The organism is Micromonospora sp. NPDC047670, assembly GCF_043204915.1.
Classification (GTDB): Bacteria; Actinomycetota; Actinomycetes; order Mycobacteriales; family Micromonosporaceae; genus Micromonospora.
On the sequence record NZ_JBIDDA010000003.1, the window covers coordinates 261,657 to 314,166 of the forward strand.

Annotated in this window: 49 protein-coding genes; 20 read left to right on the plus strand and 29 right to left on the minus strand. The window is 75.2% G+C overall.

Annotation, left to right across the window (positions count from 1 at the left end; genetic code table 11):
- Window positions 1-25: 25 nt before the first annotated feature.
- Window positions 26-1,306 carry a PQQ-binding-like beta-propeller repeat protein gene (locus tag ACGF7U_RS09210; RefSeq protein WP_393104642.1) on the minus strand — a complete coding sequence of 427 codons (1,281 nt, stop codon included), beginning with the start codon at window positions 1,304-1,306 and terminating at the stop codon, window positions 26-28.
- Window positions 1,307-1,406: 100 nt separating this feature from the next.
- On the opposite strand from ACGF7U_RS09210, the gene ACGF7U_RS09215 reads away from it, so the two are divergent.
- Window positions 1,407-3,263, plus strand: coding sequence for a hypothetical protein (locus ACGF7U_RS09215; protein ID WP_393104644.1), 1,857 nt, complete (start codon window positions 1,407-1,409; stop codon window positions 3,261-3,263).
- Window positions 3,264-3,267: 4 nt separating this feature from the next.
- Here the strand turns inward: ACGF7U_RS09215 and ACGF7U_RS09220 are convergent, their stop codons facing one another.
- Complete coding sequence (locus ACGF7U_RS09220) at window positions 3,268-5,127, minus strand: hypothetical protein (RefSeq protein WP_393104646.1); 1,860 nt, start codon at window positions 5,125-5,127, stop codon at window positions 3,268-3,270.
- The gene (locus ACGF7U_RS09225; protein ID WP_393104648.1) at window positions 5,127-7,151 is read right to left on the minus strand and encodes a hypothetical protein; all 2,025 of its coding nucleotides are present in this window, start codon (window positions 7,149-7,151) and stop codon (window positions 5,127-5,129) included. The genes ACGF7U_RS09220 and ACGF7U_RS09225 overlap by 1 nt, the downstream gene beginning before the upstream one ends.
- Window positions 7,152-7,339: 188 nt before the next feature.
- Between ACGF7U_RS09225 and ACGF7U_RS09230 the strand changes: the two genes are divergently transcribed.
- Window positions 7,340-8,533: a hypothetical protein gene (locus tag ACGF7U_RS09230; protein WP_393104650.1), complete on the plus strand. Its 1,194-nt coding sequence runs from the start codon at window positions 7,340-7,342 to the stop codon at window positions 8,531-8,533.
- A 189-nt stretch (window positions 8,534-8,722) separates the two neighbouring features.
- Here the strand turns inward: ACGF7U_RS09230 and dxs are convergent, their stop codons facing one another.
- The 4 genes from dxs to ACGF7U_RS09250 form a co-directional block, all read right to left on the minus strand.
- Complete coding sequence (gene dxs / locus ACGF7U_RS09235) at window positions 8,723-10,675, minus strand: 1-deoxy-D-xylulose-5-phosphate synthase (protein ID WP_393104652.1); 1,953 nt, start codon at window positions 10,673-10,675, stop codon at window positions 8,723-8,725.
- A gap of 183 nt (window positions 10,676-10,858) precedes the next feature.
- Window positions 10,859-12,028, minus strand: coding sequence for an anhydro-N-acetylmuramic acid kinase (locus ACGF7U_RS09240; RefSeq protein WP_393104654.1), 1,170 nt, complete (start codon window positions 12,026-12,028; stop codon window positions 10,859-10,861).
- A gap of 20 nt (window positions 12,029-12,048) precedes the next feature.
- Window positions 12,049-13,290 (minus strand): class I SAM-dependent RNA methyltransferase, encoded by a 1,242-nt coding sequence (locus tag ACGF7U_RS09245; protein ID WP_393104656.1) that lies wholly within the window; start codon window positions 13,288-13,290, stop codon window positions 12,049-12,051.
- Window positions 13,287-15,362 (minus strand): APC family permease, encoded by a 2,076-nt coding sequence (locus ACGF7U_RS09250; protein WP_393104658.1) that lies wholly within the window; start codon window positions 15,360-15,362, stop codon window positions 13,287-13,289. The genes ACGF7U_RS09245 and ACGF7U_RS09250 overlap by 4 nt, the downstream gene beginning before the upstream one ends.
- Before the next feature lie 163 nt (window positions 15,363-15,525).
- Here ACGF7U_RS09250 and ACGF7U_RS09255 point away from each other — a divergent pair, with 163 nt between their 5' ends.
- The gene (locus ACGF7U_RS09255) at window positions 15,526-16,191 is read left to right on the plus strand and encodes a potassium channel family protein (RefSeq protein ID WP_393104660.1); all 666 of its coding nucleotides are present in this window, start codon (window positions 15,526-15,528) and stop codon (window positions 16,189-16,191) included.
- 3 nt (window positions 16,192-16,194) lie between these two features.
- Window positions 16,195-16,884, plus strand: coding sequence for a TrkA family potassium uptake protein (locus tag ACGF7U_RS09260; protein ID WP_350681297.1), 690 nt, complete (start codon window positions 16,195-16,197; stop codon window positions 16,882-16,884).
- Window positions 16,885-16,893: 9 nt separating this feature from the next.
- Here the strand turns inward: ACGF7U_RS09260 and ACGF7U_RS09265 are convergent, their stop codons facing one another.
- The 4 genes from ACGF7U_RS09265 to dut all read right to left on the minus strand — a co-directional run bounded on the left by ACGF7U_RS09265 (window position 16,894) and on the right by dut (window position 19,381).
- The gene (locus ACGF7U_RS09265; RefSeq protein ID WP_393104662.1) at window positions 16,894-17,568 is read right to left on the minus strand and encodes a DUF3159 domain-containing protein; all 675 of its coding nucleotides are present in this window, start codon (window positions 17,566-17,568) and stop codon (window positions 16,894-16,896) included.
- A 31-nt stretch (window positions 17,569-17,599) separates the two neighbouring features.
- A complete protein-coding gene (locus ACGF7U_RS09270; RefSeq protein ID WP_393104664.1) occupies window positions 17,600-17,980 on the minus strand; it encodes an OB-fold nucleic acid binding domain-containing protein in 381 nt (126 codons plus the stop codon).
- Window positions 17,981-18,108: 128 nt separating this feature from the next.
- Window positions 18,109-18,786, minus strand: coding sequence for a DUF3710 domain-containing protein (locus ACGF7U_RS09275; protein WP_393104666.1), 678 nt, complete (start codon window positions 18,784-18,786; stop codon window positions 18,109-18,111).
- Window positions 18,787-18,811: 25 nt separating this feature from the next.
- Window positions 18,812-19,381 carry a dUTP diphosphatase gene (dut, locus tag ACGF7U_RS09280; RefSeq protein WP_393104668.1) on the minus strand — a complete coding sequence of 190 codons (570 nt, stop codon included), beginning with the start codon at window positions 19,379-19,381 and terminating at the stop codon, window positions 18,812-18,814.
- A 90-nt stretch (window positions 19,382-19,471) separates the two neighbouring features.
- Between dut and ACGF7U_RS09285 the strand changes: the two genes are divergently transcribed.
- Window positions 19,472-19,972, plus strand: a complete 501-nt coding sequence (locus ACGF7U_RS09285; RefSeq protein ID WP_393105284.1) for a DUF3093 domain-containing protein — start codon at window positions 19,472-19,474, stop codon at window positions 19,970-19,972.
- A gap of 34 nt (window positions 19,973-20,006) precedes the next feature.
- On the opposite strand, the gene ACGF7U_RS09290 is transcribed toward ACGF7U_RS09285, so the two are convergent.
- Together ACGF7U_RS09290 and ACGF7U_RS09295 are read right to left on the minus strand one after the other, a co-directional pair.
- On the minus strand, window positions 20,007-20,855 hold the full coding sequence (locus ACGF7U_RS09290; protein WP_393104670.1) for a hypothetical protein: 849 nt from the start codon (window positions 20,853-20,855) through the stop codon (window positions 20,007-20,009).
- A 135-nt stretch (window positions 20,856-20,990) separates the two neighbouring features.
- The gene (locus ACGF7U_RS09295) at window positions 20,991-21,287 is read right to left on the minus strand and encodes a DUF4193 domain-containing protein (RefSeq protein ID WP_007075406.1); all 297 of its coding nucleotides are present in this window, start codon (window positions 21,285-21,287) and stop codon (window positions 20,991-20,993) included.
- Between the two features lie 434 nt (window positions 21,288-21,721).
- On the opposite strand from ACGF7U_RS09295, the gene ACGF7U_RS09300 reads away from it, so the two are divergent.
- Window positions 21,722-22,237 carry a LytR C-terminal domain-containing protein gene (locus ACGF7U_RS09300; protein WP_393105286.1) on the plus strand — a complete coding sequence of 172 codons (516 nt, stop codon included), beginning with the start codon at window positions 21,722-21,724 and terminating at the stop codon, window positions 22,235-22,237.
- Between the two features lie 55 nt (window positions 22,238-22,292).
- Here the strand turns inward: ACGF7U_RS09300 and ACGF7U_RS09305 are convergent, their stop codons facing one another.
- The gene (locus ACGF7U_RS09305) at window positions 22,293-23,108 is read right to left on the minus strand and encodes an inositol monophosphatase family protein (RefSeq protein ID WP_393104672.1); all 816 of its coding nucleotides are present in this window, start codon (window positions 23,106-23,108) and stop codon (window positions 22,293-22,295) included.
- Window positions 23,109-23,397: 289 nt separating this feature from the next.
- On the opposite strand from ACGF7U_RS09305, the gene ACGF7U_RS09310 reads away from it, so the two are divergent.
- Both ACGF7U_RS09310 and ACGF7U_RS09315 read left to right on the plus strand, forming a co-directional pair.
- Window positions 23,398-25,008, plus strand: coding sequence for an RNA polymerase sigma factor (locus ACGF7U_RS09310; protein WP_393104674.1), 1,611 nt, complete (start codon window positions 23,398-23,400; stop codon window positions 25,006-25,008).
- 244 nt (window positions 25,009-25,252) lie between these two features.
- Window positions 25,253-25,486, plus strand: coding sequence for a hypothetical protein (locus ACGF7U_RS09315; protein WP_036374862.1), 234 nt, complete (start codon window positions 25,253-25,255; stop codon window positions 25,484-25,486).
- Between the two features lie 531 nt (window positions 25,487-26,017).
- On the opposite strand, the gene ACGF7U_RS09320 is transcribed toward ACGF7U_RS09315, so the two are convergent.
- From ACGF7U_RS09320 to ACGF7U_RS09330, 3 genes are all read right to left on the minus strand, one after another.
- A complete protein-coding gene (locus ACGF7U_RS09320; protein WP_393104676.1) occupies window positions 26,018-27,748 on the minus strand; it encodes a DEAD/DEAH box helicase in 1,731 nt (576 codons plus the stop codon).
- A 392-nt stretch (window positions 27,749-28,140) separates the two neighbouring features.
- Window positions 28,141-28,791, minus strand: a complete 651-nt coding sequence (locus ACGF7U_RS09325; RefSeq protein ID WP_393104677.1) for a trimeric intracellular cation channel family protein — start codon at window positions 28,789-28,791, stop codon at window positions 28,141-28,143.
- Between the two features lie 40 nt (window positions 28,792-28,831).
- The gene (locus tag ACGF7U_RS09330) at window positions 28,832-29,050 is read right to left on the minus strand and encodes a DUF3039 domain-containing protein (protein WP_091096469.1); all 219 of its coding nucleotides are present in this window, start codon (window positions 29,048-29,050) and stop codon (window positions 28,832-28,834) included.
- An 86-nt stretch (window positions 29,051-29,136) separates the two neighbouring features.
- On the opposite strand from ACGF7U_RS09330, the gene ACGF7U_RS09335 reads away from it, so the two are divergent.
- A complete protein-coding gene (locus ACGF7U_RS09335; RefSeq protein WP_393104679.1) occupies window positions 29,137-30,066 on the plus strand; it encodes a pseudouridine-5'-phosphate glycosidase in 930 nt (309 codons plus the stop codon).
- Complete coding sequence (locus ACGF7U_RS09340) at window positions 30,063-30,959, plus strand: carbohydrate kinase family protein (RefSeq protein WP_393104681.1); 897 nt, start codon at window positions 30,063-30,065, stop codon at window positions 30,957-30,959. Before ACGF7U_RS09335 ends, ACGF7U_RS09340 begins: the two co-directional genes overlap by 4 nt.
- Before the next feature lie 128 nt (window positions 30,960-31,087).
- On the opposite strand, the gene ACGF7U_RS09345 is transcribed toward ACGF7U_RS09340, so the two are convergent.
- Window positions 31,088-31,444, minus strand: coding sequence for a DUF3099 domain-containing protein (locus ACGF7U_RS09345; RefSeq protein WP_393105288.1), 357 nt, complete (start codon window positions 31,442-31,444; stop codon window positions 31,088-31,090).
- Window positions 31,445-31,550: 106 nt separating this feature from the next.
- Between ACGF7U_RS09345 and ACGF7U_RS09350 the strand changes: the two genes are divergently transcribed.
- The gene (locus tag ACGF7U_RS09350; protein WP_245724613.1) at window positions 31,551-31,838 is read left to right on the plus strand and encodes a hypothetical protein; all 288 of its coding nucleotides are present in this window, start codon (window positions 31,551-31,553) and stop codon (window positions 31,836-31,838) included.
- 13 nt (window positions 31,839-31,851) lie between these two features.
- Entirely contained in the window at window positions 31,852-32,163 is a 312-nt protein-coding gene (locus tag ACGF7U_RS09355) for a hypothetical protein (protein WP_350681320.1), read from the plus strand.
- Between the two features lie 127 nt (window positions 32,164-32,290).
- Here the strand turns inward: ACGF7U_RS09355 and ACGF7U_RS09360 are convergent, their stop codons facing one another.
- From ACGF7U_RS09360 to ACGF7U_RS09375, 4 genes are all read right to left on the minus strand, one after another.
- Window positions 32,291-33,538: a low temperature requirement protein A gene (locus ACGF7U_RS09360; RefSeq protein WP_393104683.1), complete on the minus strand. Its 1,248-nt coding sequence runs from the start codon at window positions 33,536-33,538 to the stop codon at window positions 32,291-32,293.
- Window positions 33,539-33,592: 54 nt separating this feature from the next.
- Window positions 33,593-34,174: an HhH-GPD-type base excision DNA repair protein gene (locus tag ACGF7U_RS09365; protein ID WP_393104685.1), complete on the minus strand. Its 582-nt coding sequence runs from the start codon at window positions 34,172-34,174 to the stop codon at window positions 33,593-33,595.
- A gap of 190 nt (window positions 34,175-34,364) precedes the next feature.
- The gene (locus tag ACGF7U_RS09370) at window positions 34,365-35,036 is read right to left on the minus strand and encodes a response regulator (RefSeq protein WP_393104687.1); all 672 of its coding nucleotides are present in this window, start codon (window positions 35,034-35,036) and stop codon (window positions 34,365-34,367) included.
- Entirely contained in the window at window positions 35,033-37,384 is a 2,352-nt protein-coding gene (locus ACGF7U_RS09375) for a histidine kinase (protein WP_393104689.1), read from the minus strand. Before ACGF7U_RS09375 ends, ACGF7U_RS09370 begins: the two co-directional genes overlap by 4 nt.
- Before the next feature lie 135 nt (window positions 37,385-37,519).
- Here ACGF7U_RS09375 and ACGF7U_RS09380 point away from each other — a divergent pair, with 135 nt between their 5' ends.
- The 3 genes from ACGF7U_RS09380 to dtd all read left to right on the plus strand — a co-directional run bounded on the left by ACGF7U_RS09380 (window position 37,520) and on the right by dtd (window position 40,651).
- Entirely contained in the window at window positions 37,520-38,599 is a 1,080-nt protein-coding gene (locus tag ACGF7U_RS09380) for a CPBP family intramembrane glutamic endopeptidase (protein ID WP_393104691.1), read from the plus strand.
- Window positions 38,600-38,744: 145 nt separating this feature from the next.
- Window positions 38,745-40,229, plus strand: coding sequence for a methyltransferase (locus ACGF7U_RS09385; protein WP_393104693.1), 1,485 nt, complete (start codon window positions 38,745-38,747; stop codon window positions 40,227-40,229).
- The gene (gene dtd / locus ACGF7U_RS09390; RefSeq protein WP_393104695.1) at window positions 40,229-40,651 is read left to right on the plus strand and encodes a D-aminoacyl-tRNA deacylase; all 423 of its coding nucleotides are present in this window, start codon (window positions 40,229-40,231) and stop codon (window positions 40,649-40,651) included. The genes ACGF7U_RS09385 and dtd overlap by 1 nt, the downstream gene beginning before the upstream one ends.
- A 159-nt stretch (window positions 40,652-40,810) precedes the next feature.
- On the opposite strand, the gene ACGF7U_RS09395 is transcribed toward dtd, so the two are convergent.
- Window positions 40,811-41,599: a sporulation protein gene (locus ACGF7U_RS09395; protein ID WP_393104697.1), complete on the minus strand. Its 789-nt coding sequence runs from the start codon at window positions 41,597-41,599 to the stop codon at window positions 40,811-40,813.
- Between the two features lie 258 nt (window positions 41,600-41,857).
- On the opposite strand from ACGF7U_RS09395, the gene sigB reads away from it, so the two are divergent.
- Together sigB and ACGF7U_RS09405 are read left to right on the plus strand one after the other, a co-directional pair.
- Complete coding sequence (gene sigB / locus ACGF7U_RS09400) at window positions 41,858-42,874, plus strand: RNA polymerase sigma factor SigB (RefSeq protein WP_393104699.1); 1,017 nt, start codon at window positions 41,858-41,860, stop codon at window positions 42,872-42,874.
- Between the two features lie 99 nt (window positions 42,875-42,973).
- The gene (locus tag ACGF7U_RS09405; protein ID WP_393104701.1) at window positions 42,974-43,381 is read left to right on the plus strand and encodes a VOC family protein; all 408 of its coding nucleotides are present in this window, start codon (window positions 42,974-42,976) and stop codon (window positions 43,379-43,381) included.
- 4 nt (window positions 43,382-43,385) lie between these two features.
- Here ACGF7U_RS09405 and ACGF7U_RS09410 read toward each other — a convergent pair whose 3' ends face one another.
- The 3 genes from ACGF7U_RS09410 to ACGF7U_RS09420 form a co-directional block, all read right to left on the minus strand.
- Window positions 43,386-45,941 carry a GNAT family N-acetyltransferase gene (locus ACGF7U_RS09410; RefSeq protein WP_393104703.1) on the minus strand — a complete coding sequence of 852 codons (2,556 nt, stop codon included), beginning with the start codon at window positions 45,939-45,941 and terminating at the stop codon, window positions 43,386-43,388.
- Window positions 45,942-45,964: 23 nt separating this feature from the next.
- Window positions 45,965-47,146: an acetoin utilization protein AcuC gene (locus ACGF7U_RS09415; RefSeq protein WP_393104705.1), complete on the minus strand. Its 1,182-nt coding sequence runs from the start codon at window positions 47,144-47,146 to the stop codon at window positions 45,965-45,967.
- 157 nt (window positions 47,147-47,303) lie between these two features.
- The gene (locus ACGF7U_RS09420; RefSeq protein WP_393104707.1) at window positions 47,304-48,161 is read right to left on the minus strand and encodes a sulfurtransferase; all 858 of its coding nucleotides are present in this window, start codon (window positions 48,159-48,161) and stop codon (window positions 47,304-47,306) included.
- Between the two features lie 169 nt (window positions 48,162-48,330).
- On the opposite strand from ACGF7U_RS09420, the gene ACGF7U_RS09425 reads away from it, so the two are divergent.
- Window positions 48,331-49,020, plus strand: a complete 690-nt coding sequence (locus ACGF7U_RS09425) for a metal-dependent transcriptional regulator (protein ID WP_393104709.1) — start codon at window positions 48,331-48,333, stop codon at window positions 49,018-49,020.
- A gap of 186 nt (window positions 49,021-49,206) precedes the next feature.
- On the opposite strand, the gene ACGF7U_RS09430 is transcribed toward ACGF7U_RS09425, so the two are convergent.
- The 3 genes from ACGF7U_RS09430 to ACGF7U_RS09440 all read right to left on the minus strand — a co-directional run bounded on the left by ACGF7U_RS09430 (window position 49,207) and on the right by ACGF7U_RS09440 (window position 51,102).
- Entirely contained in the window at window positions 49,207-49,758 is a 552-nt protein-coding gene (locus tag ACGF7U_RS09430; protein WP_393104711.1) for a hypothetical protein, read from the minus strand.
- An 88-nt stretch (window positions 49,759-49,846) separates the two neighbouring features.
- Window positions 49,847-50,092 carry a DUF5522 domain-containing protein gene (locus tag ACGF7U_RS09435; RefSeq protein WP_393104713.1) on the minus strand — a complete coding sequence of 82 codons (246 nt, stop codon included), beginning with the start codon at window positions 50,090-50,092 and terminating at the stop codon, window positions 49,847-49,849.
- A gap of 20 nt (window positions 50,093-50,112) precedes the next feature.
- Window positions 50,113-51,102 carry an asparaginase gene (locus ACGF7U_RS09440; RefSeq protein ID WP_393104715.1) on the minus strand — a complete coding sequence of 330 codons (990 nt, stop codon included), beginning with the start codon at window positions 51,100-51,102 and terminating at the stop codon, window positions 50,113-50,115.
- 207 nt (window positions 51,103-51,309) lie between these two features.
- Between ACGF7U_RS09440 and ACGF7U_RS09445 the strand changes: the two genes are divergently transcribed.
- Both ACGF7U_RS09445 and ACGF7U_RS09450 read left to right on the plus strand, forming a co-directional pair.
- A complete protein-coding gene (locus tag ACGF7U_RS09445) occupies window positions 51,310-51,669 on the plus strand; it encodes a hypothetical protein (RefSeq protein WP_393104717.1) in 360 nt (119 codons plus the stop codon).
- 377 nt (window positions 51,670-52,046) lie between these two features.
- Window positions 52,047-52,361: a TraR/DksA family transcriptional regulator gene (locus tag ACGF7U_RS09450; protein WP_393104719.1), complete on the plus strand. Its 315-nt coding sequence runs from the start codon at window positions 52,047-52,049 to the stop codon at window positions 52,359-52,361.
- Window positions 52,362-52,510: the final 149 nt, after the last annotated feature.

Below are 52,510 nucleotides of genomic sequence, written 5' to 3' on the forward strand. Positions count from 1 at the left end.
GCCGGCGCGGCCGGCGACCGTCGGCTCAGCCCCCGAACCGCCAGACGCCGATCTCGCCGGAGCGCAGCCGGCACAGCACGGTGTCCGTGCCGCCCCGGCACTGCCCGGAGGCGTCCGGGAGCACGTCGACCACCCGGGCGCGGCCGGCCGCGACGTCCAGCTCGCCGACCACCAGGCCGCCGCCGGAAGCGGCGGGCCGCACGGCGAGGAGCCGGTCGTCGTCGTGCCACGGCATCAGCTGCCAGGTGCCCAGGTCGGCGACCTGCCGGCCGGTCGCCGCGTCGAGCACGGCGAACCGCTCCCCGGCCGGTCCCGACACCAGCGCGAGCAGCCGCCCGCCCCGCCCGGACAGCACCCCCAGCCACCCCTTCCCGGTCCACCGGACCGCACCGGTGGCCGGGTCCAGCGCGCGGAATCCCACGTCCGACCCCCCGACGCAGAGCAACCGGCCGCATTCGGAGACGTGGTCGACCGTCAGCAGGCGCACCTCCCAGCGCGGTCGGAGCCCGTCCAGCCCGTAGGCCGTCAGCGTGCCGGCCCATGGCCGGACGAGCAGCAACAGGTCGTGGACGACGACTGCCTGACCGAAGGCGGGCTGCCCGTCGGGGCGCAGGTCCGCCGCGTGCAGCAGGTCGCCCGAGCGGCGGTCGCGCACCTGGACCGCCCCGTCGGCGGCGACCAGCACGATCCGCTCCACCAGCCCGTCGCCGACGTCGAGGTGCGCCCCCTCCGGCGGCGTCCGCACCGACCAGAGCGCCCGTCCGGAGGCCGGGTCCACCGACCGGACGGAGTCGGCGGTCTGCACCAGCAGCGTTCCGGCCGGGTCCGACCAGGGGTGGCCGGGCTGCCGCCACCGCTGTCGGCCGGTGCCGGGATCCAGGGCGACCGTCTCGCCGAGGCTCTGCTCCCCGGTGACCGCGAAGAGCAGCACCCCGGGCACGGACTGCACCTGCCAGAACCGGCCCCCCGCCGGGACGCGGGCACGCCACAGTGGAACCGTCGCCCGGCCGGCGGCCGGGGTCCGCTCGGGCAGGGCGTAGGCGCGCACCTCCACGGTCCCCTCGGGCTCCCCCTCGGCCGGCTCGACCACGTAGAACCGGTCACCGTCGAGGAACGCCTCGGACCCGACGCGGGCCGGCACGACGACCGAGCGCCGCTCCGGCGTCGGCGCCGCGCCGGCCAGGGTGGCCACGAGCAGCGCGAGCACCAGCGCCACCAGCAGCGGCCGGCCGGCGGCGCGGGGCGGCCGGGGCAGCGCCTCGCGGTCCGGCCCGTCGCGCAGCTCGCCGAGTTCGATGACCGTCACGTGCCGTCCTCCCCGTCGCACCCGCGCGGACCCGGCAATCCGGCCGGGGACGCACCGGCCTGACAAAAGCGACGCGGCCGCGCCTGTACGATGGCGCGTCGTGGCTGTGCCGGTGGTAGACCCCTCGCTGAACTCCGTCTCCGAGCCCCTCGCGGCCGAGCCGTCGCGGCGGCCCCGACGGAGGCCGGCCCGCGCCGACGTACTGGCCATCGGAGCCTATGTCCTGCTGGGCGTTCTCGTGTGCCTGAACTACTGGGTGGACGTGCAGAACCGGGTGTCGTCGCACCTGCCCACCGACCACAGCTGGTTCGAGTGGCTCTTCTCGCACGGCGCGTACTCCGTGCGGCACCTGGAGAACCCGCTGTTCACCGCCCGGCAGAACGCCCCGGACGGCGTGAACATGATGGCGAACACCTCGCTGCTCGGGGTGACGCTGCCGCTGGCGCCGCTGACCATGCTCCTCGGCCCGCAGGTCGTGTACGCGCTCTACCTGGGCGCCGCGCTGGCCGCGACCGCCGGCACGTCGTACTGGGTGCTGTCGCGGCACCTGGTGCGCTCCCGCGCGGCGGCCTTCGTCGGCGGCGCGTTCCTCGGCTTCGCGCCGGGCATCGTGCACCACGCCAACGGCCAGCCCAACTTCGTCTCGAACTTCCTGCTGCCGCTGATCGTGCTGCGGGTGTTCCGGCTGGGCGAGCCGGGCCGGTGGCGGCGCAACGGCGTCGTGCTCGGGCTGCTGGTGGCGTACCAGATCTTCATCAACGAGGAGATGCTGCTGCTGACCGCGCTGGCCTGCCTGGTCGCCGTGGTCGCGTACGCCGTCATGCGGCCGGCGCGGACGTGGGCGGTGGCCGGCACCTTCGCCGCCGCGCTCGGCGTGGGCGGCGGGTTGGCCCTGCTGCTGACCGCCTACCCGATCTGGTTCCAGTTCAACGGTCCGCAGTCCTACCGGGGCCTGCAGGGCGGCGTCTTCCACAGCTGGGGCGAGGACCTGGCGGCCTTCGTCACCTTCGCCCGGGACACCGTCGCCGGCGACGAGGCGGTGGAGCAGACCATCGGGCTGACCGAGCAGAACACCTGGTTCGGCTGGCCGCTGGTGCTGCTGTCGCTGGTGGCGCTGGTGCTGCTGGTGCGCCGCTCGCTCACCGCCCGGATCCTCGCCGTGCTGGTGGTGGTCTTCACGGTGGCCTCGATCGGCCCGACGGTGCGCCTGAACGGGGTGGAGACCGGGACGGCCGGCCCCTGGTCCTACGTCCCCGACGACCTGCCGCTGGTCGAGATGATGATGCCGACCCGGCTGGCCCTGGTGGTGGCGGCGGCGGTCGGCGTGCTGCTCGCCCTGGCCTGGGACGCGGTGGCCGGCGGCGGTCGCGGGCCGGTGCCGGCACCCCGATCCGGCGACGACGCCCCCGGCGACACCGCCGGGCCGCGACACCGCTGGCTCCGGCCGGTCGGGTACGCGGCCATCGTGCTCGCCGTGCTGCCACTCGTTCCCCGCCCGCTGCCGGCGCAGCCGGTCGAGCCCCCGCCGCACTTCATCACCGCCGGCGGCTGGCGCCCGTACGTGCCGGCGGGCCGGACCCTGGTGCCGGTGCCGATCCCGAGCAACGTGCACGGCCTGCCCACGCTGCGCTGGAGCGCCCTGACCCAGCAGGCGTTCCCCATCCCCGGCGGCTACTTCATCGGGCCGAACGAGCTGGGCGAGGGCGTCTTCGGCGCGCCGAACCGGCCGACCAGCAGCCTGGTCTACACCACGATGGACAAGAACGCGGTGCCCGCGCTGACCGACGAGAACCGCCGCCAGGCCGTCGAGGACCTGCGCTTCTGGAAGGCGTCCGTGGTCGTTCTCGGCGCGCACCCGCGCGAGGCGGTCCTCCGCGAGCTGATGACCGCGCTGATCGGCCCGCCGCAGCGCGTCGACGACGTCTGGCTCTGGGACGTCCGGCCCCTGGTCGGCTGACCGGTCACCCGACCAGCGGGCGCACGTCCCAGACGTGGGCGCCCGCGATCTCGCGGCCCGGGCCGAGCAGGGCGTCGACCGTACGCCGGACCGGGTCGCCGTGGTGCAGACCACCCTGGACGACCACGGCGGCCCGCCAGTGGCGCAGGTCCTCCACGGCCCGCCGGCGGTCGGCGTCGGTGACCGCCGGCACCTCGCCGGTCTCGGCCACCCGGCGCAGCAGCGCCGCGGTGGGCCGGTCCGGCGCGCCCCAGCGGGCGGCCGGGTCGTCGGCGGCCCGGGGGCCGATGAAGTAGCCGCCCGGCGTGGGGAAGGCCAACCCGGTGCGGGCCGACCAGAGCATCGCCGGGCTGATCCCGGCGCCCGTCACCGGCGGCACCGGCACCAGGGTCCGCCCCGGCGGGACGTACGCCCGCCAACCGCCCTCGGCCACGAACGCCGGCACCGGCCAGGCCGGCACGGTCCGGATCGGCGTGGGAAACAGCGGCAGCAGCGCGGCGGCCACCGCCCCGCCCCAGAGCAGCCGCACCGGCACCCCGCCGACGGTTCCCGGCGCGCCGGCCGCCGTCCTCTCCGCCGGCGGGCCGTCCCCTGTCTCCGTTCCCGGCGCGCCGGCCGTGGCCCGCGGCGCGGCGGCGCGGAGCCGGTCCAGGGACAGTGCGAGCAGGATGCCCAGCACCGGCACGCAGACCAGCGGGAAGCGCGCCGGCACCGCGAGGTCGAGCAGCGGCAGCCCGGCCACCAGCCGGTACGGGCCCGGGATGCCGGTGGGCGTGCCGTCCAGGCGGATCTGCGCGCCGAGCGAGAGCAGCGCGAACAGCAGCCCGCAGACGGCCAGCGCGCGCACCAGCGGCCGGCGCCACAGCCAGCTCACGATGACCACGGCGAGCACCAGCAGGCCCGGCCCGAAGAAGGAGTTCTCCTCGGTCGGGTTCGGCGCGAGCAGGCCGGGCAGGTGGTCGTCGCCGAGCACGGTCTGCCGGGCGGAGGCGGTGAACGAGGCGGCGTCGAGCTGGTAGCCGTACGCGTGGAACGGCATCCCCCGGTAGTGGCCCGGGCCGAAGAACTGGAACCACAGCGGGTACGCCAGCAGTGGCAGCGACACCGCCACCCCGACCCCGAGCCGGGCGAGCAGCGCGGGCGCCAGCCGGCGGGCCGCCGTCCGGTCGGCCGCCGCGTACGCGAGCGCGAACGTCCCGGCGGCCAGCACCAGGAAGACCAGCACCTCCTCGCCCAGGAAGACCTGGTACGCCACCAGCAGGCCGAGCAACGACCCGTGCCGCCACGGCCGGCGCGGGTCCGGATGGAACACCAGCGCCAGGATCGCCGGCACCAGGAACTGCGCCGCCATGTGCAGGTGCGCCCCCGCCTGCGCGACCATCCCCGGGGCGAAGCCGCAGAACAGGCCGCCGACGGCCGCCGCCACCCGGGAGACGACCAGCCGGCGGCGCAGCAGGACGTACCAGGCGGTCGCAGTGCCGACGAGGCAGCCGACCACCGCCACCAGGAACGCCGCCTGCGAGCCGAACAGCAGGGTGACCGGGGTCAGCGGCACGCCCAGGCCGAGCACCGAGGTGTTGGCCATCAGGTTCACCCCGTCCGGGGCGTTCAGCGCGGAGCTGTGCAGCGGGTTCTCCAGGCCCGTCACGGCCCGGGCCGCGCGGGCCAGCATCCACTCGAAGAGGATCTGGTCCCCCGCCTGGTGGAACAGCCGCCCCGGCCGCCCCCACTGGCCGACGGTCAGCAGCACCGCCAGGGCGAGGTAGCCGGCGACGACCAGCGCGTCGGCCGCGCGCGCCGGCAGCCGGCGCGGGCGCCGGTCGGGTGCCGCGTCGACGGTGCCGGGCGCCGTCGGGGCCGCCATCAGGCCGGCTGGTCGGTCAGCGTCCGGACGTCCCACACCCAGACGTCCAGCTCCCGGCGGCCCGGGCCGACCAGTTGCTCGACGGTGCGCCGCAGCGGCTCGGCGTGGTGCTGGTCGACCGGGAGCACGAGGATCGCCGCCCGCCAGTGCCGCAGCTCGTCGAGCGACCGGCGGCGCTGCCGGTCGTCCAGTTTGGGGGTACGCCCCGTCGAGGCGACCTCCTCCAGCAACTGCCCCACCCCGCTGGGCCGGCCACCGAAGCGGCCGGGGTCGCCGGTGTTGCCGTTGCGCGGGGCCAGGAAGTAGCCGCCGGGGATCTTGAAGTCGAGGTTGGTGGAGGCGGCCCAGCGCATCCCGTGGGTGTGGCCCATGTTCGGCACCGGGATCGGCACCAGGGTCTGGTCGGGCCCGACGTAGCCGCGCCACCGGTCGGCGGTGATGAAGTCCGGCACCGGCGGGCGGGAGGTCACCTTCAGCGGCATCGGCGCGATCGGCAGCAGCGCGAGGACGAGCCCGGCGGCGGTGAGCGTACGCAGCGTCCGGGGCTCGACCGGCAGCGCCCGGGAGCGCTCGACGGCGAGCGCCAGCAGGATGCCGATCACCACGCTGGTGATGAGGCCGAACCGGGTCGGCACCACCGCGTCGAGCAGCGGCAGCCGGACCAGCCACTCCCACGGCCCGGTGAGCACCTCCCGGTCCCACCAGGACACCCGCTCGCCGAGCGAGAGCACGGCGAAGAACACCCCGGTCACGGCGAGCGCCCGGACCAGCAGTTCGCGCCGCAGCCACGCCACGATGCCGACGGCGATGAGGGAGAGACTCCAGCCGAAGAAGGCGTTCTCCTCCGAGTAGTTCGGCGCGAGGTTGATGTTGGCGCGCTCGTTGCCGCCGAGCGTCGGCGAGCCGGGGGCGAAGAAGGCCGCGATGTCGTTGCCGTAGTCGCGGACCGCGTCGCTGAGCCCGTGGTACGCCATCGGCCCGGCGAACTGGATGTAGAGCGGGTACGCCAGCAGCGCCCCGGCGACGAGGGTGCAGATCGACAGGGCCTTCGCCAGCGGCCGCCAGGCCGCCGACCAGAGCGCCGGACGCTGGGCGAGCACGGCGAGCAGGAACACCCCGCAGGCCAGCGCGGTGAAGAGCAGGATCTCCTCGTTGATGAACGCCTGGACGGTGACCAGCAGGGCGAGCAGCACGCCGTCGCGCCACGGCCGCCGGGACCGCGTGATGACCAGCACCCGCCAGACGATGAACGGCAGCAGGAACTGGGAGATGATGTTGGGGTGCCAGTTGGCGTGCGACAGCATCGCCGGCGAGAACCCGCAGAACCAGCCGCCGACCGCCGCCGCCAGCGGGCTGCGCACGACGTGCCGGGAGAGCACGAAGTACCAGGCCGAGGCCGTGCCGGCGAGGGCGAGGGTGACCAGCACCACGAAGGTCACGGCCGGGCCGAAGAGCAGGGTCACCGGCACCATCGGGATGCCCAGCGCGAGGATGGCCGTGTTGGCCATCAGGTTGACCCCGTCGGGATAGTTGAACTGCTCGGTGAAGAACGGGAACTCGCCGTGCAGCACCACGCGTACCGAGTGGGCGAGGAAGAACTGCACCTGGGCCGGGTCGCTGCTGTAGAGCGAGGCCACCCGGCCGGCCGGGTCCACCCAGATCTGGCTGGTCACCCAGACCGCGGCGAGCAGGAACAGGCCGAAGACCAGCAAGTCCTGCCGCCGCCGCGCCCAGCGTCGCGGTCGGGCGCGGGCGGCCCCGCCCTCGGCCCCCGGTGACGCGACGGCGTCGGCCGTCGGTGTGGCACCGGCCGCCGACGGGGCGACGGCGTTGGCCGTCGGTGTGGCGTTGACGTCCGCCTTCGGCGTGGCCGCGTCGGCCGGGGTCCGGGTGGCCGGCGCGGGGGCGCCGCCGTTCGGCGTACGGCCGCCGCCGTCGCCCGTGGACCGGCCGGGATCGGACGCGGAGGCCGCGGCGGCGTCGGATTCCGGCGAGGATTCGGCGCGGGTCTCGGCAGGCGTCACAGTCGGCGGAGTCTACCGGAGCGGGACATTCGCCCTGAAACCACGGCGCTGTCCTCTGTGGCGCGTGTCGGCCGGGCCGCGCGATCCGCGCCGGGCGCGCCGACGAGGTGCCGCGTCCGGGTGATCGGACATCTCGTACTATGGCGCTTTCCGTAGACCACGGCTGAGGCGATCGAGGGGGCGTACAGGTGGCTCCAGTCCGCCGGCGCGGCAGCACGGCCACCGCACTGCTGACCCTGCTGCTCACCGCGACGGCGTGCGGCCCGGTGGCCGACCGGCAGCCGAGCGACCTGCGGGTCGGGTACGACAGCCTCGACGGCGACCTGACGGTCTGGCCGGCGCGCGGCGCGCTCGCGGGCGACGCCACCGTGACCGCGGCGGTGACCGGGGCGGTTCGCGACTGGCGGTCGCCGGCCGACGACCGGGTGCACCTGCCCACGTCCGGGATCCTGTGGTCCGGCGAGGTGGACGGCGCGCCGCTGGTCCTGGTGGCCGCGGACGTGCCCGGCGAGAGCGCCTCCTGGCTGCTCCAGGTCACCGCCGAGGGCGGCCGGTACGCGGTCACCCGCGCCGCCGAGTACACCGACCCCGGCTACCTCGTCTACTCCGACGTGCTCCCCGTGCACACGGCCGCCGGCCGGCGCTATCTCACGTCCAGCCGCGTCGAGCGGCTGCTCGGGCCGGACGGCCGCGCGCTGCGCAACGTCGACGGCCTCACCGAGCCGGTGGACGTGCCGGCCTGCCGGGCCGTCGGCGTGACCGCCACGCTGAGGGCCACCGAGTCGCTGCCCCGGGGCCGGGCCGCCGATCGGCTGCTCGACCTGGGCACCGGCACCACCGACCCGCGCTACCCCCTCGTCCGCGACGAGAGCGGCTCCGGCAGGCGGGCCCTCAAGGGCCTCGACACCTGCGTGCTCGCCGGCGAGGAGGGCCCGTTCGGCAGCGTCCCCCGCCGCATCGGCGACCGGGACGCGCCCCGCTCGGTGCCCTCGTCCTGGCCGATGACCAAGCTGGCCGTCCGCACCCTGGGCGAGGTCGCCCTCGGCGGCGGCGAGCCGGCGGAGCTGGAGCAGCTCAGCTGGGAGACCGCGGACGGGACGATGACCGCCGTGGTCTACCGCCCGTCCGACGGCGGCGCGCCGGTGGTCTCGCCCGCCGACCGGTCCAGCCCGCTCCAGGCGTACGCCCTGCCGGTGCCGGGCCAGCCGCTGGCGGTGCTGAGCTGGCGGGCCACCCGGGACAGCTCCCTGTCGACGCCGCCGGACACCCCGCGCCTGGTGGACCGCCCGGGCCTGGTCGTGGTGCCGATGCCGACCCGCTCGGAGACGTTCAGCCTGGCCGGACCCGAGAAGACCCACTACCGCTCGATCGGCGCCCGCTGACCCACCCCGCCCTCCCCGGCCCTCCCGGCCCCGACCGTCGATCTTGCACTTTCTGCCCCGGCATACGGGGCGTTTCGCGGCATAGCGGGGGCCGAAAGTGCAAGATCGCGTGTGTTTCGCGGCGGCGAGGGCGGGGCGGGGACGACGACGGCGGGCGGCCCGGTGGGGCGCCCGCCGTCGGTCGGTGCGTCAGTTCTGGGCGGTCGCGTCGTCGGCGGTGATCACCGGCTCGACCGGCTCGGCGTCCAGCCGGGAGATCCAGCCGGTGACGTCGCGGGCCACGTCCTGCGCGGTGAGGCCGAGGTCGGCGAGGATCTGCGCGCGGGTGCCGTGCGGGTGCCAGTCCGCCGGCACGCCGAGGTCGCGCAGCGGCACCCGCACGTCGGCGTCCCGCATCGCCTGGGCGAGGGCGTCGCCGACGCCACCGACCCGGACGCCGTCCTCGACGGTGACCACGAGGCGGTGCCGGGCGGCCAGCTCGACCAGCTCGGCCGGGACGGGACGGACCCAGCGCGGGTCGACCACGGTGACGCCGTAGCCCTGCTCGGCGACCCGGGCGGCCACCTCCATGCCCAGGTGCCCGAAGGAGCCGACCGCGACCAGCAGCACGTCCGTACGCGCCGACTCGGCCAGCACGTCGACCGTGCCGATCCGGCGCACGGCCGGCAGGTCGGCGGCGACGGTGCCGGTCGGGAACCGGACGATGGTCGGGCCGTCGTCGACGGCCACCGCCTCGCGCAGCTCCTCGCGCAGGGTGGCGGCGTCGCGGGGCGCGGCGATCCGCAGGCCCGGCACGACCCCGAAGACGGACATGTCCCACATGCCGTAGTGGCTGGGCCCGTCGGGGCCGGTGATCCCGGCCCGGTCCAGCACGAAGGTCACCGGCAGCCGGTGCATCGCCACGTCCAGCAGGACCTGGTCGAAGGCGCGGTTGAGGAAGGTCGCGTAGACCGCCACCACGGGGTGCAGCCCGCCGAGCGCCAGGCCGGCGGCCGAGGTGGCCGCGTGCTGCTCGGCGATGCCCACGTCGTACACCCGGTTCGGATGCTTGCGGGCGAGCTTGGCGATGCCGGTCGGCTCGGCCATCGCCGCCGTGATGCCCACCACGTCGGGCCGCTCGTCGGCGATGGCGACCAGCTCGTCGGCGAAGACGTGGGTCCACTTCACCGAGGGGGCGGCGACCAGCTTGCCGGTCTCGATGTCGAAGGCGCTGCCGGGGCCGTGCAGGCAGTCGGCCTCGTCCTCCTCGGCCGGGCGGTAGCCGTAGCCCTTGCGGGTGACGGCGTGCACGATCACCGGGCCGCCGAAGTTCTTCGCGGCGCGCAGCGCCGACTCGACCGCGGTCACGTCGTGCCCGTCGACCGGGCCGACGTACTTGATGCCGAGGTCCTCGAACATCGCCTGCGGGGCGACCGCGTCCTTGATGCCCTTCTTGACCGCGTGCAGCACCTCGTACATCGGCCTGCCGACCAGCGGGGTGGAGCCGAGGGCGTCCTTGACGGTGTCGAGCACCTTCTCGTAGCTCGGGTTGAGCCGCAGCGAGGAGAGGTGGTCGGCGAGGCCGCCGATGGTCGGGGCGTACGACCGGCCGTTGTCGTTGACCACGATGACGAGGGGGTTGCCGGCGGTCGCGATGTTGTTGAGCGCCTCCCAGCACATGCCGCCGGTGAGCGCGCCGTCGCCGACCACCGCGACGACGCTGCGCTGCTCGCCCCGCAGCGCGTACGCCTTGGCCAGGCCGTCGGCGTAGGACAGGGCGGTGGAGGCGTGCGAGTTCTCGATGAGGTCGTGCTCACTCTCGGCCTGGCTGGGGTAGCCGGAGAGCCCGCCCCGCTGGCGCAGCTTGTCGAAGCCGGCCTGCCGCCCGGTGACGATCTTGTGCACGTACGCCTGGTGGCCGGTGTCGAACAGGAGCCGGTCGCGCGGCGAGTCGAAGACGCGGTGCATGGCCAGCGTCAGCTCGACCACGCCCAGGTTGGGGCCGACGTGTCCGCCGGTGCGGGAGACCTTGGCGATCAGGAAGTCCCGGATCTCCGCGGCGAGGATGTCCAGTTCCTCGGCGGACATCCGCTTGACGTCCTGCGGACCTCGGACGGTGGCCAGCAGCCCGGTGTGGTGGACCGTGTCCTCTTCAACACTCATGACGGAAGAGTCTATCGGCCGCCGCACAGTCCGCAGCCTGGCCGGGACGATCGCCGCCCGCCCGGAGCGCTGAGCACCCGGTCAGACCCGGGTCGACGCCCCGCCAGGACCGGTCCGCCCCCGCCAGGCACGGTCCGCCCCCGCCAGGCCCAGGTCGGCGCAGCCAGGCCCGGGGCCGGCGCGTCAGGCGCGGATGCGCAGCCGGCGGGGCGCGGCGGCGGCCGGGGCGCCCCGGAACGCCGGCCCGGACGGGGTCCAGGAGCCCAGCACGGCGGCCCGGGTGGCGCCGGTCACCGAGGGCAGCGCGCCGGGCAGCCCGTGCCAGGAGAGCCAGCCGAGCAGCGCGAACGCGTACGCCTCCTTGGCCTGCGCCGGTACGCCCAGCTCGTCGGTGCTGCGCAGCCGCCACCGCCCGGCCCCGAGCGCGGCCAGCCGGGCGGTCAGGGTGGGGTTGCGCACCCCGCCGCCGGCCGCGACGACCTCCGCCACGCCGTGCCGGTCGCACTCGGCGGCCACCACCCGGGCGGTCAGCTCGGTCAGGGTGGCCAGCACGTCGTCGGCCGGCACCGGCTCGCCGAGGGCGGCCAGCCGCGCGTCCAGGTATCCGGCGTGGAACAGCTCCTTGCCGGTCGACTTGGGCGGCGGCGCCGCGTAGTACGGCTCGGCGAGCAGCGCGTCCAGCAGGCCGGGGTGCACCCGGCCGGCCGCCGCCCGGGCGCCGTCGAGGTCGCAGGGCCGGCCCAGGAGGCGCCGGGCGGCCGCGTCGAGCAGCGCGTTGGCGGGCCCGACGTCGTATCCGAGGACCGGCGCGCCCGGCGCGAGGACCGTGAGGTTGGCGATGCCGCCCAGGTTGAGCGCGGCGCGCGGGGCCGCGCCGTCGGCCGGGTCGAGCAGCAGCGCGTCGAACGCCGGGACCAGGGGCGCGCCCTGCCCGCCGGCGGCGACGTCCGCCGAGCGCAGGTCGCTCAGCACGGGTACGCCGACCCGCGCGGCCACCCGCGCGACCGCGCCGAGTTGCAGGGTGCCGTGCGCCCGGCCGTCGGACACCCAGTGGAAGACCGTCTGCCCGGGCGAGACCACCGCGTCGACGGTGCCGCCGGCCAGCTCGACGCCGACCGCCGCGGCCTCGGCGAAGACCTCGCCGAGCCGGTTGTCCAGCCGGCAGACCGCCTCGATCGTGGTGGACCCCGGCGGCAGCACCCCGCCGATCGCGGCGCGCAGCGCGTCGTCGTAGTCGAGGCCCCGGTGCCCCAGCGGGCGCAGCCAGAGCGTGTCGCCCTCGGTGGTGAACTCGGCGGCGGCCACGTCGACCCCGTCGTACGAGGTGCCCGACATCAGCCCGACGATCTTCATCCCGACAGGCTAGCGGCGACTCAGCCGGGCGGCAGGAGCAGCCCGACCAGCTCGACGTGCTGGGTCATCGGGAACAGGTCGAAGCCGCGCAGCGCGGCCAGCCGCCAGCCCGACCCGGCGAAGGTGCGCACGTCCCGGGCGAAGGCGGCCGGGTCGCAGGCCACGTACGCGACCGCGCGCGGGCCGGCCGCGACCACGTCCCGCACCACCCGGGCCCCCGCGCCGGAGCGCGGCGGGTCCAGCACCACCACGTCGACCGGGCCCGTGATCCGGCGGCGGGCCAGCGCCGCCTCCACCCGGGCCGGCACCACCTCGACGCGAGGCAGGTCGCGCAGGTTCTCCCGGGCCGCCGCGACGCCCTGCTCGGCCGACTCCACCAGGGTGACCCGCCCGGCGTCCCCGACCCGGCCGGCCAGCGCCGCGGCGAAGAGCCCCGCCCCGCCGTAGAGGTCCCAGGCGGTCTCCCCCGGCCCGGGGGCGAGCAGGTCCAGCACCGCGTCGACCAGGGTGCGGGCGGCGGCCGGGTGGACCTGCCAGAACGACGACGCGGGCAGCACCCACTCCCGGCCGGCGGCCACCTCACGGACCCGCGCCGGGCCGCTCACCGGGCGCGGCACCCCGTCGGCGACGGCGGTGACCGCCACGTCCCCGCCCGTGGAGGCGACCGTCTCCACCGCGTCCGCGTCCGGCCAGCGGGCCCCGCTCGGGGCCAGCACGGGCAGTTCCCGGATCGCCGGGTGGGCGATCAGGCAGCGGTCGATCGGCACCACCTCGTGCGAACGGTGCTTGAGCAGGCCGGCCCGGCCCGCGCCGTCGACCGCGTAGCGGACGCGGGAGCGCCAGCCGAGCGGCCCGCCGGGCAGCGCGTCCACCCGGACGCCGAGGGCGTCCACCTCCGCGTCGGTGAGCCCGCCCAGGCGGGTGAGCTGCTCCCGGACGACCGCGGCCTTCCAGTCGAGCTGGGCGGCCGGGGCGACGTGCTGCAGGTCGCAGCCGCCGCAACGACCCGGTTTCGCGTACGGGCAGGGCTGCTCGACCCGGTCCGGGGCGGCCTGGAGCACGGTCACCGCGTCGGCCCGGACGAACCCCTTGTGCACCTCGGTGACCTCGGCGACCACCCGCTCGCCGGGCAGCGCGTGCCGGACGAAGACCACCTGGCCGTCCACGCGCGCGACGCAGTGCCCGCCGGGGGCGACCGCCCCGACGGTCAGCTCGACCCGCTCGGCCTCCTCCAGCCCCCGGCCGTGGCGCTCCCCGGTCACCGCTCACCCCCACCGCTCGGGCCGCCCTCGCCGGGCGGTGCGGACACTACCGGCGGGACGCTCGGCGGCAGGGTGCCGCGCGGCGCGACCCGGGGCCCCCGCGCCGGTCCCCGGCTCAGCGTGGCGTCCAGCCGGTCCAGGTCCTTGGACGCCGTCGAGGCGAGCTGCCACGGCACGCTGGTCACCATCACCCCCGGCTCGAACAGCAGCCGGCCCTTGAGGCGCAGCGCGCTCTGGTTGTGCAGCAGGTTCTCCCACCAGCGCCCGACCACGTACTCGGGGATGAAGACCGTGACCACGTCGCGGGGCGACTCGCGGCGGACGCCGGCCACGAAGTCCAGGATCGGACGGGTGATCTCCCGGTACGGCGAGTCGACCACCGTCAGCGGGACCGGCAGGTCCCGCCGCTCCCACTCCGCCTGCAACTCCCGGGTGTCCTTGTCGTCGACGTTGACGGTCACCGCGGTCAGCGTGTCGGGCCGGGTGGCCCGGGCGTACGCGATGGCCCGCAGCGTCGGCTTGTGCAGCTTGCTGACCAGCACGACGGCGTGGTTGCGGGCGGGCAGCACGGCGCGGCCCTCGTCCGGCGGGGTCAGCTCCGCCGCGACCCGGTCGTAGTGCCGGCGGATGGCCAGCATCAGCACGTAGATCATCGCCATCGCGGCGATGGCGATCCACGCGCCGAGGAGGAACTTGGTGACCAGCACGACGACCAGCACGGCGCCGGTCATCGCCATGCCGAACGTGTTGATCGCCCGGGACCGCAGCATCCGCCGGCGCGCCTGCGGGTCCCGAGTGGTCTTCAGGTGCCGGTTCCAGTGCCGGATCATGCCGGCCTGGGAGAGCGTGAACGACACGAACACGCCGACGATGTAGAGCTGGATGAGCCGGGTCACCTCGGCCTGGAAGCCCACGATCAGCACGATCGCGGCGACGGCGAGGAAGACGATGCCGTTGGAGAAGGCCAGCCGGTCGCCCCGGGTGTGCAGCTGCCGGGGCAGGTAGCGGTCCTGGGCGAGGATCGAGCCGAGCACCGGGAACCCGTTGAACGCCGTGTTCGCGGCCAGGAAGAGGATCAGCGCGGTGACCCCGGCGACGACGTAGAGCAGCACCGACCCGGAGCCGAAGACCGTCTCGCCGAGCTGGGTGGTGACGGTCTTCTGCACGTACCCCTCGGGGCCGGAGATGATCTGCAGGTCCGGGTCCTCGACGAACTGCAGTCCGGTGAGCCGGGACAGCCAGATGATCCCGACCAGCATGGCCACCGAGATGCTGCCGAGCAGCAGCAGGGTGGTCGCCGCGTTGCGGCTCTTCGGCGCCTTGAACGCCGGCACCCCGTTCGAGATCGCCTCCACGCCGGTCAGCGCGGCGCACCCCGAGGAGAACGTGCGCAGCAGCAGGAAGACCAGGGCGAAACCGGTCACGCTGTGCTCGGCCTGGATGACGAGGTCGGCGCTGGGGGCGCGCAGGTCGTCGCCGAGCACGAAGACCCGGACCAGCCCGGTGAGCAGCATGCCGACCATCACGATGATGAAGCCGTAGGTGGGGATCGCGAAGGCCGTCCCGGACTCCCGCAGGCCGCGCAGGTTCACCGCGGTGAGCAGCACCACCGCGCAGACCGCGATCAGCACCTTGTGGGTGGCCACGAACGGCACCACCGAGCCGAGGTTGGCCACTCCGGAGGAGACCGAGACCGCGACCGTCAGCACGTAGTCGACCAGCAGCGCGCTGGCCACCCCCACGCCGGCGCGGGGACCGAGGTTCACCGTGGCCACCTCGTAGTCGCCGCCGCCGGAGGGGTAGGCGTGCACGTTCTGCCGGTAGCTGGCGACGACGGTGAGCATCACCACCACGACCGCCAGCGCGATCCACGGCGAGAAGAGGTACGCCGAGGCGCCCGCGATGGAGAGGGTCAGCAGGATCTCGTCCGGCGCGTACGCGACGCTGGAGAGCGCGTCGGAGGCGAAGACGGGCAGCGCGATGCGCTTCGGCAGCAGGGTGTGCTGGAGCCGGTCGGACCGGAACGGTCGACCGAGGAGGAGCCGCTTCAGCAGCGAGGTGGGTCGGGCCACAACCGCCAAGAGTACGACCACCCGGGTCGGCGTCGCGGGGTGGCCGATCACCGGACGCTGGACCGGCGGAGTACCGTCGGTCCGCGCCCCCGCCGGGAACGTGGCAGGCTCGCAGACGACACGCTCACCGGTCGGGCGGTCGCGCACCTTGAGGAGGGACGCGGTGCATGTCGTGATCATGGGTTGTGGCCGGGTCGGTTCGACCCTCGCCCACAGCCTGGAGTCCCGGGGGCACTCGGTCGCGGTCATCGACCACGACTCCGACGCCTTCCGCCGGCTCGGCCCCGAGTTCGCCGGCATCACCGTCACGGGCGCCGGCTTCGACGGCGAGGTGCTCCGGCAGGCCGGCATCGAGCGGGCGGACGCCTTCGCGGCGGTCTCCAGCGGCGACAACTCCAACATCATCTCGGCCCGGCTGGCCCGCGAGACGTTCGGCGTGTCGCGCGTGGCGGCCCGCATCTACGACCAGCGCCGGGCCCAGGTCTACGAGCGGCTCGGCATCCCCACCGTGGCCACCGTCCGGTGGACCGCCGACCGGATGCTGCGGCACCTGGTGCCGGAGGGGAACGTGGAGATCTTCCGCGACCCGACGAGCACGGTGTCGATCGTCGAGGTGCCCGTGCACAAGGACTGGATCGGCCGGTCGGTGCACGCCCTGGAGGGGGCGACGGGGGCCCGGGTGGCATACCTGATCCGCTTCGGCATCGGCACGCTGCCGGCCCCGTCCACCGTCGTGCAGGAGGGCGACCAGCTCTTCATGCTGGTCACCGACGACATCGCGGCGACGGTCACGTCGGTGGCGGCGGCGCCGCCGGAAGGAGGGCTCTGAGCCATGCGCATCGCCATCGCCGGCGCCGGCAACGTGGGCCGCTCGATCGCCCAGGAGCTGATCGACAACGGCCACCAGGTGATGCTCATCGAGCGTCAGCCCAAGATGCTGCGGCCCGACCGGGTGCCCGCCGCGGAGTGGGTGCTGGCCGACGCGTGCGAGCTGACCAGCCTGGAGGAGGCCAACGTCGCCGGCTGCGACGTGGTGGTCGCGGCCACCGGGGACGACAAGGTCAACCTCGTGGTCTCGCTGCTGGCCAAGACCGAGTTCGCGGTGCCCCGGGTGGTGGCCCGGGTCAACCGGGCGGAGAACGAGTGGCTCTTCACCGAGCAGTGGGGCGTCGACGTCGCGGTGAGCAAGCCGCGGGTGATGGCCGCCCTGGTCGAGGAGGCGGTCACCGTCGGCGACCTGGTCCGGCTGATGACCTTCCGGCAGGGCGAGGCGAACCTCGTCGAGATCACCCTGCCGCCGACCGCGCCGTACGTCGGGCAGCCGCTGCACGCGGTGCCGCTGCCGCGCGACTCCGCGCTGGTGGCGATCCTGCGTGGCAAGCGGGTGCTGGTGCCCAGCCCGGACGACCCGCTGGAGGCCGGCGACGAGCTGATCTTCGTCTGCACCGCTGAGGTGGAGGACGCGGTCCGCGCGGTGGTGCTCGGGCCGGACAGCGTGGAGCGGACCCGCGAGCAGCGCTGACGGCGGCGGTCAGCCGCCGCCGGGCAGCGCCTCCCGGGTGACCCGCCGGACCGTCCAGACCGTGATCAGCAGCAGCAGCACGTACGGCGGGTAGCCCAGCACCAGCCTCGCCACGCCGAGCGCCGTGTCCTGGTGGGCGAGGTAGAGCGCCGCCTGGACGCCCACCTTGGCCAGCCAGACCACGCCCCAGAGCACGGTCAGCCCGGTGAAGGTGCGCACCAGGCGCGGGTCGTCGCGCCACTCGGCGCGCCCCTTGGCCACCAGCACCGACCAGATCCATCCCACCAGGGGCTGCCGGACCGCCGCCGAGACCAGCAGGGCCACGCCGTAGCCGATGCCGTAGAGGATGCCGGGCAGGTAGAAGTCGCGCTCGTCGCCGGTGCGCCAGGCGATCGCGGCGCCGACGGCGATGCCGAAGAGCCCGTTGACCGCGTGCCGTACGGGGCGCCGCTGGGCCAGCCGGAGCCCGGCGATCACCAGCGCCACCGCCACCGAGGCGATCACGGCGGGGCGCAGCTCGCCGACGATGTTGGCCACCACGAAGACGACCACCGGGATGCTGGACTCGACCAGGCCCCGCCAGCCGCCGAGCTGGTCGGCCATCTGCTCGGCGAGGGTGGGCAGCCGCTCCTCGTCCTCCGGAGCGCTCTCCGGCTGGGCCGCCCGGTGCTGTCCCGTCGTCATCGCACGCCTTCCGTCCGCCGCGACCACCGGGTCACTTCGGCGGTTCCAGCTCGTAGTACGGGTTGTAGATCACCTTGCGGTCGTCGCGCACGGCCACCCGACCGCGGGCGGTCAGGTGCCGGCCGGGTTCGATGCCGGCGATGTGCCGCCGCCCCAGCCACACCAGGGTGACCACGTCGCTGCCGTCGTAAAGGTCCGCCTCCAGCGTGGGCAGGTTGGTGCGCGGGGTGTAGACCACCGTGCGGAGCCGCCCGGAGACCGAGACCACCTGACCCCGCAGACACTGCCGGGCCGGCACACCGCCGTGCTCGGCACTCTCCCGACGCAGCTCCTGCGCCTCGATCTCCGCCTCGCTCGCGGTGAGCCGGCGCAGCATCCGCCGCAGCGAGCCCCGGTCCTCGTCGGTCGACATGACCTCGGCGTCACCCTCTCCACGCTGGCCGGCGCGGCGCCGGCACGGGCCCGGCACCCGGCGACGCCGGGACCGTCCCGCCAGCGTACGCCGAGGGGACGGCTCCCGACTCCATCGGTGACTCCCGGTCAGGCCTCGCGGGGCCCGGGAGCGGGGTTGCCGCCGGCCGCCGACGCCTCGCCGGCGGCCTGGTCGGCCACCTCGCGGGGCAGCCGCAGCGGCAGCGGCTCGCGCACCGGCTTCGCCTCCTGGCCCCGGTCGACCACCAGGCCGTCGAGGCACTCCGCGAGCGGGCCGGCGGCGGCCGGGTTGGTGGCCGCCTCGCCCTGGTAGACGCCGCGGACCATCCAGCGCGGCCCGTCGATGCCGACGAAGCGCAGGTCGGTGATGCCGTCCGGGGTACGCACCCGGGCGTGCAGCTCGGTGCCGTACTCGCCCTCGACCTCCTGGGCCGCCGCGCCGTCGTTGAACAGCGACTGGCGGATCTCCGCGCGCACCTCGTCCCAGATGCCCTCGGAGCGAGGCGCGGCGAAGACGCCGAGCTGGAGCGCGTTCTGGCCGTGCACCAGCACGACCTGCTGGATCACGCCCTCCGGGTCGGCCTGCACCCGCACCTCGACCTCGCGCACCGCGGGGATCTGCAGGCTGCCCAGGTCGAGCCGCTGCACCCCGGCGGGCGCCTCCGAGACGTCGTACGGGCCGCGCGCCGGGGCCGCCGGGGCCGACTCGGGGGAGTCGAGGACCTCGGTCGTCCGCTCGTCGCGGGCATTCCGTCGGGCATCGTCCCGCTTACGGGAGAAGATCACTGCGCCAACCCTCCGCTGTTCGCACTCACCCTGCCACCTCTTCCGTCCGTCCGCCTGCCCGGTCCCGCTCGTCCCGCCGCCCGGCGGACGCGTCGGGCGCCCGCCGTCCGTCCGGCGCCGGCAGGTCCGCCGGGGTCGGCACCAGGCCGGCGTGTCCGCCGGTGGAGCCGTGCCCGCCGGTGCCGCGCCGGGACGCGGGCAGCTCGGCCACCGGCTGGAAATCCGCCCGCGCCACCCGCTGGACAACGAGCTGGGCGATCCGATCGCCACGGGAGATCTTCGCCGGCACCTCCCGATCATGGTTGATCAGGTTGACCAGGATCTCACCCCGGTAGCCGGCGTCGACCGTACCGGGCGCGTTGAGCACCGTCACGCCGAGTCGGGCAGCGAGCCCCGAACGGGGGTGGACCAGGCCCACGTACCCCTCGGGCAACGCGATGGCCACGCCGGTCGGGACCAGGGCCCGACCGCCGGGGGGCAGCTCGACGTCCGCGGCCGCCACCAGGTCGGCCCCGGCGTCGCCGGGATGGGCGTACGCCGGCAGCGGCAGCTCGGGGTCGAGCTGCCGTACGGGCACGGGTACGACGTCGGTCACGGTTCCCCTCTTCCGTCCGGTTCGTGGGGTGACCCTGACATCCTGCCGGTTCCGCCGGCCGCCGTGCGCCGTACCCTGGCAGGAGTGAGCCTGTCGCCATCCTCGCCGTCCCCGGCGTCGCCCGCCGCGGCGCCCCCGGAGCACACCGAGCGGCTCAGCCTGCCCTGGTGGCTGTGGCTGGGCGGGCTGGCCGCGGCCGCGCTGCTGGCCGTGGAGCTGTGGATGGGCGCCCCCGGCGTGCGGGCCTGGCTGCCGTTCGCGGTGCTGCTGCCGGCGGCCGTCGCCGGCCTGGCCTGGCTGGGCCGGATCCGGATCGCGGTACGCGACGGCGAGCTGCGGGTGGACGACGCCCGGCTGCCGGTCCGCTTCGTCGCCGACGTCGTCCCGCTGGACGCCGCCGGCCGGCGTGAGGTGCTCGGGGTCGGCGCCGACCCGCTGGCGTTCGTGGTGCAGCGGCCGTGGATCCCGGGCGCCGTCCAGGTGGTCCTCGACGACCCGGCCGACCCCACCCCGTTCTGGGTGGTCAGCAGCCGCCACCCCGTCGAGCTGGCCGAGGCGGTCCTGGCCGCCCGCGACGCCGTCCGCTCCTGAGCCACCCGCACCTGTCGCACGGCCCCGGGCGGGGTCAGCCGGTGCCGCCGGGCAGGGCCGGCGCCTTGCGGCGCAGGTCGCTGCGGAGCTGGTCGGCCATCGCCCGGGTGGCCCGGCGGTTGAGGTAGCTCGCCACCGCCGCCCCGGTGAGGAAGGGGCCGAGCGTGGTCAGGTTGCGACCGAAGCGCTTGAGCAGCATGTCCCGCAGCTCCTTGCGGGCGGCGGTGCCCAGCACGGCGCCCACCCCGACGCCGGGCAGCATCGGGTTGATCCCGCGCTGTCCGGCCCACGACTGCACCAGCGCGACCGCCCGCTGGGTGCCGCCGGTCGGCAGCGGAACCCCGTACACCTCGTGCAGCTCGCCGATCAGCTTGAGTTCGACGGCCACCACGGCGACCGTCTCGGCGGCCAGCAGGATCGGCGCGGAGAGCAGGGTCGGGGTGACCGCCCACTCGACCGCGGCGACTCCCCCACCCGCGGCGCCGATGCCCGCCGTCGTCCGCGCGGCGTTGCGCACCAGCCGCTCGGCCAGCGCCTCACCGTCCAGGCCGTCGAAGTGGCGGCGCAGGGTGGCCAGGTCGCGCACGGGCACGTGCGGGGCGACCTCGGCGACCGTGTCGACCATCCAGCGGACGGCGGCCTTCGGCTTGAACAGGTCCCCCAGCCCGCGCGCCCGCGCCTGCCCGACGAGCCGGCCGAGCAGTTGCCGCCGGCGGGGCGTGCCGATGTCGTCGGCCGTCAACGCCGCGACGGTGGTGCCCAGCTCGTCGTCCGCGCCCGGCCCGGGCACGGCGTCGGCCGGGCTCGGGGCACGGTCGCGGGCGCCCTCGGCGCGGGTCCCGTCCGCGCCGCCCGTGCCGCGCGGTTCGCTGCACTCGCTCATGGGTCGACCTCCCGAATGGACGGACGCCGACGCCGCGGCCGCCCGTCACGAGTCAAGCAGGTCCCCCGCCGTACCGCACGGCGACTCGGGCAGCGGCGGCCCCGCGAGGGAGCCGCCGCTGGTGAGGGCGTGGTGTCAGACGCACTCGCGGCAGATGAGCTCGCCGTTGCGCTCGACCGCCAACTGGCTGCGGTGGTGCACCAGGAAGCAGCGGGCACAGCGGAACTCGTCCTGCTGCATCGGCAGCACCTTGACCGTGAGCTCCTCGTCGGCCAGATCGGCACCGGGCAGCTCGAAGCTCTCGGCCACCTCGGCCTCGTCGACGTCCACGGCGCCGGACTGTGAGTCGACGCGCCGAGCCTTGAGCTCTTCCAGGCTGTCCTCGCCGAGGTCGACCTCGTCGCGACGCGGGGCGTCGTAGTCGGTGGCCATCGGTTTCACTCTCCCATATCGATGTTGTCGCTTCCGGTTGTAACGCCGGACGACGCTGTTTCGGTTCCGCTGGCCGGCCACCACTTGTGTCGGTCACCCGACCCGAAGACAGCACGGACGGGGACCCCCGGGAGGAACCCCCAGCGAGCGCGGAACCATACCCCCCCTTTGGGCGAGGCATGTATACCGCCCTCGTGGCTGAGATGTACGCCCCCGCACGCGAAGTTGTTCCCAATGTGACTCAGGCGACACGAAGATAGGGGTAGTAGTACCCGGTTCCCGGATGGCGCGCCGGCATGTCGGACTGTTTCCACGCGACGGCCGGACAACCGTTAACCTCAGCGGCGTACTCGACGGCCGGCGGGGCGGCCTGACCGCCGGCGGCCGCCGCCACCCACCATTGTCCGGGGAGCGCCCTGATGAGCTTTGCGCGAGTGCGAGCACTCGTTGTCGTCGGTCTGCTGGCGGTGCTGGCCCTGGTCTTCGTCGTGGTCGCCCTGGTCCGCGACTCCCAGGGCGAGGCCGGCCTGGCCGGGGGCTGCCCGGAGGGCTGGCCGCTCGCCGACGTGACCCTGCGCGAGCCCAAGGACGTCAAGATCAACGTGCTGAACGGCACCGACCAGGTCGGCCTGGCCAAGACCATCGCGGACGACTTCCGCAACCGGAAGTTCCAGGTGAAGAAGACCGGCGACGAGAAGAAGCAGATCGACGACATCGCGGTGCTGCGCTACGGCCCGAAGGGCGTCGGCTCGGCGCACCTGCTGCGGGCGTACTTCCTCAACAACGCCGAGTACGAGTACGACGCCAAGCGCACCGACGACGTGGTCGACGTGGTGCTCGGCAGCGGCTTCCAGCAGCTGGCCACCACGACCGAGGTCAACCAGTCCCTGGGCGACCTCGGCGCGCCGGTCGCGCCCGCCGGTTCCTGCCCGACGCGCGCGGACGACTGACCCCAGGCGCCGCGCCCGCGCCGGCCGGTGGCCGGCGCGGGCGCGGACCCGTCCGTCACGGGCCGCCGGCGGCGTCCAGGTCGGCGAGCCGGTCGTGCAGGGGCTTGAACAGCGCCGACGGGGCGGCGATCACCAGGTCCGGGCCGGCCGGCAACCCGCCCAGCCCGGCCACCAGCAGCCCGGCCTCGGTGGCCACCAGGGCCCCGGCGGCCTGGTCCCAGGCGGCCAACCCCTTCTCGTAGTAGGCGTCCACCCGCCCCTCCGCCGCCAGGCAGAGGTCCAGCGCGGCGGCGCCCAGCCGGCGGATGTCACGGACGTGCGGGATCAGCTCGGCGACCACCCGGGCCTGGTGCGCCCGGCGGGCCGGGTCGTAGCCGAACCCCGTGGCGACCAGCGCCTGGCCGAGGTCGGTCTCGGTGGAGCAGCGCAGCCGCTCGCCGGCGCGCCAGGCGCCCCCGCCGAGGGTGGCGGTCCACTCCTCGCCGGTGTTGATGTTGCGCACCACCCCGGCCACCACCTCGCCGTCGACCTCGGCGGCGAGCGAGACCGCGCAGTGCGGGATCCCGTACAGATAGTTGACGGTGCCGTCGATCGGGTCGACGATCCAGCGCACCCCGCCGGGGCCGACCGGGCCGGCCTCCCCCACGCCGTACTCCTCGCCGAGCACGGCGTCGCCCGGGCGCAGTCGGCGCAGCGCGTCGACCACCTGCCGCTCGACCGCCCGGTCCGCGGCGGTCACCACGTCGGTGACGGTGCTCTTGGTCGCGGCCACCGACACGCCCTCGACCCGCATCCGGTACGCGGTCGCCGCCGCGTCCCGGGCCACCTCGATCGCGATCTCCAGCAGCTCCGCAGGCGCCGAGCGGTCCATCGTTCGTCCCCTTCCCGCACGGCCGGGGTGTTCCGGGTCACGCGCGGGTACCATCCTTACAAAGTCCACATCTACGTCGAATCGGCGGTCCCCGCCGCCGGTCGGCCGTGCGGCGACGGATGATCGCCGCAGACGGCGTTACAATTCACCCCTGCCCACGCTGCGACGGACCGCCAACGACCGGCCGGCCCGGGACACGGGGGTCCCTCAACCACATCGCCCGGCACGGTGCCCCGCTCTGCGCCGGACGACCCGGCCGTGCTCGCTCTTCGCCTCCGGAAGGTCATTCGTGACAGAACCCCGCCAGACCGGCGCCGACGTTCGCTCGCTCACCGACACCCTGATCGCCCACGCGCAGAGCGCCGGCGGCCAGCTCACGTCGGCCCAGCTCGCGCGCACCGTCGAGTCCGCCGAGGTGACTCCGGCCCAGGCCAAGAAGATCCTGCGGGCGCTCTCCGAGGCGGGAGTGACCGTGGTGGTGGACGGCTCGGCGAGCACCCGCCGCCGCGTCGCCGCCGCCCGCTCGGCCACCCCGGCGTCCCGGGCCACCACCGCCAAGACGACCAAGAAGGCCGCCGCGCCCGCCCCGAAGCAGGCGCCCGCCGCCGACGAGGCCCCCGCGCCCGCCCCGCGCAAGGTCGCCGCCCGCAAGGCCGGCACCACCGTCGAGGTGGCCGCCAAGGCCGCGGTCCCCGCCAAGGCGACCAAGTCGACCCGGGCCACCAAGGCCACGGTCGCCGCGGCCGCCGGCGCCAAGCCGGCCAAGGCCGCCGGCAAGGCCAAGGGCGAGGGCGCCGAGGGCGACATCGATCCGGAGGAGCTGGCCGCCGAGATCGAGGACGTGGTGGTCGAGGAGCCGGCGGAGCTGACCCAGGCCGCCGAGACCGACGCCGCCAACTCGGCCAGCGACAACGACTTCGAGTGGGACGACGAGGAGTCCGAGGCGCTCAAGCAGGCGCGCCGCGACGCCGAGCTGACCGCCTCGGCCGACTCGGTCCGGGCATACCTCAAGCAGATCGGCAAGGTCCCGCTGCTCAACGCCGAGCAGGAGGTGGAGCTCGCCAAGCGGATCGAGGCCGGCCTCTACGCCGCCGAGCGGCTGCGCGCGGCCGACGAGGGCGAGGAGAAGCTGACCCGCGACATGCAGCGGGACCTGCTCTGGATCTCGCGCGACGGCGAGCGGGCCAAGAACCACCTGCTGGAGGCCAACCTCCGGCTGGTCGTCTCCTTGGCCAAGCGCTACACCGGTCGCGGCATGGCCTTCCTCGACCTCATCCAGGAGGGCAACCTCGGCCTGATCCGCGCGGTCGAGAAGTTCGACTACACCAAGGGCTACAAGTTCTCCACCTACGCCACCTGGTGGATCCGGCAGGCGATCACCCGCGCGATGGCCGACCAGGCCCGCACCATCCGCATCCCGGTGCACATGGTCGAGGTGATCAACAAGCTCGGCCGGATCCAGCGCGAGCTGCTCCAGGACCTGGGCCGCGAGCCCACCCCGGAGGAGCTGGCCAAGGAGATGGACATCACACCGGAGAAGGTGCTGGAGATCCAGCAGTACGCCCGGGAGCCCATCTCGCTGGACCAGACGATCGGCGACGAAGGCGACAGCCAGCTCGGCGACTTCATCGAGGACTCGGAAGCCGTAGTCGCCGTCGACGCGGTGTCGTTCTCGCTGCTGCAGGACCAGCTCCAGCAGGTGCTGCAGACGTTGTCCGAGCGTGAGGCGGGTGTGGTACGCCTGCGCTTCGGCCTGACCGACGGCCAGCCGCGCACGCTGGACGAGATCGGCCAGGTCTACGGGGTGACCCGGGAGCGCATCCGGCAGATCGAGTCCAAGACGATGTCCAAGCTGCGTCACCCGTCGCGTTCGCAGGTGCTCCGGGATTACCTGGACTGACCGCGATCGTCAACCGAACGTGTCGTTTTGACCACCTGGCGTGCAACGTCGGATGGTGATCGTTCGGATGCACGATTGTGATCGTTGACGTGGCACCCTTGATGCACTGCACACTGTCCCTGCCATGTGTGACCTCGGTCCCCCGCGGGCACACAGGGAAGGCAGCGCCGGGACAGGGTGTTGCACGATAGGTGAGCAACGACCGAAGAGATTGTTCATCGGTGACGACCAGAGGAGGAAGGCGATGACCCCGACCCTCACGCCGCCGCCCGAGACGGTGGCTCCCCCAGCCGCCGATGAACGGTGCGACCGCTGCAATGCTGCCGGCAAGCTCCGGATCACTCTGGCGGGTGGGAGCGAGCTGGTGTTCTGTGGGCACCACGCGAACAAGTACGCGGAGGATCTCGTGAAGATCACCGTGCGGTACGCGACGGACCCGGAGTTCAGCTGGCGTGGCGCCGATCTGATGGCGAACTGAATCCGCAAACCCACGACATAGCCGGCCGGAGGCACCCCAAGGGGGCCTCCGGCCGGCTTTTTGCGCACCCCGCCCCCGCGGCGCCTCACGCCCCCACCCTCCCCCGGCGCCTCACGCCCCCGCCTCCCCCGGCACCTCACGGCCCCCGGCCGGCCATGGCCGCCGTGGAGGCGATCGGGCCGCGGCCGCGACCGGTCGCGGCCGCCGCGGGCCCACGGCCGATCCTGACGGGTGTGGCGGGCTCGGACGGTGCATCCCGCGACCCGTGCCGCGCCGCCGGCGAGCCGCAGCCGACACGGGCGGAGCGGACGCGCGACCCGTGCCACGAACGGGCCGACGGGGCGGCGGGCACGGGCGGAGCGGACCGCGCGACCCGTGCCACGAACGGGGCGGCGGGCACGGGCGGAGCGGACCGCGCGACCCGTGCCACGAACGGGGCGGCGGGCACGGGCGGAGCGGACCGCGCGTCCGGCCCACGGCGGCACGGACCTCCGGAGGGCTCCGCCGCGCGTACGTGCGGGACGGCCGCCGTCAGAGGGTCTGGACGGTGGCGATGCGCTCCTCGAGCTGTTCGATGGTGGCCTGGGCGCTCGGCGGGCCGCCGCAGAGGCGGCGCAGCTCGGCGTGGATCTTGCCGTGCGGCTGCCCGGTGCGGTGGTGCCGGGCGGCCACCAGAGCGTTCAGCTGCCGCCGCAGGGCGACCCGACGCTGGGCGGCACTCATCGGTGCCGGCGGCGCCGCCGACGGCTCAGCGGCCGGCTCAGCGGGCCGCGCGGCCCGCCGGCGCTGGGCCGCGAGCTGCTCCTGCTGCCGCTTGGTCAGCAGCATGGCGACCTGGTCGGCGGTGAGCAGCCCGGGCAGGCCCAGGTACTCCTCCTCCTCGGGCGTGCCGGCCTGCGCGGCGGTGCCGAACGAGGCGCCGTCGAAGATCACCTGGTCCAGCTCGGCGGTCGCCGAGAGCGCGGCGAACCGCTTCTCCAACTCACCGCTCGCCTGGTCGTCACGCTGCGCGCGCTCCAGCAGGTCGTCGTCGAAACCCTCGCGGTCCTTCGGCTTGCCGAGCACGTGGTCCCGCTCGGCCTCCATCTCGCTGGCCAGCCCGAGCAGGTGCGGCACGCTGGGCAGGAAGACCGAGGCGGTCTCCCCCGGGCGGCGGGCGCGCACGAACCGGCCGATCGCCTGCGCGAAGTAGAGCGGGGTGCTGGCGCTGGTCGCGTACACGCCGACCGCCAGCCGCGGGATGTCGACGCCCTCGGACACCATCCGGACCGCCACCAGCCACCGCTGCTCGGACGCCGCGAACGTCGCGATCCGCGCCGAGGCGCCCACGTCGTCGGAGAGCACCACCGCCGCCCGCTCGCCGGTCACCTGCTCGATGAGCCTGGCGTACGAGCGGGCGGCCTGCTGGTCGCTGGCGATGACGAGCCCGCCGGCGTCGGGCATCCCCGCGTTGCGCAGCACGGTCAGCCGGGCGTCGGCGGCCCGCAGCACCTGCGGCATCCAGTCGCCCGCCGGGTCCAGGGCGGTACGCCACGCCTGCGCGACGAGGTCCTGGGTCATCGGCTCGCCGAGCCGCGCCGCCAGCTCCTCCCCGGCGTTGGTGCGCCACCGGGTCTCCCCCGAGTACGCCAGGAAGAGCACCGGGCGGACGACGCCGTCGCGCAGCGCGTCGGAGTAGCCGTAGACCGAGTCGGCGCGGGAGCGGAGCAGTCCGTCGCCGCCCCGCTCGTAGGTGACGAACGGGATCGGGTTGTCGTCGGAGCGGAACGGGGTGCCGGTGAGCATCAGCCGGCGCTCGGCGCCCTCGAAGGCGGCCTTCACCCCGTCGCCCCAGGAGCGGCTGTCGCCCGCGTGGTGGATCTCGTCGAGGATGACCAGGGTGCGCCGGGTCAGGGTGCGCCGCTTGTGCACCTGGGGTGCCATGCCCACCTGCGCGTACGTCACGACGGCGCCGTGGAAGTCGGCGGAGGAGTGCAGGTCGGCGTTACGGAAGGCGGCGTCGAGCTGGATGCCGACCCGGGCCGCCGCCTGCGCCCACTGGGTCTTGAGGTGCTCGGTGGGGGCCACCACGGTGACCGCCTCGACGGTGCCGTCGGCGAGCAGCTCGGCGGCGATCCGCAGGGCGAAGGTGGTCTTGCCGGCGCCCGGGGTGGCGACCGCCGTGAAGTCGGGGTCGCGCCGGCGCAGGTACTCCACCAGTGCCTTGCGCTGCCACGCGCGCAGTGCCGGAAACGTCTCGATCGCCGGCAACCGGGCCGCCACGCGAAGCTCCTCTCCGACCGCCTGATGGGCGGACCCCGGCCGAGGGCCACGGGTACCGCCGCCCATGAAAACGCCTCCGCGCCGTTGTGCCGCGAAGGCCGACTCAGCATAACCAGCGCGGCCCGCCCGACCCAGCCGACACAACGCTCCTCACATCCCCACCTGACCCGGCCCCCACTCCGGCCCCACCTCCCACCCGCCCTCTCCCCTACCTCCGCCCCGCCCCCGCTCACCCTCGTTCCCGCTCCCAGTCCCGCTCCCGCTCCCGCTCCGCTTGCGCGATCTTGCACTTTCGGCCCCCGTTACGGGTGGCATGCCGCTTTGACCGGGCAGCAACCGCAAGATCGACGACCGGGGGCGGCGGGAGGGGCGCGGGGAGGGGCGGCGGGAGGTCAGGGGTGGGGGCCGGGGGTGTGGGTGCGTGGGGGGCGCAGGGTGGCCACCGGGGCCGACCAGCGCCGACGCAGGGCGATGAGGCGGAGCAGGAAGACGAGCACCGCCGCCGCGGTCAGCCAGGCGGCGTTGGCGTGCCCGAGCGCGTCCAGCAACGCGACGGCGATCGAGCCGGCGAGCGCGGCGACGGCGTAGATCTCGCGCCGCAGCACCACCGGGATCTCGGCGGTGAGCAGGTCCCGGCCGAGGCCGCCGCCGATCGCGGTGAGCATGCCGATCACGCACGCCCCCACCGCCGGCACCTGGGCGTCGAGGGCCTTGAGCGTGCCGGTGACCGTGAACAGCCCCAGCCCGGCCGCGTCCAGCACCAGCACGGTGGTGCGCAGCTTGGCGAGCTGGGGGTGCAGCCAGAAGACGGCGGCGGCGGTGACGGCGGCCGTGGCGGCGTACCGCCAGTCGGCGAAGGCCAGCGGTGGCACCTCGTCGATCGCCAGGTCCCGGAAGATCCCGCCGCCGAGCGCGGCGACGAATCCGACGAAGACGACGCCGAACAGGTCGAGCCGTTTGGCCACCGCCGCGGAGGCCCCGGAGGCGGCGAAGACCGCCACCCCGGTGAGGTCGGCGAGGAGCAGGGCGGTGGAGGTGGTCACCGCCGAAGGTTACGTGGGCGGCCGGAACGGCCGCCCGGGTTCACTCGGCGTACGAGTCGTAGATCTCCTTGCACTTCGGGCAGACCGGCGAGCCGGGCTTGGCGGCCTTGGTCACCGGGAACGTCTCCCCACAGAGCGCGACGACGAAGGTGCCCATGACGGCACTCTCGGCGATCTTCTCCTTGCGCACGTAGTGGAACATCTCGGGACCGGTGTCGGCGTCCTTCAGCTCCGGACGCTCGAGAACCTGTGTGCTCACTTCTGCACCTCCAACCGTCAAGTTTGGCAGGTCACCGCTGCCCGGTCCACTTCAGGCCGGCGCAGGCGGGGCCGTACGGTGGTGACGTGACTGACTTTCACATCCACTACGGCACCGAGGTGGCCGACGCCCTGCGCGACGGGCGCCCCGTCGTCGCCCTGGAGAGCACCATCGTCTCGCACGGCCTCCCCCGGCCGGACAACCTTCGGGTGGCCCGGGAGATCGAACAGGCCGTCCGGGACGCGGGCGCGGTCCCGGCGACCATCGGCATGGTCGGCGGCCGGCTCGTGGTGGGCCTCGACGACGCGGAGCTGACCCGGCTCGCCAGCGTCAACGGGGTCGCCAAGCTCTCCGTACGCGATCTCGCCGTGGCGGCGGCGACCGGCGCGGACGGCGCCACGACCGTGGCCGCGACCAGCGCGGTGGCCGCCGCCGCGGGGATCGGGGTGTTCGCCACCGGCGGCCTCGGCGGGGTGCACCGGGAGGCCGCGCAGACCTTCGACGAGTCGGCCGACCTGGTCACCCTGGCCCGGACGCCGATCGCGGTGGTCTGCGCCGGCGTCAAGTCGATCCTCGACGTGGGCGCCACCCTGGAGCGGCTGGAGACCCTCGGCGTCGGCGTGGTCGGCTACCGGACCCGGCGGTTCCCCGGCTTCTTCATCACCGACGGCGGCTTCGACCTGGACTGGTCGCTGGACTCGGCCGAGCAGGTCGCGGACGTGCTCACCGCCCGGCGGCAGCACGGCGTGCACCATGGCGGCCTGATCGTGGCCAACCCGCTGCCGACCGACGAGCAGCTGGACCCGCAGCTGCACGACCGGACCCTCGCCGACGGCCTGACGCTGCTGGAGCGCGACGGGGTGACCGGCAAGGCGGTCACGCCCTACCTGCTGGCCCACTTCCACTCGGCCACCGAGGGGGCGAGCCTGGCGGTGAACGTCCGGATCATCCTGCGCAACGCCGACCTCGCCGCCCGGATCGCGGTCGCCGCGGCCGCCCGCCGCGCCGACGCATGACTGCAGGCCGCGTCCTCGTCGTCGGCGACCTGATCACCGACGTGGTGGCGGTGCTGGCCGGGCCGGTGGCCACCGGCTCCGACGCCCCGGCGGCGATCCGGTTCAGCGGCGGCGGGCAGGCCGCCAACACCGCCGCCTGGCTGGCCGCCCAGGGCGTGTCGGTGACGCTGGTGGGCGCGGTCGGCGACGACGGCCAGGGACGGGAGCGGGTCGTTGAGCTGGAGCGGGCCGGGGTCGACTGCGCGGTGACGCGGCACCCGGAGCACGCCACCGGCACGGTCATCGTGCTGGCCACGGCCGGGGAACGGACGATGATCACCGAGCGGGGCGCGAACCTCCGGCTGGCCCCGGCGGACGTCGACGCGGCGCTGGCCGCCGCGCCGGACGCACGGCACCTGCACCTGTCCGGGTACACCCTGCTGGACGCCGAGTCCCGCCCGGCCGGGCTGCGCGCGCTGGCCGCCGCCCGCGAGCGCGGGCTCACCACCAGCGTCGACGCGGCCTCCGCGGCGCCGCTGCGGCGGGTCGGCGCGGCGGCCTTCCTGTCCTGGGTACGCGGGGTCGACCTGCTCCTGGTCAACGCCGACGAGGCGACGGTGCTGGCGGGCGGGCTCGACCCCGCGGCGCAGGGGCGCGCGCTGTCGGCCTCCGCCCGGCGGATCGTCGTCAAACAGGGGGCGGCGGGGGCGGTCTGGGTCGACCGGGACGCCACGGTCGCCGTGGCGCCGGCCCGCCGGGCGGCGGTGGTGGACGTCACCGGGGCCGGGGACGCCTTCGCGGCCGGGCTGCTGGCCGCCTGGCTCGACGGCGCGGGCCCGGAGGTGGCGCTGGCCCGGGCCGGCGACCTCGGCGCCCTGGCGGTCTCCCAGGTAGGCGCCCGCCCCAACCCCTGACCCGCCCCTCGCCCCTCGCCCCGCACGATCTTTCAGTTTGTGCCCCTCGTTTGCCCGCTCAGCGGCTTTTGCCCGGGGCAGAAACTGCAAGATCGCGGAGCGGGGGTGGGGTGAGGGCGGGAGGTGGGTCAGGGTTCGGCGTCGATGATCTTGTACGGCCGCTCCTCGGCGGTCAGGCTCATCGGCGGGGTCTCGTCCCGGTGCCTCGGCTGGAACCGGTTCGCCAGCCGGTGCTGCTCCTTCGGCGGCCGGTCGTTGGCCAGCAAGACCGCCAGCCACGGGATGAGCACCATGCCGAGGGCCACCAACGGCAGCCAGAGCCAGAGCAGCGGGGCCTGCACGCCCACCAGGACGGCGCCGACGATCACGCAGGCCACCCGGATGCCCATCATCAGCACGTAGCGCTTCTGACGGCTGGTGAGCTGGTCGTCCTGGCTGCGCGAGGCGTCGGTGATCAGGATCGGCTGGTACGCCTGACGCTTCACCACGGACCTCCTCGAGGGGGTTACCCCCCATCCTGTCACCTCCGGAGCGTGATCAGCGAAAATCGCTCCGGCCGGCTGCGTGTTACATCCGTGGTACGCTCCCGCCGTGGGCAGCAGGTTCAGCTTCACCGACGAGGCGTTGGCCAACCTGAGGGTCTACGACGTCACGCCCGGGGAAGTCTGGGAGGCGCTGCACAGCACCCGCCGGGTGATCCGTCACCTGGGCGACGACGTGATGGTCGTCTACGCCGCCGCCCGCCGGGGGCGCCGGCTGGCCGTGCTGCTCGCCGAGGCCGACGGCACCGACAACGACTGGGACATCCTCTCCGCTCGCGAGCTGAGCGACGCCGAGGCGAAGCGCTACGACGAGGCCGTGCGGAGATCTCGCCGATGAGGAGGCGGTGACGATGAACCGTAACGACGCGACCAAGCAGTTCCACAGCGGCGGCGACCGGCTCGCGGAGCTGATCGACGAGAGTCAGCCGGTGGAGCTGCCCACCCCCGACACCGACACCCCCATGGTCAGCCGCTCGGTGCGCCTGCCGCTGGAGACGTACGAGCGGGTCCGCGCGGCCGCCGACGCGCGCGGCATCGGGGTCACCACGCTGATGCGGCAGTGGATCGAGGCCGGCCTGGCCGACCTGGACGACTCGGCGACGGTCTCCCTCGCCGACGTGCGGCGGGCACTGGCCGCCCTGTCCCGGCCGACGGCCGCCTGACGACACCGCGGGTCGGAGCCCGCCGCGGCCGCCGCCTGACGGCACCGCGGGTCGAGACCCACCCGAGCGCCGCCTGCCGGCTTCCCGCGTCGGACCCCGCCGCGGCCGCCGCCTGGCCCCCCGACGCTCAGGGGGCCTGGTGGAAGTCCCCTCCTCCGCCCCCGGCCTCGCCGTGCAGGAGCGGCGAGGCGGGTATCTCCGGCGCACGACCGCGGCTGCGCCACGCGTCGGCGAGCGCGACCCCGGCCAGCACCACGGCGACCACCGCCTGCGCCGCCATCGGCGAGCCCAGGACGAGCGCCGGCGCCAGCAGGAGCAGCGCCAGCAGGCCGCCCGAGCGGGACCAGGACACCCGGCCGAAGATCTCGTACTCGAAGCGCGCCCGGCCGACCAGGAAGATCGCCGGGCCGCCGACGACGAAGAACAGCCAGGTCGGGTCGATCCGACCGTACGGGTGCGCGATCACCAGTTCGTAGCCGACGGCGGTGCTCAGCACGCCGACGACGACGACCAGATGGGTGGCGGCGACGGAGGCGCCGAGCCGCCCTGGCGACCGGGCCACCCGCAGCGCCTCGGCGAGCAGGTGCCCCGCCCGGTGGAAGTAGATCCGCCACAGCAGCGCCGTGGTGAGGAACGCGATGGTGAAGGCGCCGGCCCGGTCGGCGGTGAAGGCCATGCCGCTGTACGTCAGCCCGATCACCAGGATGCTCTCCCCCAGCGAGATGAGGAAGATCTGCTGGTAGCGGTCGGCCAGATGCTCGCCGGCGATCAGCCAGCCGGACGCGCGAGCCGGCCCCAGTCGGGGCAACGGCCAGCCGAGCACGAGGCCGGTGCCGTCGACGGCCAGCGCGAGCACCCACAGCGGCAGGCGCAACTGCTCCGGCGCGAACACCCCGGCCAGCCAGGGCACGGCGCCCAGGGCCGCCCAGGCGGCGAGCCGCAGCGGTACCGTACGGCGCGGGTGACGACGCAGCGCCACGGCGACGACCGAGGGCCGGCCGATCATCACCGCCAGGTACGCGAGCACGAACGGCAGGGCCCGCTCCTCGAACGCCCCGGGCAGCGCCACCGCCATCACCATGGCGCCGAACATCGACCCCACCACGACGAACTGGATCACCGACCGCTCCGGCTCGTACCGGCTGGTGACCCAGACGGTGATCGTCCAGAGCAGCCAGAGGGCGAGGAAGAGCACGCCGGTGCGCACGATCTCGGCGGCCAGCCCGGCGGCGGAGTCCCCCGCGCCGTCGACCAGTCGCAGCGAGACCCGGGTCAGCGCGAAGACGAAGACCAGGTCGAAGAAGAGCTCCAGGAAGGTGGCCCGGGTCGAGCTGACCTCCGGACGCAGCAGCTGCTCGCCGCGTTGGTCCGTCATCGGCTGCCTGTAGTCGCCATCTGGCTACAACGACCGGCGCCACGGTCGGTTGCGTCAGCCCCCGCCGGCCTTCGCCTTCGCCGCCGCCTTCATCTGCTGCTTGTACTCGCGTACCCGGCGCAGCGAGTCCGCGTCGACGACGTCCGCCACCGACCGGTGGGCGTCCACGTCGCCGTACCCGCCGGCGGCCTCGCGCCAGCCCTCCGGCGTGACCCCGAACCGCTTGCCGAGCAGGGCGACGAAGATCTGCGCCTTCTGCCGGCCGAAGCCGGGCAGGTCGGCGACGCGGCGGAGCAACTCCCGGCCGTCGGCGACGCCGGACCAGAGCCCGGCCGCGTCGCCGTCGTAGCGCTCCACCAGGACCCGGCACACCTCCTGCACCCGGGCCGCCATCGCCTTCGGAAACCGGTGCAGCGCCGGCGGCCGGGCGAACAGCGCCACCAGGGCCTCGGGGTCGTGGTCGGCCAGTTTCCGGGCGTCCAGGTCGTGCCCGAGCCGCTGCGCCAGCACGTACGGCGACGAGAACGCCTTCTCCATCGGCACCTGCTGGTCGAGCACCATCCCCAGCAGCAGGGCCAACGGGTCCCGGTTGAGCAGGTCGTTGGCCTCGGGTTCGATCGGCAGGGAGAGCGTCATGGGTCCATCCTGCCGTCGGCCGTACGGCTCCGGCGGCAACGCGCCGCAGGTCCCGACGCGTGGTGACGGAGCAGCGGGTGATGATGCGTAACGTCCCGCGCCGCCGGTGGACCGTCGCCGGCCACCCTCGCCGGGCAGGGCGCGGCGTGACCTTGGCGGCGTGGGCGCCCGGCGTGCCGGGCTGGCGACCCTATGCGGGTGACCGCCGGCTGCCGGGCCGGACGAGCCCGAGGTCGTAGGCGAGGATCGTCGCCTGCACCCGGTCCCGCGCGCCCAGCTTGCCGAGCAGGGCGTTGACGTGCGCCTTTACCGTGCCGGTCGCGACGCCCAACTGCGCGCCGATCTCCGCGTTCGTCAGCCCGGTCGCCAGCCGGACGAAGACCTCGCGCTCGCGTGCGGTGAGCGCGGCCAGCTCGACCGGCTCCGCCGGCGGGGCGAGCGCCCCGGTGGCGAAGGCGTCGATCAGCCGGCGGGTGACGGTGGGGGCGAGCAGCCCGTCGCCGGCGGCCACCACCCGGATCGCGTGCAGCAGATCGGCCGGCTCGGCGTCCTTGAGCAGAAAGCCCGAGGCGCCCACCCGCAGCGCCTCGAACACGTGGGCGTCCAGGTCGAAGGTGGTCAGCACCAGCACGCGGGGGCCGGCCGGGTCGGCGGTCAGCCGGGCGGTGGCGGTGAGGCCGTCCATCCCCGGCATCCGGATGTCCATCAACACCACGTCCGGTCGGCTCCGGCCGGCCTGGTCGAGCGCGTCGGCGCCGTCGGCGGCCTCCCCGACCACCGTCAGGTCCGGTTCGGCGTCGACGATCGCCGCGAACCCGGCCCGGACGACCGGCTGGTCGTCCACCACCAGCACCCTGATCATCGCGCCCCCTCCGGCACCCGTTCCCGCCGCTGCCCGGGCCGGACGGCGGGCGCCACGGGGACCGGCGGCAGCGGCAGCCGCGCCCGCAGCTCGCCGCGGCGCAGCGCGAGCCGGCCGCCGAGCGCGTCGACCCGAGCCCGCAGTCCGGCGACGACCAGCGGGTCCGCCGCGGTGGGCAGGCCCGTGACCGACACCCGCAGCTCACCGCCCGCCAGCCGCAGCACCACCCGGGCCGGCCCGGCGCCCGCGTCCAACGCGGCCTCCACCAGCCGGTACGCCGAGACGTCCACGTCGGTCGGCAGGGCCGGCACGGTCGCCGGCGCGTCCAGCACGACGTCGCGCCCGCCCGCCTGCCGCGTCGCGCAGAGCCCGCCCACGTCGGCGAGGGTCGGTTGCGGACCGTGCCGCGTCGGCCGCTCGTCGGCACGCAGATCGTCCAGCAGGCCGCGCATCGCGGCCAGCGTGGCCCGTGCCTCGACCAGGATCTCGGCGAGCCGGCCCTGGTCGGCGACGACCACCAGGCGACCCGCCCGGTCCAGCACCGCCGAACGCAGTCCGGCGCCGACCCGCTCCCGCTCGGCCCGCGCGGCCGCCACGGCCCGGGCGGCCGCCGCGGCGAGCGCGTCGTCCTCCCGGCTGAGCACCCGCCGCCGCCGGCTCCGGACCAGCGCTCCACCGCCCCAGGTGAGCAGCATCGGCGCCAGCAGCAGCCCGGCGACGAAGACGGTCATGAAGACGGTGACGGGAACGTGCACGGGCTCCCCCGCGATCGAACCATCCGCCGCCGCCGTACCGACCAGGCCCACGGCGAGCACCGTGGCCGCCACCGGCGCGGCCAGCCACGTGGGGCCGGCCCGTCTGGCGTACGCGGCCACGGCCCAGACGGCGGCCACATCGACGAAGCCGGCGGTCAGCAGCACGAACTCCGCGCCCGGGGGCAGCCCGACCAGCAGTGCGGTGACCGGCCAGAGCAGCGCGGTCCCGGCGACGCCCGCCAAGGCGACCCACGGTCGGCGGCACCGCCACGCGAGCGGCGCGGCGTGCGCCACGGAAAGCAGCAGGAGCTGGAGCAGGACGACGGGGTCGCGCAGCCCCGCCAGTTCGGCGTCGGCCTCCACCGAGACGAGGGCCATGGCCACCGGAAGCACGAGCGCGTTGCCGACCAGCGCGGCGGTCACCAGGGACCGGCCGTTCTCCGACCGGACCGGCGACGGCAGGCTGCCGGTGTCCGCCCCGACCGGCAGCCGCGCCTCGACCCGCCAGCCGTCGCCGTCCGGGCCGGCTCGCAGGGTGCCGCCCAGGGCGGCGACGCGCTCCCGCAGGCCGCTGATCCCCCGCCCGGCGCCGAGTGTGAAGGGGGCCGTCGGCCCCGGCACGCCGGTGTCGGCGACCGTGACGGTGACGGTCCCGGCGTCCACCGCGACCCGGACCGAGGCGTGGGCTCCGGCGGCGTGCCGCACCACGTTGGTCAGGGACTCCCGGACGACGGCGTGGACGACCTCGGCCAGAGCGGCCGGCGGTTCCGGACCGGCCCGGTCCAGGCGCACCGGCTGGCCGAGCCGATGGAAGCCGGCGACCAGGTCGTCGAGCCGCCGCCGCAGCGGCCGGTGCGCCTCGGTGTCGTCGCTCATCACCGCGACCAGGCGGCGCAGCGCGACCAGGGTCTCCCGCCCCGTACGCGCCGCGAACCCCACCGCCTCCGCGGCCAGCTCCGGACGCCGGGCCGCGAGGCGCTCGGCCGCTCCCACCGTCACCACGATGGAGGTGAGGTGGTGGGCGCTGACGTCGTGCAGCTCCCGGGCGAGCCGATGGCGTTCGGTCTCCGCCGCCTGACGGGCCTCCGCCTCGACGGCGACGAGCCGGCCGGCCACCGCCGCCCGGCCGGTCACCCAGTGCCGGCGGCTGCGCCCGAGCCCCGCGGCCAGCAGGTAGCTGAGCACGGCGACGACGACCTCCCCCAGGTAGGCCGCGGCGGTGTCGAAGCGGGGCAAGTTGACCGACGCCACCCACAGGGCGCTGGCGGCCAACGCCACCCGCACGGCCCGGCCGGGCGCCCGGACGGCCACGGACCAGACGGCGACCAGCTCGGCGAGGCTGAGCACCAGCAGGTCGTCGGGAGAGGCGACCAGCCGGCCGAGGGTCTGCGCGGCCAGGACCACGCCCAGCGCCCGGAGCGGCCGGCGCTGCCGCCAGCCCAGCGCCAGGAGGGTGATCACGGCGGCGACCAGCCCCGTCGAGAGCGCGGTCACGTCCGGTGCGTCGCCCCGCAGCAGCGGCAGGCCGGGCCAGAGCAGGAGCTGGGCGCCGACCAGCGCCGACGGCAGCAGCCAGGTCCGCAGGAAAGTCATGATGAGAGCAACCCTACGTAGGCCCGCCAACCGGACACGTCGCCCGCTGGCACGAGGTGGCCTATACCCCAGGGTGGGTGCGATTTCGGTCCGCACGTCGACCCGTCGGCCCGTCGGCGGCGGCAGGCTTGCCCCATGATCAGTACTACTCCACCGGGTGCCCCGTACCACCGACTGGCCCGGACCGGCCGGCAGCGGTGGTGGCGGCCGGTCGTCGGCGTCCTCGCCCTGCTCGGCGGGGCGCTGCTCGTCGGCTGCGCACTCTTCGGCGTCGCCGCCGTCCTGGCCGGGATCACCGATACGCCGACGGACGCCGACGGGCTGCCCGTCTTCGGTCCCGTCGTGGACACCGCCCTGCTGGTGCTGTCGGTGGCGGTGGCCCTGCCGCTGACGATGGCCGTCACCCGCTGGGTGGAACGCCGGCCGGCCGGCGGCCTCTCCTCCGTGCTCGGCCGGGTGCGGTGGCGCTGGCTGGGCACCTGCCTGCTGACGGCGGCCCCGGCGATCACGGTCATGCTGGTCGGCACCCAGCTGATCCTGCTGGCCACCGGGGACGAGATGACCCTCGTCGGCCCGCTCGACGCCTGGGTCGGCTGGCCCGCCTTCGCCGCCGGCCTGCTGATGATCGTCGCGCTGGTCCCGTTCCAGGCCGCCGCCGAGGAGTACCTGTTCCGCGGTTGGCTGCTCCAGGCCTTCGGGACCTGGCTGCGCTCGCCCTGGCCGGGGATGGTCGTGCAGGCGGTGCTCTTCGCCGCGGCACACGGCTGGGGCACCGCCTGGGGCTTCGCCGACCTCGTCGTGATGGGCCTGCTCTGCGGGTGGCTCGCGGTGCGCACCGGCGGCCTGGAGGCCGCCGTCGCGTTGCACGTGGTCAACAACGTGAGCGCGTTCGGGCTGGCCGCGGCGTTCGGCGGGCTGACCGTGGACGAGACGATGGCCGACGCGCCATGGCAGCTGGTGCTGGTCGACGTGCTCGTGCTGCTGGCGTACACCTGGCTGGTGGCGCGGGCCGCCGACCGGCGCGCGCTGGCGACGGTGGCGCCCGGCGCCGGATCCCCCGACCGTCCGGACGCCGGATCCCCCGACCGTCCAGGCAGCGGATCGCCGGGCCGCCCGGGCGACGGATCTCCCGGCGGTCCGAGCGGCGGACCGGGGGCCGACGGCGGACCGGGGCATCCGGGCGGGCGGTCCACGTGCCCGGTGGGGGTCGGTTGACGGCGACCGACCGGCCGGCCGGGGCGGCATCGGTCACGCCACGGGGGAGGACGTGGCCGCCCGGGTGACCGGACGCCGGGGACGGCGGCCCGCCGATCTCCCGGGTGGTCGAACCCCGGCGCGCGGCGGCAGGCAGGATGGCGACGTGGACGGACACGACATGTTGCTCTCCCCCGCCGGGGTCGAGGCGCTGCGGACCGCGCTGACCCGGGCCGGGTACACCTCGAACGGGATCGCCGCCCGGCTCGGCCCGCAGGCCACCGGCGGGGTGGCCCGCAACGACTTCCGGGCCGCGCTGCGCGCCACCGAGGACCGCGACCCGCTCGGCACGCTGATCCGGGTGTTCATCTGCGAGCAGACCGAGCCGGAGGCCGCCGTGGCCGCCGCGCTGGCGCCGCTGTCGCTGGCGGAGGCGCTCGCCGGGGGCCTGGTCGAGCGGCACGGCGACGGGCTGCGGATGGGGCTGGACCTGGAGCCGTACGGGGACGACTGGTGGGTGCTCGCCGACGTGCCGGCGAGCGCCCGGCCGGGCCGCCCACTGCACGCCGAGCACGTGCTCGGCATCGGCGGGGCGACCCAGACGCTGATCGGCGCGACCGTCCGCCGGCCCGTGGAGACCGCACTGGACCTGGGGACCGGCTCCGGCGTGCAGGCGCTGCACCTGGCCACCCACGCCCGGCGGGTCACCGCCACCGACGTCTCCGAGCGGGCGCTGCGCTTCGCCGCCACCACCGCCGCGCTCAACGGCCAGGACTGGGAACTGCTCCGCGGCGACATGGTCGCCCCCGTCGCCGGGCGCCGCTTCGACCTGGTGGTGAGCAACCCGCCGTTCGTGGTCGGGCCGGGCACCACCACGCACGTCTACCGCGACTCCGGCCGGGTCGGCGACGCGATCGGCGCGGAGCTGGCCGCCGCCGCGCCCGGCCTGCTCACCGAGGGCGGCACCATGCAGTACCTGGCCAACTGGGTGCACGTCGCGGGCGAGGACTGGGCCGAGCGGGTGACCGGCTGGTTCGCCGGCACCGGGTTGGACGCCTGGGTCATCCAGCGGGAGGTGGCCGACCCGATGGCGTACGTCAACCTGTGGCTCACCGACGTCGGCGAGGCCGCCGACCCGCGCCGGATGGCCGACTGGCTGGACTGGTTCGACGCGCACAAGGTGGAGTCGATCGGTTTCGGCATCGTCTCGCTGCGCCGCTCCGGCCACGACGACCCGGTGGTCCGGGTGGAGGAGTTGCGCCAGCGGGTGCAGACCCCGCTCGGCGACCGGATCGGCGCCTGGTTCGACCGCCAGGACTGGCTCCGCGCCCGCGACACCGACGGCCTGCTCGCCGCGCGCTACCGGGCCGCCGACGGCCTCCAGCTCCGGCAGGAGGCCACGATGGGCGACGAGGGCTGGGCGGTGGACCGACAGGTGCTCGCCATGCCGCACGGGCTGCGCTGGACCGAGGAGATCGATCCCCTGGTGCTGGCCCTGGTCGGCGGGGCCGACGGGCGGCTGCCGCTGCGCGACCAGCTCGCGCTGCTCGCCGCCGCGCACGACGTCGCCGCCGAGGAGTTGGCCGAGGCCGCCGGCCCGATCGTGGCGCACCTCGTCGAGCGCGGCTTCATCGAACCGGTGACCGGCTGATGCGGGCCGTGGTGCAGACCGTCGGGCGGGCCGCCGTGACGGTCGACGGCGAGGTGGTCGGCGCGATCGACGACGGGCTGCTCGTGCTGCTCGGGGTGACCCACACCGACACCGCCGAGACCGCCGGCACGATGGCCCGCAAGGTGCACGAGCTGCGCATCCTCGACGAGGAGCGCTCCGCCGCCGACACCGGCGCGCCGATCCTGGTGGTCAGCCAGTTCACCCTCTACGGCGACGCCCGCAAGGGCCGCCGTCCCAGTTGGACCGCGGCGGCCCCGGCCGAGGTGGCGGAACCCCTGGTGACGGCGGTGGTGGAGGCGCTGCGCGCGCGGGGCGCCGAGGTGCAGACCGGGCGCTTCCGCGCCCACATGCTGGTGGAGAGCGTCAACGTCGGTCCACGTACGGTGCTGCTCGAACTCTGACCGGCGCCACCGGAGCCGGGCCTCGCCGCGATCCAGCCGCCGGCGACGGCGGCCCGCCCGACCCCGGCGGCCGCCCGGGGACGCCCGCACGGTCACCCGCGTCAGCGGCGACGTGGCCGGGCGTTGTCGGGCGGGCGCGCCGGCGGGCGGGCCGCCGGGTCAGGAGAAGAGGCCGCGGCGCTGGAGCGACTGGCGGATCCAGCCGTCGAGCTGGGCCGTCCAGTCGGTGCGCTCGGCGGTGGCGTGGTCCACGGTGAAGCGGCCGAACGCGTCCCGCCCCTCGGTGAAGAGGCCGCCGCGCTTGTCCAGCTCCAGCACCACCTGGACCTGCTGCGGGTCGGTGACGAGGGTGAGTTCGAGCTGGTTGATCGCGCCCGCGTACTGCGGGGCGGGGTAGAACTCGATCTCCTGGTAGAACGGCAGGCTCTGCCGCACACCGTAGATGTGGCCGCGCTCCACGTCCGCCCGGGCGAACCGGAAGCCGAGCCGCAGGAACGCCTCCAGGATCCTCTGCTGGGACGGCAGCGGATGGACCGCCACCGCGTCCAGGTCGCCCTTGTCGACCGAGCGGGCCACCTCCAGCTCCGTACGCAGCCCCATCGTCATCCCGTGCAGGTGCTGCCCGTACAGCTCGGTGAGCGGCGTCTCCCACGGCACGGCGAAGCGGAACGGAATGTCGTGGCGCTGGCCCGGCTCCAACCGGAAGGCGCCGGTCGCCGCCTGGCGGTGGAACTCCTGCGTGGTCTCGTAGTCGTTGTCGCCGCTCTCGACCTCGACGCGGGTGACCAGGCCCAGCGCCACGTAGAAGATGTCGACGGGATGGTCGCCGCCGGCCACGTGCACGACGCCCTCCAACTGCCCGCCGGGGCGGCAGTTCGGGTTCGCCAGCACGGTTTCCACCGACGGGCCACCCACGCCCATCGCCTGCATGAGCCGCTTGAAGACCACGACACCCTCCAAAACCTGTTCCGGTGCGCCGACGTCGCCGTCGGCGCCGGCCCCGCTGGCCGACCGCTGGCACGGTAACGGCATCCGGCAAGGAACGCTCGGCGACGACACGCCCACGCTGAGCGGCCCGCGGACCGGATTCGTGTCGGGTCCCCGATCGCCTCACTCCCGTTTCACGCCCCGCCCGCCAAGCTGTGTGTCACACCGGCACCACTGGGCCGGAACGACGGCACAGACGTGGACACGGGGAGAACAGAGATGGCCCTGCAGATGATGGAGCACCGGATGCGCCCGGCCGGCACCACCGAGGCCGACCACGCCACCGACACCCTGACCGACCTGGACGCCACCGACGAGCGCGGCGTCTCCACGGACCTGGTCCGGGCATACCTGAACGGGATCGGGCGGACGAAGCTGCTGACCGCCGCGCAGGAGGTCGACCTGGCGAAGCGGATCGAGGCCGGGCTGTTCGCCGAGGAGAAGCTGGCGACCTGCACCCCGGTCTCGGCGGAGCTGCGGGCCGACCTGGAGCTGATCGCGGCGCAGGGCCGGGCGGCGAAGGACCACCTGCTGGAGGCGAACCTGCGGCTCGTGGTCAGCATCGCCAAGCGCTACACCGGTCGCGGGATGGCCTTCCTCGACCTCATCCAGGAGGGCAACCTCGGCCTGATCCGCGCGGTCGAGAAGTTCGACTACGCCAAGGGCTACAAGTTCTCCACCTACGCCACCTGGTGGATCCGGCAGGCGATCACCCGCGCGATGGCCGACCAGGCCCGCACCATCCGCATCCCGGTGCACATGGTCGAGCAGGTCAACCGCATGGTCCGGGCCCGCCGCGAGCTCTCCGTCTCGCTGGGCCGCGAGCCCACCGTCGCCGAGGTGGCCCGGGCCATGGACATCCCGGAGTTCCAGGTGATCGAGCTGATCTCGTACGACCGGGAGCCGGTGAGCCTGGACCAGGCCGTCGGCGAGGACGGCGAGAGCGCGCTCGGCGACTTCGTCGCCGCGGTGGACCCGAGCGCCGAGCCGGGCGACGCCGCCGCGCAGGGCGAGCTGCGCAACGAGGTCAGCATCGTGCTGGCCACCCTGTCGCAGCGGGAGCAGGCGGTGATCCGGCTCCGGTTCGGCCTCGACGACGGCCGGCAGCGCACCCTCGACGAGGTCGGGCGGGAGTTCGGCCTGTCCCGGGAGCGGATCCGGCAGATCGAGAAGGTGACCCTGCTGAAGCTGCGCGCCCCGGAGCGGGCGCAGCGCTTGGAGGCGTACGCCTGCTGACCCTCCCGAGCCACGTGGGGCCCCGGCGGTTCGCCGGGGCCCCGCGTGCGTCCGGGCCAGGATCCTTGACGCGGGTCGCCGGACAAGCTATCCACAGGTGTGAACTGGACCCTGGAAGTGGTGGTCGTACCGGTCTCCGACGTGGACCGGGCCAAGACGTTCTATGCCGACCAGCTCGGCTTCGCCGTGGACCACGACACGGTGATCAGCGAGGACGCGCGGATCGTGCAGCTCACCCCGCCCGGCTCGGGCTGCTCGATCGTGATCGGCAAGGGGGTGCTGCCGGACATGCCGCCCGGCTCGCTCAAGGGCCTCCAACTGGTCGTGCCGGACCTGCGCCGGGCCCGGGCCGAGCTGGTCGAGCGCGGGGTGGCGGTGAGCGAGATCCAGGTGGTGGGCGAGAACCCGCGTCCGGTGCCGGACCCGCTGGACAATGTCGGTTTCGTCTTCTTCACCGACCCGGACGGCAACGCCTGGGGCGTGCAGCAGATCTCCGGCCGGGCCTGACGCCCTACAACCGGCGGGGGCCGGTGTCCGGACGGGCGACGGCGGAGCCCACCCGGACGGTGGCGTGCAGCACGGAGATGCCGTCCGGGCGGGCGAGCACCGGGTTGAGGGTGAGCGCGCGGACGCGGGGCTGCTCGTCGGCGAGCCGGCCGACCCGCAGCAGCAGGTCGGCCAGGGCCGCCCGGTCCACCGGCGCCGCGCCCCGGTGCCCGCGCAGCAGCGGCGCCGCCCGGGGCTCGTCGACCAGCTCGGCCGCGTCCAGGTCAGTCAGCGGCACGGCCCGCCAGGCCCGGTCGCCGAGCAGTTCGGTGGCGACGCCGCCGAGCCCGAAGCCGACCACCGGGCCGAACGCCGGGTCCTCCACCAGCTCGACCACGCAGGCCACGCCGGGCGGGACCATGGGCTGCACCAGCACGTCCGCCCCGAAGGCCGCCGCCATCTCCGCGTACGCGCGGTGCACCGTGGCCGCGTCGGGCAGGTCCAGCCGGACCGCGCCGAGGTCGAGCCGGTGCCGCAGACCGGGGGCGGCGGCCTTCAGTGCCACCGGGAACCCCAGCCGGGTCGCCGCGTCGGCGGCCTCCCCGGCGGAGCGCGCCGGCACCGACTCGACCACGTCGATCCCGTACGCGGCCAGCAGCCCCGTCGCGTCGAGGGCCTCGGGACGCAGGGCCGCGTGCGCCGCCTCCCGGTCGACCCGCGGCAGCTCCGGCAGCACGCCGGCCGGCCGGCGCAGCCAGTCGGCGTACGTGGCGACCCGGGCGAGGGCGCGGACGGCCTCCTCCACGCTCGGGTACGCGGGCACCCCGGCCGGCGCCCGCCCGACCAGGAACGTCGCCACGGTCGGCTTGCCGGCGGCGAGCGCGGCCGGCAGGGCGGCGGTGAAGTCCGCCTCGGTGTCGGTGAGCTGGCCGGGCAGCGGCGGGGCGAAGACCACCACCAGCGCGTCCACGCATTCGTCGGCGGCGGTGTCGGCGAGCGCGGCGGCGAACTCGGCCGCGCCGGCGCGCGGCCCGACGTCGCGCGGGTAGCCGCGCGCCACCGTGAGCCCCTGCGCGGCGCAGGCGGTGGCCGCGAGCCCGGTGAGCGCCGAGGAGTTGCCGACCACGCCGACCCGCGGCCCGGCGGGCAGCGGCTGGTGGGCCAGCAGCACTCCCACGTCGAGCAACTCGGCGACCGTGTCCACCCGGATCACCCCGGAGTGGGCGAACAGGGCGCCGACGGCCACCTCGTCCGGCCCGGCGGAGTCGCCCACCCCGGGCGGGCGGGCCGGCGAGGCGAGCGCCACGACCGGCTTGTCCCGGCCGATCCGGCGGGCCAGCCGGGCGAACTTGCGCGGGTTGCCGAACGTCTCCAGGTACAACATGATCACGTCGGTGCCGGGGTCGTCCTGCCAGTACTGGAGCAGGTCGTTGCCCGAGACGTCGGCCCGGTTGCCGGCCGAGACGAAGCTGGACAGACCCAGCCCGCGCCGGTCCGCCTCGGCCAGCAGCGCCACCCCGAACGCGCCGGACTGGCTGAAGATGCCCACCCGGCCGGGCACCGGCAGCCGCGGGGCCAGGGTCGCGTTGAGGCGTACGGTCGGGTCGGTGTTGGCCACCCCCAGGCAGTTCGGGCCGACCACGCGCATGCCCGCCGCGTGCGCCGCGCGGACCAGCGCGCGCTGCGCGGCCGCGCCGTCCGGACCGGCCTCGGCGAAGCCCGCGGAGATGACCACCAGGCCGTGCGCGCCCGCGGCGGCCGCGTCCTCGACCACCTCCCGCGCCGCCTCCGGCGGCACCGCCACCACCGCCAGGTCGACCGGCACGCCCGCGACGGCCGCCGACGGGTACGCGGGCAGCCCGGCGACCGTCGCGGCGCTCGGGTGCACCGGCACCACCGACCCGGTGTAGCCGCCGTCGCGCAGGTGCCCGAGCACCGCCGCGCCGACGCCCTGCCCGGTGGCGCTGGCCCCGTAGACGGCGACGCCGCGCGGGGCGAGCAGCCGGGCGATGGAGCGGGCCTCGGTGCGGTGCTCGCGGCCGCGCTGCACCTCCAGGGTGGCGTCGGTGGGCGCGATCGGGAAGGTCAGGTGCACCACGCCGTCGGCGAACTGGCGCTGGACCTGGTAGCCGAAGTCGGAGAAGACGCGCAGCATGGCGCCGTTGGCCGGGAGCACCTCGGCCACGAAGGTCGCGATGCCGCTGCGGGCCGCCGCGTCGGCCAGGTGCTCCAGCAGCACCGAGCCGATGCCCCGGCCCTGGTAGGCGTCCTCGACCACGAACGCCACCTCCGCGTCGGGCGCCGCCGGGCCGAGCCGCTCGTAGCGGCCGACGGCGACGATCCGGTCGCCGACCAGCACCACGAAGGCCTCCCGGTCGCGGTGGTCGACGTTGACGAAGCGGTGCAGGTCCCGCTCGGGGATGCGCGGGTACGGCGAGAAGTAGCGCAGGTAGCGGGTGCGCTCGGAGAACCGGGAGTGCATCGCCACGATGCCCGGCCCGTCCGACGGGTGGATCGGTCGCAACTGGACGGTGCTGCCGTCGCTGAGCAACACGTCCACCGGTTGTTCCACAGTGGTCACCGCGCGGCCTCCCCGGTCCCGGCTCAGTCGCGCGGATCGTGCGGGTCGAGCCCGAACAGCGGGAAGGCGGTTTTGCGGGCCGCCGCGATCGCCCGGTCCACCGCGGTCGGCTCGCCGGTCGGTTGCCACGGCTCGTACGACGGGTCGACGTCGTCGGTCATCCGCAGCGGGATCTCCCGGCCCGGCCGGCGCGCGGCGGCCAGCTCGCGCCAGGCCGGCGGGGTCAGCGTGGCCGGCGCGATCGGCTCGCCCGTGGCCACCGCGAGCAGGTGCGTCCAGGCCCGGGGCACCACCTCGACCAGCGCGTACCCGCCGCCGCCGGTGGCCACCCAGCGGCCCTCGCACAGCTCGTCGGCGAGCGCCCGCAGGGCCAGATAGGTGGCGCGCTGCCCGTCGACGGAGAGGTTGAGGTCGGCGAGCGGGTCGAGCCGGTGCCCGTCCGCGCCGCACTGCGTCACCAGCACCTGCGGCCGGAACGCGCGCAGCACCGACGGCACCACCGCGTGGAAGGCGCGCTGCCAGCCGGCGTCGTCCACGCCGGGCGGCAGCGGCAGGTTGACGGCGCTGCCCTGCGCCCGCGGGCCGCCGGTCTCGTCGGGGAAGCCGGTGCCGGGGAAGAGCGCCAGCGGCGTCTCGTGCACGCTGACCGTCAGCACCCGCGGGTCGTTCCAGAAGACCTGCTGCACCCCGTCGCCGTGGTGCACGTCCACGTCCACGTACGCGATCCGCTCCGCGCCCAGGTCGAGCAGCCGGGCGATCGCCACCGCCGGGTCGTTGTAGACGCAGAACCCGGCGGCGCGGGCCGGCATCGCGTGGTGCAGCCCGCCCGCCACGTTGACCGCCCGTCGGGCCTCGCCCCGCCAGACCGCCTCGGCGGCGGCCACGGTGGCCCCCGCGATCAGCGCACTCGACTCGTGCATCCCGTCGAAGACCGGGTTGTCCGAGGTGCCCAGCCCGAAGCCGGCGAAGAGCGGGTCGCGCGGGGCGGCCCGCACCGCGGCGAGGTAGCGCGGGTCGTGCACCCGGGTCAGCAGCGCGTCGTCGGCCGGCTCCGGCTTGAGCAGCCGCACCCCGGGACGCTCCAGGACGCCCAGCTCGCGGGCCAGCGCGACGGTCAGCTCCACCCGCACCGGGTCGAGGGGGTGATCCCCCATGTCGTAGGCGAGCAGCGACTCGTCCCACACCACCACCGTGTCGTCGGACATGGGCTCATCGTCGCACGAGCACCGGCGGCTCCCCCGCGCACGCGCTGCTCAGGCGCGCCCGGTGTCGCCCCGGCGCGCCAGCCGGCTCGCCCGCCGGTGCCGCCCCGGCGCACCAGCGACGCCCAGCCGCCCGGTGCCGCACCGGCCTACGTGCCGCTCAGCCGGCCGGTGTGGCGCCGGTGGCCACCGGGCGGGACGGGTCGGCGACCCAGTTGCTCCACGACCCGACGTAGAGCGCCGCGTCCGGCCGACCCGCCACGTGCAGGGCGAGCACGGCCTGCGCGGCGGTCACCCCCGACCCGCAGTACGCCCCGACCGGCACGCCGTCGGCCACCCCGACGGCGGCGAACCGCTCCCGCAGCGCGTCGGCCGCCGGGAACCGGCCCTCGACGACGTACTCACCGGCGGGCAGGTTCACCGCGCCGGGGACGTGCCCGGCGACCGGGTCGATCGGCTCGGTCTCGCCCCGGTAGCGGGGCGCGGCGCGCACGTCCAGCAGGACGCCCTCGCCGGCCGCGGCCAGCCGGGCGGCCTCCCCCGCGTCGAGCACCGGCAGTGCGCCGGGGCGCACCTGGACGTCGCCCGGCGCCGGGGCCGGCTCCGCCGTGCTGGTGGGCAGCCCGGCGGCCAGCCACGCCGGGAAGCCGCCGTGCAGCAGCCGTACCGGCCGGTGGCCCGCCCAGCGCAGGGTCCACCAGGCGCGGGCGGCGGCCATGCCGTCGCCGCCGTCGTACACCACCACGGGATGACCGGCGCGGACGCCGGCGGCCCGCAGCGCGGCCTGGAGCGCGGCGGGGTCGGGCAGCGGATGGCGGCCGGCGTCGCCGGGCGGGCCGCAGAGCGCGGTGTCGAGGTCGAGGAAGACCGCGCCGGGCAGGTGACCGGCGGCGTAGTCGTCGCGGCCGGGCGGACCGGCGAGCCGCCAACGGACGTCGAGCAGCGTGGGCGGGTCGGCGCGGTCGAGCTCGACCGCGAGCCGGTCGGGCTCGACCAGCAGATCCTCGGTTCCGGGCATGGCGTCCAGTCAACACCATCCGGGCACGGACCTCGCGGTTCGGCAAGGGGGCGATGGCGTTGCGCCGAGGTAGCATCGTGGACCGGAGGGCCGCTGACGTGAAGCATGATCTGGTCGACACGACCGAGGGTTTCGGTAACCACCACCATGGTGAGGGGGTCGTGACGCTGTGAAGTCCCACGACCTGGTGGACACGACCGAGATGTACCTCAAGACCATCCTCGAGCTGGAGGAGGAGGGGGTGCCGCCCCTGCGCGCCCGGATCGCCGAGCGGCTGGGGCAGAGCGGGCCCACCGTCAGTCAGACCGTCGCCCGGATGGAGCGCGACGGCCTGCTCACGGTGGAGGGCGACCGGCACCTGGCACTCACCCCGCACGGCCGCAGCACCGCCGTGTCCGTGATGCGCAAGCACCGGCTCGCCGAGTTGCTGCTGGTCAACGTGATCGGGATGCCCTACGAGGAGGCCCACGAGGAGGCCTGCCGGTGGGAGCACGTGATGAGCGACGCCGTCGAGAAGCGGGTCTACGACCTGCTCAACCGGCCGACCCGCTCGCCCTACGGCAACCCGATCCCCGGGCTGGACGAGCTGGGCATTCCGGAGCCGGAGACCGCCGACGCGATCGAGAGTGAGCGCAACCTGGCCTTCCCCGGCCTCTCCGGGCCGGTGGTCGTCCGGCGCATCTGCGAGAGCGTGCAGACCGACGCGGACGTGCTCCGGCAGTTGCACGCCGCCGGCGTCGACCCCGGCGCGACGGTGATGGTGGCGCAGGAGCGCGACGGGGTGTCGATCGACCGCTCGGGCGACCGCATCCGGCTCCCCCGCGAGGTCGCCTCCCGCGTCTTCGTCGCCGCCCACTGACCCCGGCCCGCTCCCTCTCCCTCTCCCGCACCGGCCCTCGGCGCGGGCCGGCGCGGGCTGGTTCCGCCCGGTCCGCGATCTTGCACTTTGCGCCCGGGAATACCCGGCATAAAGGGCAGATTTGGGGCCGAAAATGCAAGATCGTTGGCAGACTTCGGGGCGGGGCGCGGGGTTGGGCGGGTCGCGTCAGAGGGCGCGGGGGTCCAGTTGCTTCGCGAGGGCGATGAGCGCGTCCGTGAGCCTGTCCGCGTCGGACTTCGCCGTGCCGGGCGGGGCGGTGTAGCGGAGGGTGGCGAGGCGGCCCTCGGCGGCCAGCCAGCCCACCTCCGCGACCGGGCCGAGGGCGCCCTTGGCGGAAGTGGTCCGCCGGTATGCCTTCTGCCCCAGCCCGGTGACCTTGGTCGCCTTCGCCGGCACCACGTCGGCGGTGAAGGTGGCCGCGTCGATCGACGTCTCGGTGACGGTCAGCGCCAACTCCGGCAGGGTGGCCTGCTCGGCGCGGACCACGCAGGTGTGACTGTCGCCCGTCGCGCTGGCGGCGGCGACGTCGAAGCGGAACCCCGCGTGCTGCTCGATCACGCCGAAGTCGAGCAGTCGGCACGCACCGCCCGACGACGCGGCGGCCACGTCGATCGTGATCGGCGCGGGCGGCGGCACCGCCACCGGCTCGTCGGCCTCCGCGCCGCAGCCCGTCGCCAGCAGTACGGCCACCCCGGCGCCCACGATCCGCCCCCGCACGATCACTCCTCCGCTGTCCACCCCGACGTGTCCGCCGGACACCGTACGGCCTGCCCCGCCCGCGCGGTAGCCCCGGACCCGGTCGCGGTCAGTCGTCGACGTACGGGCAGTGCCGGCAGCCGCGGCCGCAGCAGGTGCCGCGCCGCGCCAGGAAGCCCGCGCTGAGCACGAAGAGGCCGGTGGCCGGGTCGAGGTAGCCGGCCTCGCCGGCGGTCAGGGCGGCGGCGTGCGCGGCCAGGATCCGCTCCCGGCCCGGGTGCTCGGGCGACAGCCGGGACGGGTGCGGCTCGGTCAGCGGCCGGTCCGCCAGCGGTCGTCGCTCTCCTCCGCTCACCGGCGCAGTCTAGAGAGCGGTCAGCCGTGCCGGGTCAGGGCGGCGGCGATCTCCTCGCGACCCGCGCCGGCCGCGAGCAGCAGCCGCAGCAGCACCTTCGCCTTGTACGGGTCGAGCAGCCCCCCGTCGAGCAGGCCCCGGCGTCGCAGGTCGGTCTCCGAGCCGACCGCGCCGTAGGTGTGCCGCAGCACCGAGCCGGCGCCGGTGCGGGAGGTGAGCACCACCGGGATCCGCTCGGCCAGCGCGCCGAGCACCGGGGCCAGCACGGCCGGAACGTGCCCGACGCCGAACGCGGCGACGACGAGCCCGTGGTGGGTGTCGGCGACCCGGTCGAGCGGCCAACCGTCGTCGTCGAGCGTCACGGTGTGCAACGCGACCCGGGTGGCGTCGAGCCGCGCCGGGTCGAGCGGTGGCAGCGGCTCCCGCCGGGGCGGCCGGGCCAGCACGCGTACCCGCCCCTCGATCACGTGTCCGACCGGGCCGGCGTTCGGCGAGGCGAACGTGCCGGTGCTGGTGCTGTGCGTCTTGCGCACCCAGCGGGCGGCGTGGATCTCGTCGGCGAACGCGACCAGCACGCCAAGGTCGCGGGCGGCGGGGTCGCCCGCGACCCGGGCCGCGGCCAGCAGGTTCGCCGGGCCGTCCGGGCCGGCCAGGGTCGGGTTGCGCATCGCGCCGGTGAAGACCAGCGGCGCGGCGTGCGGCCACACGAGGTCGGCCAGGAACGCCGACTCCTCCAGCGTGTCCGTCCCCTGGGTGACCACCACGCCGGTCGCGCCGGCGGCCACCGCCCGCGAGGCGGCGTCGACCACGTCGAGCAGTTGGCGGTACGTCAGGTGCGCGCTCGGCACCGCGTGGGTGTCGCGGACGTCCAGCGGCAGGTCCAGCTCGTCCAGGCCGGGCACCGCGGCGGTGAGGTCCGCGCCGGTCAGCCGGTTGACCACCCCGGCCCGGCCGGGGTCCACCCCACCCATCGCGATGGTGCCGCCGAGGGTGAACAGGGCGATGGACACGCCGGGCCTCCCGTCCGCCGCCACGGAAGGCGGCCCGCAGACCGTACCGCCCGGGTCGGATAACCGGTGGTGCCGGTCCCCATGCGGCCGGCAGGCTGGCCCGATGGATCACCGTCGCACCTCCCCGCGGCGTGCCCTGCGCTCGTCGGGCGTCGGGGCGTCGCCGCCATCCCGCCGGCGGTCGTCGGCGCGGGCCGGGGACGGGGCGTGACGCGGCAGGCGGCGCGGCCGGTCGAGGTCGGCACGCCGGTACGGTCCTCGCTGCTGCGCAGCCGGAACTTCGGGCTGCTCCTGGCCACGTTCTCCGCCAACGCGGTGCTCTACAACGTCGCCACCCTGACGTACCGCCAGCGGATCACGCCGCCCGCACTGCTGGGCCGGGTGAACGCGGCGTTCCTGTGGGTCTGCTTCGGCGTGATCCCGCTCGGCGCGCTCACCGGCGGCACGCTCGCCAGCCAGCTCGGGCTGCGGCCGGCGCTGTGGATCTGCGTCCTGGGCACGTGGAGCGCCGCGCTCTTCGTGGTGTGCTCCCCCCTGCGGCGGATACGGGACATGCCGGCGACCTGACCGCTCGTGCCACCGGTCCGCGGAACACGGCCCGGCCGGGTGAGGCTGGCCCCCGCGCGGGCGGAAGCGCGTTGGTTTTCCGATCCGGCCGGCCTATGGTGGCCCCATGTGTTCGTACGGTCAGCAGGAGAGCACCGCCGTCGTGGTGACGGCGGCGCCCGCTGCTGCCCGTCGGTGCGCCCTGTCCGTGACCGTCGCGACCCGGGTGGTGCGATCCGCCGTCGCGCCGTCGCGCCTCGGCTCGGTCGCCTCCGGACTGCCGAGCCCCGTCCCCGCCGGACGTAGCCCTCCGTGGACCGCCTGCAACTTACGCGAACGGCCACCAGGGCGGAGCTTCTCAAGCTTCGGCCCTTTTTCTTTTTCCGAGGAGCTACGCCATGACCACGCACACCCAGCCGGACCAGCAGTGGATCGATGAGCTGCGGGCGACACTGACGACTGACTTCGAGGCGCAGACCGTCCGGCTCACGCAACTGACGGCGGACACCGGCGACCCGGGCGAGGCGCACACGCAGAGCGCGCTGATCGCCGCGACCCGGCAGAGCCTGGACCAGATCAGCGGGGCGCTGCGGCGCATCGCCGAGGGCCGCTACGGCATCTGCGAGAAGTGCGCCGCGCCGATCCCCCGGGAACGCCTGGAGGTGCTGCCGCACGCCCGCTTCTGCGTGCCCTGCCAGCAGAAGCAGCACTGACCGCGCGGGGGGGGCGGGGCCGGGCCCCCCCCCCCCCCCCCCCGGGGGCCCCCCACCCCGCCCCCCCCCGGCCGGGGGGGGGGGGGGCCGCGCGGGGGGGGGCCGCGAACCCCCCCACCCTGGTGAACCCCGGCGACGGCGGCGCGGGC

Coding starts and splice junctions, on each gene's coding strand:
- ACGF7U_RS09380 (WP_393104691.1), top strand. CDS start 37,520: ATGATCAGTACTACTCCACCGGGTGCCCCGTACCACCGACTGGCCCGG.
- ACGF7U_RS09260 (WP_350681297.1), top strand. CDS start 16,195: ATGCGCATCGCCATCGCCGGCGCCGGCAACGTGGGCCGCTCGATCGCC.
- ACGF7U_RS09270 (WP_393104664.1), bottom strand. CDS start 17,980: ATGTCGACCGACGAGGACCGGGGCTCGCTGCGGCGGATGCTGCGCCGG.
- ACGF7U_RS09420 (WP_393104707.1), bottom strand. CDS start 48,161: ATGCCCGGAACCGAGGATCTGCTGGTCGAGCCCGACCGGCTCGCGGTC.
- ACGF7U_RS09315 (WP_036374862.1), top strand. CDS start 25,253: ATGACCCCGACCCTCACGCCGCCGCCCGAGACGGTGGCTCCCCCAGCC.
- ACGF7U_RS09355 (WP_350681320.1), top strand. CDS start 31,852: ATGAACCGTAACGACGCGACCAAGCAGTTCCACAGCGGCGGCGACCGG.
- ACGF7U_RS09305 (WP_393104672.1), bottom strand. CDS start 23,108: ATGGACCGCTCGGCGCCTGCGGAGCTGCTGGAGATCGCGATCGAGGTG.
- dxs (WP_393104652.1), bottom strand. CDS start 10,675: ATGAGTGTTGAAGAGGACACGGTCCACCACACCGGGCTGCTGGCCACC.
- ACGF7U_RS09375 (WP_393104689.1), bottom strand. CDS start 37,384: ATGACTTTCCTGCGGACCTGGCTGCTGCCGTCGGCGCTGGTCGGCGCC.
- ACGF7U_RS09240 (WP_393104654.1), bottom strand. CDS start 12,028: ATGAAGATCGTCGGGCTGATGTCGGGCACCTCGTACGACGGGGTCGAC.
- ACGF7U_RS09265 (WP_393104662.1), bottom strand. CDS start 17,568: ATGACGACGGGACAGCACCGGGCGGCCCAGCCGGAGAGCGCTCCGGAG.
- ACGF7U_RS09290 (WP_393104670.1), bottom strand. CDS start 20,855: ATGAGCGAGTGCAGCGAACCGCGCGGCACGGGCGGCGCGGACGGGACC.
- ACGF7U_RS09360 (WP_393104683.1), bottom strand. CDS start 33,538: ATGACGGACCAACGCGGCGAGCAGCTGCTGCGTCCGGAGGTCAGCTCG.
- ACGF7U_RS09450 (WP_393104719.1), top strand. CDS start 52,047: ATGACCACGCACACCCAGCCGGACCAGCAGTGGATCGATGAGCTGCGG.
- ACGF7U_RS09220 (WP_393104646.1), bottom strand. CDS start 5,127: ATGGCGGCCCCGACGGCGCCCGGCACCGTCGACGCGGCACCCGACCGG.
- ACGF7U_RS09295 (WP_007075406.1), bottom strand. CDS start 21,287: ATGGCCACCGACTACGACGCCCCGCGTCGCGACGAGGTCGACCTCGGC.
- ACGF7U_RS09340 (WP_393104681.1), top strand. CDS start 30,063: ATGACTGCAGGCCGCGTCCTCGTCGTCGGCGACCTGATCACCGACGTG.
- ACGF7U_RS09415 (WP_393104705.1), bottom strand. CDS start 47,146: ATGTCCGACGACACGGTGGTGGTGTGGGACGAGTCGCTGCTCGCCTAC.
- sigB (WP_393104699.1), top strand. CDS start 41,858: ATGGCCCTGCAGATGATGGAGCACCGGATGCGCCCGGCCGGCACCACC.
- dtd (WP_393104695.1), top strand. CDS start 40,229: ATGCGGGCCGTGGTGCAGACCGTCGGGCGGGCCGCCGTGACGGTCGAC.
- ACGF7U_RS09365 (WP_393104685.1), bottom strand. CDS start 34,174: ATGACGCTCTCCCTGCCGATCGAACCCGAGGCCAACGACCTGCTCAAC.
- ACGF7U_RS09370 (WP_393104687.1), bottom strand. CDS start 35,036: ATGATCAGGGTGCTGGTGGTGGACGACCAGCCGGTCGTCCGGGCCGGG.